We start from the raw sequence: 57,671 nt of genomic DNA, 5'->3' as shown, positions 1-57,671 counted from the left end.
ATACATAGACGGTATCAATCGGCGGAACGAGATTCTGCGAGAAATACGAGTGATATGTCAGAGCCACGACAACCACTGCTACAGCAAAAGCAATCATGCCTGTCATATACTGCTGTTTTCGGCCCCGCCGTTCAAACTCTGGATCCTCCCCGTTGCCCCGAAGGATGTAACCGGTTTTCAGATCATAACCCATATCTGCAAACGCCGGACCCGTTGCGGCACTAAAGCCGGCAAGCAGGGCAAGCGCAACCGTCGGGAAACCGATCATCATACCGAATAACAAGGTAATGAAAGCGACCGCGAACGCCGGGAACCAACCCGAATGCATCGCAGCAATGCCGACGATAAGTTCATGGACGAACGCCGCAAAGGCGGCAAAAACAAGAAACCCGATCAGCATGCCGAAGGACATTTTCGTAATCAAGCCGCCGATAATCGCGATAATCAAGGCAATGATTAGGTAGGCGACAAATCCATAACCGAGTGCGCGTCTCGCCTCACCCTCCGTACGTGTGTATTTGCCGGCTTCAGCTTCCCGATCTTCTTTCTTCGGGCGTTTCAGGATAAGAAAAGCCGCTTGTACCAGCGCAACAATGCCCGCGCCGATCATGACACCATGCGCGATATATAGCTTGTCAACGTCGATGTTGAACCATGGAATCGAATATTGGCGGATCAAAAGCCCAATACCGAACATGCCAAGCGCCCAGATGTTACCGATGAACGCCACACCAAAAGCGGACATTGAAATATGGAAATAGGAGCCGATCAAGCCTACAACGGTTCCGACACCAAGCAGCCCAGCGCGTTTGCCGCCTTTATCACCGGCGATAATCGATTCGGCTGTCGCTACGCCTGGTGCCCAGGTTCCGGACGCCGGGAACAGCTTCGAATCAAACAACTTATACAAAAGTGCGGAGTCTACAAACATTGCAAGAGCCGCGCCGATCAGCATGGGGATAATCAGCTTGGTCTCTCCCATGACAAAAGGGATGCCGATGGGAATAAATAAACTGTTGGCTGCCCCAAACGTCGCGGAGGAAATCGAAGTTTGGACCAGGTTTTGACGGTGCACCGATTTATATTTTTTAAAAATCGCAATCGGTATTCTCGCGATCAGCATCGCGACAAGTGCCCCGATGATCGCTGTGTTTGGCGTCACACCCAGTGTCGTTACAATCTGAATGCCGACAATAGCGCCAAGAACGCCGGTTATGATATTGAGAATCAGGGCAAATGGTTCAAATATACTGGGATGCTTCTCTTTTTTGCCTTCTTGTCCCACATCATTCTTCATTTCGCTCATCCATATGCCTCCAATTTGTGTAAGTTGATCACTCTTTTAATTTTCGCGGCATCCAGATCGAAGACCGATAGAAAGCGATTCATCTACTGTCCATATAATCGTTCCGCATGCCGATCAGGAAGTTTGTTTATAAAAATTAGCAGCTATTAAGCCTTCCGATTCAACCGGATCGATGACCGGAATTTGCAATTCCTTGCGGATCACATCTGCAAACGAAATGGTCGCAAATCCCGTGCAAGCGAATACAATTGCTTTTGCACCTTTGTTAACCAGCGATCGTGCCCCTTCCAGAGCCATCCTGCGTCCCTCGTCCGTTAACAAATCCGTCGTATTTGTCACGCCTTCCGGACGGTTATAGCCAACAATCAGATCACCCAGCACGTCTTTCATCACGGGAGGAACGTCTTCAGTGATACCCATTAATCCAACCGGTTCGCCAAGCGCACGAGCCACCAGCGCTGCAGAGCTTCCCCCTCCGATTACGGGAATCGAAACACGACCGCGCAGCTCTTGGATACCGGGATCAGCTGCACAGCTGATAATCAGCAAGCGGCAGCCTTCCTTTTCCAGCCCGATGCCCAGCTCGACAATCTTCGGAATAGCTACCCTCTCCGACGCGTCGTCATAGATACCCAGTGGTTGGTCAGGAATACTTCTGCTTAGCACAGGTACACCAAAATGCTTTTGAATCATTTTCCCATGCGATTGAAGCACTTCATTATCTTTTGCGGTAAATACGCGAATTAACCCTATCACAGCTGACCACCCTTTCGTCCCTTTTCTATTATGTTAAATTTTATTACATTAGATTTTATTCTTTTACCTGTTAGCCAACAATGTACTCATCCACCAAAACTAAAAACGCCCCCTTGTGCTGGCAGCACAAAGGGGCAAACAAAGGCGATATATAAACACGATATATCTTCATTAGAAATTACAACAATAAATTTCTCCTCATGAATGATTCAATAAATAAAAAGCAGAACACAGATACAATTCATATCGAATTTGAGCGCTGCTCAGATCAAATCCCGTAATCGTTTTGATGCGGTCGATCCGATAATTGACCGAGTTACGATGGATATACATCCGTTTCGAGGTTTCATTCAGACTGCCGCCTGTCGCCAAATAATGATAGAGCGTACTGAGGTAATTGGTGCCACTTGCATTGTCATGCTCGGCGAGCTTACCGACTTTCTCTTCTACAAATCTGCCCAGCCGGGCCAGATCTGTCGTTTCCAGCAGTAATTGAATCATCTCGACCTCAGTGTACTTGAACAACTGGCGCCCCCTGTTCAATCTGAAACCGATCGATACCGCTGTCCTGGCTTCGTTATAGCTCCGGTGTGCTTCAAACAGCGAACAAGGCCGGCCGATACCGATTCGGACTGATTCCCATGATTTAAGCTGCCGATGAAGCTCGTCGCTCCAAAGTAACGGCTTATCGGGGTCTTGGGAGTGGTTATCCGCGCTCATAGATTTAATGGAAGGCAAAAACAATACGATTTTCCCTCCATAGATCTGAAGATGGGATCGGACCTTCCGAATTGCCGACTCCCTGCGTATGAATGATTGAATGGCTGCCATAACGGCAGATTCATCTTCGTTGTACATAGGATCATCCGTTTCAATGACAGCGACTTCCCATGACCATTCGGGAGCAAGTCCGAGCTGGCGTCCTCTCGATGCGATTAATCTTTCGTCTGCGACCGGGTTAAGAATCAGCTCCTCAAAGAACGTCCCCCTTAATCTGTTCTCGGTATCCATGGCAATCTTATCTCTCATTAATTCCAGCGAAAATACCAGCCGGGCCTGCTCAATCAACATCAGATCGAATTCATCCAGCTCCCGCTTCTCCACCACGAATTTCCCCAATATTTTATTATCGACATTAACCTCCCACTGACGGTTGTCTTTCGATGACCTATATGGATAGCCCTCCGGGGATGAAGCAAGCACCTCTCCGGCTTGATCGACAACCCAGATCGGTGAACCGATTAGCTCAGATACCTTATCGGCAACGACCTGCATGCCTCTATTGTTCAATACAAGGCCTGTCAGAGCCCTGTTTACTTCTTCGGACCGCTTCAGCAGCACAGCCTGTCTATTTAAAATTTGTTCCATGACATGATACGTAATATCGATATATGCCATCCCAATCGGAAGCTGAATGATCGGAACATGATACAGATTGCTTTTATCAATCATTTCCTGCGGAATATGAGGGATAAACCTTTCCGGTTTGATGGCGACCCCTGCTCCGTTCACTTTTGCGAGCTGTTCGACCATCTCTGCCAGAAGTGACGGGTTGTTACGCGTCGAGTAGCCGGTCGTCAGCACCATCTCGCCTTCCCGCAGCCAATTACCGATATCGGGCACCTCCCAAATATCGATATACTGCACGATACGATCCAGACCATCCTCTCCGCTGATCAGTGTTGCATGTTCCATGACAGGAAGCTTAAGCATTTCTCTAACCGTAAAGCCTTTCAGATTCATCTTCTCACCTCTAACGGTTCAAGGTTATCATGTATGAGCCTTCTTGCTGGTTCCATGACCGCTTGAATCATGTCTTTAATCAATTGTACCTCAGCTTTCCGGATTCATACTACCGAACATGATGGATATGTATATCAAACTTTTTTTATTTTTTTCGGGTCAAAAAAAACAGCCGTTCTCCTGTGAACGGCTTGCGGCGATTTGCTCTTTTAGCTAAAACTGAAATCATACCAAATGCTCATCTGAAAATGAATGGCCCTTGAAAAAGTCTAACGCTGTGCAGCCGCTTTCTGATTCAATGCTTCCGCCTCATGCTCCGACCGCTTTTTAAAAATTACTTTCCTGATGCTATCTACGGATAAATGATAGGTTTTCATTAAATGCTCTACCGAATGACCGCTGCAATGAAGATTATAGATCTCTTCGTTTCTGCGTTCGATCATCTGTCTGGTGCCGCTGTTAACTCCCCAGCCGACACGCTCATTGCTTTTCTTGGGAATATAAATGAGCTCACCCTCTATATACTTCTGAAGCTCCTTCAGCAAGCTAGGGGGCAGCACATCCCTCCCATTCCTGTAATTCACGATAAACGTCCTCCTTAGACGGATGATTGTTCCAATCTACGATTTTAGCGTTGAACATTTTATCGTTCCCTCCTTTCGATTATGTATTGTGTATTTTTAAAAGGTAATTAGGGAGGCCTATACCGGCCTCCCTGCACTTTGCGATTTCCGCTTTACGCGGAAACCACCTCGTAATTTGTGATCAAAATTGCATCAGCTCCTTTCTTTAGGAAAGTTGTCGGCCGTCCGACATCTTTATTAACTCATATTTAGAGCCTAGCTTCAAGCGAAAGAACGAGTATAGACGTTCTTTACCTTATTTTTTTGATCATTCTCATCAAGACATCTGCCTGACGGGTCCAGAAATCCTCTCCATACGGGCTTTCCTGAAGCATCAAGCCTGTAATGACAGAAAAGTAGCACAGCAGCAGTTGTACCGGTTCGCCCTCATAAAATTCTCCCAATTCCTGTCCCTTGATGAAAATAGGTACGAGGCGCTCAATTGTCATTTCAGGGGGATGCTGCCTAATCAAACGCTTCGCTGCTTCAGGCGCATCTTCCGATATCTGTACCTGGCGGATCAACAGAAATGACAGTCTGTTGTCCGGATCAAGCATCAGGCATGTAAAGGCTCTGATTTGTTCCGCAGGACTACCCGGGAGCTCGTGAATATGCCCCATTGCAGACTCGGCCTCATCCAGAGCTTCCTGCACCAGTTCGGTGAATAGCTCTTCCTTAGAGGAAAAATAACGGTAAGATAATCCCTGGCTAATACCCGCTGCAGCTGCAATGGAGCTTATTTTCGTACCGGCAATACCGTGCAGTGCGAATACTTTAAGTGCCGCTTTTTTAATTTGCCTTTTGCGTTCCTCGTGAATTTGTTCCAGCTGATGGTCGTTTAATGGCGACACTGCTGCTTCAACTCCATTCATAACTTATGTGATAACACCATTGTAGGGCTGAGGTCACGGAGCATCAAGTACTGTCACTTGGAAAAGGCGGCTCTAATCTGCTTCTCGCTGATCTCCCAAAGATGAGCAGCACTTTCGGAATCTTGGGCAGCCCTGGAGGAAGTCCCCAACTTCAAATCCTTGTAATAATTGCCGCTTTGACCCGTTAGTTCGGCGGATTCTGCGAGCCATACCAGTGTTTCCGCCCCCTTTTCAGGTGTACGGGAGAACGGCTTCATGCAGGCCATCGTCATTCTTGCGAGTGCGCCGTTATTCATGTTAAAGCCTGTGGACACGAGTCCCGGATCAAAGCAATTTGCCGTCACGCCGGTACCCTGCAATCTTTTGGCAAGCTCCACCGTGAGCAGCAGATTAGCTAGCTTCGTTTCGCCATATCGGAGATTGGCACCACCGAGAAGCCTTTTGAACGGACTATATAAGCGATGGCCATCCAGATCATCGTAACCAATCCCCTCTCTCGCCATTTTATGACCATGCGAAGAGGTGAAGATAATCCGGGCCTCTCTATTTTCTTTAAGACGGTCCAATAGCAGAATGGTCAACAGAAACGGTCCCAGATGATTTACAGCCCATGTCATTTCAAATTTATCTTCGCTCCAGTGTCTCTGATCGTAAAAGGCACCTGCATTGTTGACCAGCACATCAATATGCGGGCAAGCTTCGAGAATTTCACCGGCAACCTGCCGAACAGAGCGGAGAGAGCCCATATCAGCTATAAAAATATCGATTTGGTCATGATGCATACCACTTTCCGTACGGATCCGTTCTACGCATTCCACGGCTCTATCCCTGTTCCGGGCAATGATGCCGAGTCTTGCACCATCCTTTGCCAGCTTAAGCGCCGCGGCAAGCCCAATGCCACTGGTTGCCCCTGTAATGAGTACATATTTGTTCCGGATAGACCATGGCAAGACCGAATTTTCCTTTTGCACATTTAACATAATTATTCCTCCGTTTTGTTGAATGAATTGTTCATTCATTTATAAATCCACTATATTCTGTTTTATTGATTTTGTCAACGCTTGGAAAAATAAAAAAAAAGAGAACTGTCTTCATGTGACAGTTCTCTTTTGCAGCAAGCCGGATTACCAGCCTGTGACCGCAATATCTTCGTGCATATTTTGCAAATAATCCGGAAGAGGGCCTTCATGCATCAGCCACAGCTCATGGAGTGCACGCGTGCAGCCCACATACATCAGCTTGGCATCCCAAGCCGAAGTACCATAATGCACCGGATCCGCGTCCGCTACGATAACAGCATCGAATTCAAGACCTTTCGAGAGGTAGACCGGCAGGACGGAAAGTCCTCCCTCATACGCTTTTTTCCCGCCATCGATCAAATGAAGCTCCGGAATGTCAGGCAGCAGCTGTTCATACAGCTCCTTCGCTTCCTTAAGAGTCCGTGTCAAAATAGCAACCGTGCGGTATTCACCCGTAGACAGCTTCTGCATCCCTTTGCGGAGATCATTCAGCCGCTCCTGCTCATGACCCCCGTAAGGAATCATACGTACCGGATTTCCGCTCCGGAACACCGGTACGGCAAGGAGATCGCTGTTCACACCCTTTTCCAAAATACGGTTGGCAAATTCTATGATTTCCATGGTCGATCGATAGCTTCGCGTCAGGGCAAAATAAGCCGTTTGCTCCGGAGCGAACAATGAGCTCATTTCTTCCCAACTGTGGACTCCCCGGTACGCATGAATGCCTTGGGACAGATCGCCGAGTATGGTAAAGGAATGACCTCGAACAAACAAATCAAGAACGGCAACCTGGAACGGAGAGAAATCCTGCGCCTCATCAATAACAATATGATCAAAGCGCTGTTCACCCGTAATGTCATGGAGCAGATAATGGATGTACAGAAGCCCTGGCAGGTCCTCTTCACGGATAATATCCTTTTTCAAATCCTTTTGCGTTGATTTCATTACACTGTCCGGAATAAGCGCAAGCAGTTCCTCAGGCCAGCCTGCCTGCAGCTTCAACGCCTTGAACATCTGCTTATACAGCACAAGCGGCTCGTATTTCGGCCATTTGGTCGCATAGGATTTCTCGCGCTGGGCTGCCTTTTTCTTCCGTTCCTTCAGCGCCGCAGCCGATGGCGATTTCTTCAGCTCCATCTCGACCCAGCGGTGAATTCTCGCCATGACCCGTTCTTTGCGCTTAGCTAGCGGATACGGCTTGTATTCCTCATTGAACCAGTGAAGAATCATACTTCGCTTCAGCACAGCACCTTCCCACGGCATGAAATCCGCTTCGGGCACTGAAACATTTTCCATGGATTCCAGGCAGCTGCGAATCATATTCATGAAGCTGATTGAGCCCTTAAACCGGCCGGGTACCTCATCATTCACTTCAGGCATCCCTCCAGCTGACTCAAACCAGTAATCAAGCGTTTCGGACGTATCCGCAATCGCAAGATCTATGCCAAGCAGCTTCAAGGCCCAATCCGTGAACGTACTCTGCTGGATATCCCCTACACCAAGCTCTGGCAGCACATCCGAAATATAATCCAGGAACATATGGTTCGGCGCGAAAATAATCATTTTCTCAGCCGTAACCTGCTCCTTATACTGATACAGCAAAAAGGCGAGACGGTGAAGGGCAACGGTTGTTTTTCCGCTTCCCGCAACCCCCTGAATGATCAGTGCCGTGTTTTTCGCCGCTCGAATAATCTGGTCCTGTTCCGCCTGAATGGTGGAGACGATATCACGCAGCTTGTTATCCTTGTTCTCACCCAGCCGGTAAACGAGAAATTCATCCGATACAGCCGGCTGATCGCTGTCGCGGTCATACGTATCGGATACCCGTTCCAAAATTTGTTTCCGGATGACTAGGTTGCGTTTTAAATACACCAGGCCCTCAATGGTTCCCTCCGGTGCTTCGTACGCAGCCGGGTCATCGCCCCCGGTAAAGGAATAAAATACGCTGGCAATCGGTGCCCGCCAATCAATGACCATCGGCTGATCTCCGACTTCCCCGTGATCCACACCGATTTTTCCGATATAGAGCGGTTTTGGCTCTCCATCTTTGTTTTCTTGGAAATCCAGCCGTCCGAAGTAAGGTGCCGGCAGGCTTTTGGCCAGCGACTGCCTTTTCTCCTCACGTCCTGCCTCCAGAACTTGCTCAGTAAAGTCATGTCCTGTATAGACATCGATGCCGCGCAGCCGCCCAAGCTGCTTATCAATTTCCGCAATAGTTGCATTTAGCCTTCGCTCTTCCTCTTGATAGGCACTTTGAAAAGTCTGTTCCAATTTCAGTTACCTCCTAAAAGTTTTTCCGTAAGCCGAGAAGGCTTCGGGGGGACGGTTGACTGTTAATTGGCGTCCGTGAAAAGTTTTCTTCTTCATGAAACCACCGCCAAGCCGTCCCAACCCTGGTAAGTCGATGCTTTTGCTCATAAAGCCTAAGCCCGCTTAGAAAGGATTTTCAGTATATCACACTGAAAGTGCATTCACCATAGGGGCCATTTGAAAACTCATCCCAGTCCACGGAATTACCGCAGACTTGCTCTCCATTCTCCCACCGTCCACACATCCGTTACCCAATCCTTATAAAAGGCCGGTTCATGGGAAACAAGCAGAATTGTTCCCTTATATTCCTCAAGTCCTTTTTTCAGTGCTTCCTTTGCCCTGATATCCAGATGGTTCGTCGGTTCATCAAGGACCAGCAAGTGACTAGGTGTAAGCATCAGCTCCGACAGCCGCACCTTGGCCTGCTCACCACCGCTGAGTGCGCAGATCGGCTTGCGGATATGCTCTGCCGTAAGGCCGGACATGGCAAGCACCTTGCGGATGTCTTTTTGCGTCAGGTCAGGCCGCAGCGCCCATACCCTCTCCATCGGCGTTTCTCCTGATGCGATATCCTCCTGACGATAATAAGCCGCTTTTACCTGCTCCTGCGCAATTAACTCTCCTTCCAGCGGTTGGATGTGGCCAAGCAGAGTATTTACAAGTGTAGACTTGCCCGCACCGTTTTCACCGACAATCGCAATTTTATCGCCTCTGCGCACCTTCAGCGACACAGGCTTGAACAGAGGACTGTCGTAGCCAACCTTCAATTGCTTTGTCTCAAAGACCGCCGCTCCTGCTGTAACGCCAGGGGTAGCAAACGTGAATCGCGGGGAAGGGCCATCTGTCGGCTTCTCGACTCGGACAATTCTACTGAGCATCTTCTCGCGGCTTTTGGCCTGCTTGGCTTTACGGATCCGATTCTTGTCGATAAAAGCTTCCAGCTTTTCGATCTCCTTGCTCTGCTTCTCAAAAGCCGTATGCTGCTGGGCCTGCCCAAGTGCCAGCTCTTTCTTGAAATGCTGGTAATTGCCGGCATAGCGTCTGATGTTTTGATGGGCCAAATGAAAAATAACCGTCGTAATTTCATTCAGAAAATGCTCATCGTGAGAAACGACGATGTAAGCATGCTTGTAGCGTTTGAGATAACCGGTAAGCCATTCGATGTGGATCGTATCCAGGTAGTTCGTAGGCTCATCGAGCAATAGCACCTGTGGCTCCTCGAGCAGCAGCTTTGCCAGCAATAGCTTGGTCTTTTGCCCTCCGCTAAGCAAACTGACATCCTTGTCGAGTCCCATATCCATGATGCCGAGGCCTGACGCGATATCTTCAATTTTGGAGGAAACCTGATAAAACTCATGATGCTCCAAAGCTGCCTGGAGCTCCCCGTAATTCCGTAATAGGGCATCCAGCTGATCGCCCGCATCCGCAAAGCGCTCCGCGATGCTGTTCATTTCCCTCTCCATATCATACAAATACTGAAACGCCCGCTCCAAGTATTGTCTGATGGTAGTTCCCGGCTGCAGGCCGATATGCTGCTCCAGAAACCCGACCTGCACCTGCGATGCCCATTCAATTTTGCCCGCATCCGGCAATAAATTGCCGGTAAGCAGACGGAACAAAGTGGACTTACCGGCGCCATTGACGCCGACCAAACCGGCATGCTCACCTGGAAGCAAGCGGAAATTCATATGTGCAAACGTCATCTGATCACCATACATATGCGTCAGATCGGTAACATTTAAAATACTCATGATTTTTCTCTCCTTTTGGTTTTCAACTTGATTAGAAGCGAAAGCCATCCGGAGAAACAGTAGTATGAAATTTAAAATACAGGGTTGCTTCTCTATCTTTGCCGGGCATAAAAAAAAGAGTAAGGCGAATACACCTCACTCCTTTACGCTATAGCAGAGTAAGAAAGGATTCGGATCATATCAACTGTTCTCGAGATGGCTTGTTAAAAAAGGGCAGACTTCTCCCGTTTTAGGCCAGTTCTCTTGTTAGAACAGTAGATAATATTTCCATTTCCTTTCCACCTCATGTCGTCATATTTTAAAGACAGTTACGCCAAAAATTATATTAGAGTTCTTTCGCTTTTGTCAACCTCTTCCACCTTTTCGAGCTGACTGATACGGTAATAGCCCGATGGAGTCCAGCTTTGGGCCGATAAAGAAAATTGATCAAAGCTGCAATAAACGGACATTCCACCCGAAATAACAGTCCGAATCATTCCTGTTCCGTATTCCGGATGCTGCTTATGTCTGACTCTGATACCTGGACTCCATTCAGGCAAATTGAGCGAGGCAGAACCCGGCATCAGTTCCATCTCCCTGATCCCCTCAGCGGCCCGCTGAAGCTGCTCTGCGAGCTGCGGGAATCCGGTGTTTGAATCCAATCCGGCTCCATCTATGTGCTTGCCTCTTCGCTTAGAGAACCTTAAAGTCTTTTGCGGAGCGTCGTTATGCTTCTCTGTCACTGATATATTCGCTCCTATGCTGTTATTACGATCTTTCTATTCCCCTTTGGCCCGATAGAATGCCTTATTCTCCAGAGCTCGGACCGGAGAGGTCCAATCATCGGTCGTAGGCATCGTGGAGATCGCATCCTCCGCAGCCTGCAGCTTCGCGTCCATTTGATCGATCAAATGCAGCGCGAGCGCTTCGGGTATTTGCGGCTGTACCGTACTACCCCATTCAGGTAAATTATGATGAGCTAATATCATATGCTGCAGCAGAACGATTTTTTCAGAGTTTACATCCATGCCATGGATAACTGCTGCTTCTGTAACCCAGCCTGCGGCAAGCGGAATATGTCCGATCAGCTTCCCGGTAAAGCTATACTCGCTGACGATACCGAGCTCTGCCGTCAATTCTTCCGTCTTGGCAATATCATGCAAAATGATGCCAGCGACCAAAAGGTCCCTGTTCAGAAATGGCCGCTGTCTGCATATGAATTCTGCCAGCTCCAGCATACGCACCATATGGTAGGCCAGACCTGCATAAAATGCGTGATGCATCCCTTTAGCCGCAGGATAATGCATCAGTTTGTCACCAATCTTGCTGAAGCAGTGGTCAATAATGACCTGCATCTCCACATCCTGAATACTGGATGCAGCTGTTTTGATTGTATATACGAGATCATTTGGCGGAACAGGAGCCGCACGCACAAAATCGGTAATATTATAACCTTCATCATCCGATACCGGACGGATTTTATTAACCTTAAATTGCAGGCGCTCACGGTACAACTGAACTACACCCCGCACCTTAACCAGCATGGGTGCAAAAAATGTTTCCTTGTCCGTTGAAGAAGCATCCCAGTACTTGGCCGAGATTTCCCCGCTGGTATCTGAAAGAATAATATCGAAATAATCCTTCGGGGGTGTAGAATTAGTCTGCTTCACGTTTACAGATTTTAATAGATAATACCCCGTAACTTCCTGTCCTTCTGTGAATGATTGTATAAGTGTCATGTCATTCCTCCTCCCCAAGTCTCTTTTTCAGTACTACATTAATGAATGCAGGACAAAGTTGGCAACAAACAAGGCGGCTATGCCATAAAGCACAGGAGAAACATCTCTACCTTTTCCCCGGGCAAGCTTTACAACCGGATAAGCAATAAATCCGAAAGCCATGCCATCCACAATACTGTATGTGAAAGGAATCATGACCATGATCAGAAATGCCGGAAAAGCTTCCGTGAGATCGCCAAAATCCATTTCCTTGACGTTCTGAACCATCAATCCGCCAATCACAATCAGTATCGGAGCAATTGCGCTGTCAGGGATATAAGCGAGCAGCGGGATGAAAAAGAACGTAGCTCCGAATAGAACAGCAGATACGAGTGAAGTCAGACCGGTTCGTCCGCCAGCCGCAATGCCCGCCGTTGTCTCCGCCGCAGCCACGACTGGACTGCTGCCGAAAATGCCGGCAAAAATATTCGTCAGCGATAATGCCCGCAGGCTTCCCTTGAAATTCTCCGGACGTTCAATCATCCGGGTCTGCGCCGCGATCAATCCGATGTTCTCAAACACAACGATTAGCAGCAGCAGAAATACCGCGATCCAGAACACCAGGCTGCCGATACCCGACCACGACAAATGCCCGAATATTGCACCATACTGTTTGAAGATATGACCGGACTCCATCTGCTGTGCCGGCTTGACAGCTCCGAGCAGGTAAGCCAGCCCCGTACCCGCAAGGATACTGATCAGAAGTCCCCCCTGAATACCGCGAATAAAGAGAACCAAAGCAAGCAGCAGGGTAATGCAGGCTACGATGACCGAAGGATCACTAAAATGGCCAATCGTCACAAACGTTGTCTGATGCGCAATCACAATTTCACTCTTTTGCAGGCCAATAAAGGTCAAAAACAAACCGATCCCGACAGTGATCCCATGCTGAAGATTTTGCGGTATCGCTTCGCTGATAATCCGGTACAACGAGGTAAAGGTCACTATTGTGAACAGAACACCCGTCACGGCCACGACCATCAGGGCTTCCTCCCAGCCCAGTTTCATGGAATGAACCAGCGTATAGGTGAAGAATGCGTTAATTCCCATGCCCGGTACAACCACAATCGGCGATTTACCGCCAAATGCCATGAGCAAACATCCTGCGATCGAGGTCAAAATGGTGCCGATCATTGCTGCTTTCAGTGGCATTCCCGCATCATGCAGGATGTTTGCGTTTACCATAACAATGTATACGACTGAAAAATAAGATACCGCCCCGGCAATGAGCTCTTTCTTCCAGTTGTCTCCCGGTCTTAAACCGAGACTTTTCTGCCAAAATCCAGATTTCAAACAGATCCTCCTCTTTCCTTTTACCACCAAGCATTCTAACAAAACGCTTATATCTTACCCCAAGTCGAAACAAAAAGGCGTGACCGCCGTTATATACGGCCATTCACGCCATATGATTGTACCACATTTTAAAATGCGATAATGCTCTCTTTATACTTCAATCCCAGCTTTCTTCAGCAAATCCTTGACGGCTACGCTAACCATGATCAGTCCTGCAACAGGAGGAACGTAAGCATTACTGGCAGGAGGCTGCTTGGCTTTACGGATGGCTGGAGCGTTTTCGGGTACGATTTTTTCCGTTACATCCACGCGCGGCTTCATAGGCTCTTCGGTCGAGAATACGACTTTCACGCCTTTTTTGATGCCATCCTTGCGAAGCTTGGTGCGGATCACCCGTGCAATCGGGTCGACCGTCGTCTTGGAAATATCAGCTACCTGGAATCGGCTTGGATCCATCTTATTGGCAGCGCCCATGCTGGAAATCAGCGGGATTTTGCGTTTCAGGCATTCTTTAATCAGATGGATTTTGTAAGAAACCGTATCGGACGCATCCAGCACATAATCCAGATCAAATTTAAAGAGCTCTTCGCAGGTTTCTTCGGTATAAAACATATTCAATGCGATTGCCTCGCATTCGGGGTTGATCAGCTTAACACGCTCTACCATCAGATCGGCTTTTTTTTGGCCAACGGTTGTGGTAAGAGCATGAATTTGACGGTTGATGTTGGTAATATCCACTACATCCTTGTCAATCAGAATCAGCTTCCCAACGCCCGTGCGGGCAAGGGCCTCCACCGCAATGGAGCCCACACCGCCGATACCGAGCACAGCCACTGTGCTATTTTTCATAGCTTCCAGACCTTCCGGCCCTATAGCTAGTTCTGTACGGGAAAATTGGTTGAGCATAGTGTATGGAGGCCTCCCTCTATTTTAGGCATTAACTTTTTTGTCTTCAGGTTTTTTCGCCAGTTTGATATGAAGCTGATCAAGCTGCGAAGAATCCACCGTCGACGGTGCGTCCATCAGCAGATCCGTGGCGCTTGCCGTTTTCGGGAATGCGATGGTCTCGCGCAGGTTGGTGCGACCTGCCAGAAGCATGATAAGGCGGTCAAGACCAAAGGCAATGCCGCCATGCGGTGGCGTGCCATATTCAAACGCATCCAGCAGATAGCCGAATTTCTCACGTGCAACTTCTGGAGACAGACCCAAGGCATCGAACATTTTCTCCTGAATATCGCGCTTGTAAATACGCATCGAACCGCCGCCTACTTCATAACCATTCAGTACGATGTCATATGCTTGTGCACGTACTTTAAGCGGATCGGTGTCGAACAACTCCAGATCCTCATCGTTTGGACGGGTGAACGGATGATGTTCTGCCACATAGCGCTTCGCATCCTCATCATAGCTGAGCAGCGGGAAGTCGGTAACCCACGCGAATTTATATACTTTGTCATCGATCAGGCCGAGCTGACGTCCGATTTTCAGGCGAAGTGCGCCCAGTACATCGGCAACAACCTTTTTATTGTCAGCAGAGAACAAGAGCAAGTCGCCGTCTTCGGCACCTGTACGTTCTCTTACAGCTTCGATTTCCTGTTCGGTAAAGAACTTCACGATTGGCCCCTTGAATTCGCCGTCCTTCACTTGAATCCAAGCCAGACCTTTCGCGCCGTACCTAGCAGCATAAGGTCCAAGATCATCAATGTCCTTACGGCTCCAAGTGCCGCAGCCTTTCGCATTCAAACACTTCACTTCTCCGCCTTTTTCAATCACGGAAGCGAATACTTTGACGCCGCTGCTGGCTACGATATCGTTCATTTCTACCAGCTCAAGACCAAAACGCAGATCAGGCTTGTCAGAGCCGTATTTACCCATTGCTTCGTCATATGTGATGCGTTGGAACGGCAATGCCAGCTCCACGCCGATCGTTTCCTTGAACAATTTCACCATCAGCTGCTCCATCATATTCAGGAGCGTATCACGGTCGAGGAATGAGGTCTCGATGTCGACTTGGGTAAATTCAGGCTGACGGTCAGCACGAAGATCTTCGTCCCGGAAGCAGCGGGCGATTTGATAATAACGCTCCAGACCACTGACCATCAGCAGCTGTTTGTAAATTTGCGGCGACTGCGGCAGTGCGAAAAATTCGCCTGAATGCACACGGCTAGGTACCAGGTAATCACGGGCGCCTTCAGGTGAGCTCTTGGTCAGAATCGGAGTTTCAACATCGATAAACCCGTTTTCGTCCAGGAAATCACGGAATATTTTGGATGCTTTTGAGCGCAACATCAGCGTTTTTTGCATTTCCGGACGACGGAGATCCAGATATCTGTATTTCAAACGCAGCGATTCATCGACCTCAACACCGTCTTCAACGAAAAACGGAGGTGTTTTAGCCGCGTTCAGTACCTCAATTTCGGTAATGTGAACTTCGATTTCACCTGTCGCAAGGTTAGGGTTGATCGTTTCCTGATCGCGTTGAACGACTTTACCGGAAACCGCCAGCACATACTCACTACGCACTTTGTCAGCTACAGCCAATGCATCCCCCGAGTAAGCAGGATTGAACACGACTTGCACGATACCACTGCGGTCACGCAGATCAATAAACAGCACGCCTCCAAGATCACGGCGGGTTTGTACCCAGCCGTTCAGTGTAACGGTTTCTCCAATATGGCCTGTTGTCAGGCTTCCGCATTGATGAGTCCTAAGCATGTTTCTCATACCCCTTTTCTATTATTCAGCCTTTTCGGCGAATTCCCTTAATTTCATAAGAAGCTCACTCAGCTTAACCGTCTGCTGCTCGCCTGTAGCCATCGACTTCAGCGCAATTTCGCCCCGCTCCAGTTCATCGTCTCCCAAGATCGCCGTCACTTTGGCATGGAAGCGGTCAGCGGACTTCATTTGGGCTTTCATTTTTCTGCCCAGATAATCGCGTTCAGCCGACAATCCTTCTTTACGCACAAGGTACAGCTGTTTCGTAATCTCACGGTCAGCGGCTTCGCCCAAAGCAACAAAATACACATCAAGCGCTTTGATCGCATTCAGATCGATTTCCTGTTTATCCAGAATCAACAGAATACGTTCCAGTCCAAGGCCCAACCCGATCCCCGGCTGCTCCGGTCCGCCGATTTCGCTGACTAAACCGTTGTAACGTCCACCGCCGCCGATGGTGTCGATAGCACCGATTCCTTGAGCCTTATACTCAAAGGCCGTGTGCGTGTAATAATCGAGACCTCGAACCAGCCGGTGATTCACGACGAATTCAACTTCCATAGCCGTTAGGTACTGTTTCACTTGCTCGAAGTGATTTGTGCATTCCTCATCCAGACTGTCCAAAATCGAAGGCGCATTCGTGAACTTGTCCTGGTCCACCTTGCAATCCAGCACCCGCATCGGGTTGCGGTCCATCCGGGACTGGCAGTCCTTGCACAGACTGTCTTTCATCGGTGTGAGAAATTCCAGCAGCCTTTCACGATAAGCCGCGCGGCTTTCAGGATTGCCAACGGAGTTAATCTCCACTTTGACTCCCTGCAGTCCCAGTTCCTTGCAGAACTGATAACCGAGAGATACCACTTCCGCATCAATGGCTGGATCAACCGCTCCGAAAGCCTCAACACCGAATTGATGAAACTGACGGTAACGACCCGCTTGCGGACGCTCATAACGGAACATTGGACCGATGTAGTACAGCTTGCTCACATCCGGCTCCCCATACAGCTTGTTCTCCACATAAGAGCGGACAACCCCTGCCGTGCCTTCCGGACGAAGCGTCATACTGCGATCGCCTTTATCTTTAAACGAATACATTTCCTTTTCGACGATATCCGTCGTCTCTCCAACGCCCCGTTCAAACAACTCCGTTTGCTCAAACAAAGGGGTGCGGATTTCCCGGTAATTAAAACGCCGGCATAAGTCTCTTGCTTTCTCTTCGACAAACTGCCATTTTTCAACCACACCCGGCAAAAAATCCTGCGTACCTGTCGGTTTTTGGTAAGCCATGGTTTGTTCTACCCCCATTCAAATTGATCTTTTTCTGTATTCCAATCCTCACTCATCAAAGCATAGGTTTGTATAAGGATATAACAAAAAATCCCCCGTCCCGCTGCTTTAAAAAGCAAACAGGGACGAGAGATTGTTATTTATCAATCACCCGTGGTGCCACCCACATTCCGGACACCATAAATTCATGTGTATCCGCTTCATAACGATTAACGCCCGTTCCGCGCAGTGCGTCTACTCGCAGGGAAATTCCTAAATAAAGGAGCTTCCAAACTTTCGCCGTCTGTTCTCGGGGAAGTCATTCATTCGGTCATCCATAGAATCCTTCCAGCCTAAGGGATTCCTCTCTGCATGGTGGGGCGCGAACTACTTGGTCCCGTCATTGAATCAAATTTAGATTATTTTTAGATTGTAATGAACCGCTGCACTAAAGTCAAGTGGCAAACAAAAGAAAAACCTACAATCCGTATTGTAGGTCCAAAGGTTATATATTAAAAAAGGGGGTCATGCTTGTTATTATAAACAGGCTATATTAAGGGAGTATGAATCTAATATTACAGTTATATTACAAACGGGAAAGCGCTTTATATATGATCCAAAATAGCTCTCCATCCCGCAATGAATACGGGTTTGGAGAGCTGTCTTCTTTAGTCGAAGATTTCAACATAACCGCCATTGTTGCGCAGCTTATTGAGAACTTCCGCATAATCTTCATCACTTACCTTACAGGATAGAACATAATCCAGGTCATCATAATTATCCGCATTCAGGTCAGCAAAGCCAAGCACGGGTTCATCCTGATCAATATCCCTGCGCGTTTCACGCTCCTCGGGAGGCGTATCCTCGCTCTGACGGTAGATATCATTCTCATCATCCACAACAGGCACTACCGGAGCGCTATAACCTACACCAGGTACCCCAACCGCAGCTGAAGCACCGCCGGTATTCATATTCCCCGCCATGCTCACTGGCGCGATCGGCAGTAGGATATGTCTGTTTCCGTCGAGTGTCGTACCTAGGCGGCTGACTTCCAAATGTTCGGTATGTGTTCCGATCAATTTGGTTTTTGCGCTCTCCGCGTCATCCTCATTCTTGAAGTAAGCTTGTATTTGCTTCGTCATGATCATTACCTCCTCATTTTTAGGATTCTCGCAAATCCTTTTTAACATAATGAATCATAGGCCAAGCTTCAAAGCACTCCTATTTGATGGATTACAGCACTTTCAGCAGTTCCCGGACAAAGGCCGGTTCGTCTTTAGGAGTACGAGAAGTAATGTAGTTACCGTCCACGACAACCTCTTCATCTTTAAATTCCGCGCCTGCATTGACCATATCATCTTGAAGCGGCGGATAAGAGGTAATTGTACGGTCTTTTAACAGATCGGCGCTCGCAAGAATTTGCGGGCCATGGCAGATGGCTGCTATGGGCTTCTTCGAGCCGTTCATTTCTTTTACAAATTTCAGTATGTCAGGATCCAGACGCAGATTCTCCGGAGAAGAACCACCCGGAATGACGACTGCATCATAGTCAGCCGCATGAACCTCGGAAATGGATTTTTCAGCCGTGTAGGTAGCTTTACCGTTTTTCCCCTTCAATGTTTCACCCTTCTGGAGTCCGATAATATCCGTTTCATGACCTGCTTTGTTCACTTCATCATAAGGTACCTTCATTTCTGAATCTTCAAACGCGTTAGCCAGTAAAAAAGCAACTTTACTCATGGATTTCGATCTCCTTTCAGGTTGTTGTCCACGCTTTGTTATTACCCTAATACGAATGCTTTATAACACACGGACCCATGTTTGAAGTGATTACATTAAAAAAAGAGTCAGGCTCTCCACAAAGGAAACCTGACTCTTTAAATTCGTACCAGCAGCGCTTAACGTAATTGGTACGGTGATGATCCTTTCCCCTTGCTGTAACCATTCCAGAGTGGAAAAGGAATTTCGCCTGCCCGTTCCAGCTTGACTGCTTCCTTAACGGATTCAAGCGGGATCAGCGGCATCAATTTCAATGTAAATGCATGGGAAGATTGACGCATAAAATGACGACTCCTTTGGATAAAAGGCTGATGTTCTATGATCAGCATTCCCTCCAAAACGCTTTTCTATGCCGTTGTTTTGCTGTCAATGATCAGTGTAACCGGGCCCCAATTGGTAAAGGTCACATCCATCATTTCTCCAAATCGTCCGGTCGCTACCTCCAAACCCTTTGCAGCCAGCTCACGATTAAAACGTTCATAAAGTTCAAGCGCCGCGTCGGGTTTGGCGGCTCCCATAAAGTTGGGACGCTTTCCTTTGCGGCAGTCGCCGTACAATGTAAACTGCGAGACGGACAGGACGCTACCGCCCACATCCGTTACGCTGAAGTTCATTTTGCCTTCCTCATCCTCGAAAATACGCAAACCGGCAACCTTGTCAGCCAAATACTGCGCATCTTTGTCCGTGTCTTCATGGGTAACCCCTACAAGCACCATCAATCCCTGGCTGATTTGTCCAGTGATTTCCCCGTTAACCGTAACTTGTGCTTCCTTGCAGCGTTGAACAACAACTCTCATGCGGGTGTACTATGCTCCTTTAATCAACCTGAATTATTGAATAATCCGGTGCACCGTATAGACATCTTTCACACGCTTGATCCGCTCTACGACGGAATGCAAATGATCGGTATTGCGGATCAAAATCGTCATGTGTATCAGCGCCATTTTGTTTTTATCCGATCGTCCGGTAACGGCAGAAATATTCGTCTTGCTTTCCGATACGGCCTGGAGAACCTCGTTCAGTAAGCCGTTGCGGTCATGTCCTGTAATCTCAATATCCACACTGTAATTTGCTTCGATTTCCGTTTCCCATTCCACTTCTATCACGCGTGCTGCTTCCTCCCCATCATCCGTGGTTGGGAGGTTCGGGCAATCCGCCCGATGAACAGATACACCACGTCCGCGGGTTACATATCCTACGATATCGTCTCCTGGCACCGGATTACAGCAGCGGGCAAAGCGGACAAGCAGGTTGTCGATTCCCTTTACACGAACACCATTGGTCGGACGCGATCTTTTCTCCGTAGGAACCTTGATCTCCTTCTTCTCGGAAGTCAGTTCCAGCAGACTTGCTTCTTCCTGCTCTTTGCGGAGACGCTCGGTCAGACGTGTGCAGATCTGGGCTGCCGTAATGCCGCCGAAGCCAATGCCTGAAAGCATATCTTCGATATCATTAAAGGCAAATTTCTTGGCTACCTCCAGCAGTTTATCATCCGTTGTCCACTCGGAAGGATCCAGTCCGCGGTTCTTCAGCTCGCGTTCAACCATATCGCGGCCTTTTTCCACATTCTCTTCGCGTTTTTCCTTCTTGAACCACTGCTTGATTTTGCTCCGCGCGTGAGAGGATTGGGCAATTTTCAGCCAGTCTCCACTAGGTCCATAAGAATGCTTTGAGGTCAGGATTTCCACGATATCGCCTGTTTTCAGGCGGTGATCCAGCGGCACGATCCGTCCGTTAACCTTGGCGCCGATGGTTCGGTTGCCGACTTCCGTATGAATCCGGTAGGCAAAATCCAGCGGCACAGAGCCCGAAGGCAGCTCAACGACTTCCCCCTTCGGAGTAAAGACAAATACGAGGTCCGAGAAGAAGTCCATCTTGAGGGATTCCACAAACTCGGATGCGTCCTTCGCTTCATGCTGAAGCTCCAGAATCTCCCGGAAAAATGTCATTTTATTCTCGAAGTTGCCCCCTGGTGATGTGCCTTCCTTGTATGCCCAGTGCGCCGCGATACCGTATTCAGCGGTGCGGTGCATTTCCGTGGTACGGATCTGTACTTCTGTTGGTTCCCCGTTCGGACCTACCACCGTTGTATGCAGCGATTGATACATGTTTGCTTTTGGCATAGCTATATAATCTTTAAACCGTCCAGGCATCGGTTTCCACAAGGTATGGATAATACCCAATGTGGCATAGCAGTCTTTGATATTGTCCACAATAATACGGATAGCAATCAAATCATAAATCTCATTGAACTGCTTGTTCTTCGTCGTCATTTTATTAAAAACGCTGTAAATATGCTTTGGTCTGCCTGACAAATCCCCCTCGATCCCCATTTCATCCAGCTTTTCACTGATGCGGGAAATCACGGTGTCAACAAACTGTTCGCGTTCAGCGCGCTTTTTATGAATCAAATTGGCGATACGGTAATACTGCTGTGGATTCAAATATCGAAGCGAAAGATCTTCCATTTCGCTCTTAATTGCCGAAATACCAAGACGATCTGCGATCGGACAGAAAATCTCCAGCGTCTCGTAAGCAATTCGCCGCTGGCTTTCTTCTGATTGGTATTTCAGTGTGCGCATATTATGGAGCCGGTCGGCCAGTTTGATCACAATTACGCGGATGTCCTGCGCCATAGCGATGAACATCTTGCGATAATTCTCATTCTGCTGTTCTTCCTTGGAACGGAATTGGATACGCTCCAGCTTGGTCAGCCCATCAACCAACATTGCACAGGCATTGCCGAACTTGTCGCGGATCTCTTCCAGCGATACGGTTGTATCCTCAACGACATCATGCAGCAGCGCGGCGACAATGGAGGTTGTATCCATCATCAGGTTCACGACAATATCTGCAACCGCAAGCGGATGCAGAATATAGGGTTCGCCGGATTTGCGGACCTGGCCATGATGGGCTTGATCTGCGAAATTATAGGCTTCCCGAATGCGGTCCAAATCTGGATCTTTTATATAGGCTCCAGCCTTTTCAAGTAATCGCTCTATGCCCATTCTAGTCGTTTCCGTTTCCCTTCTATATGAAATAGAACCCGCTGACGTTTCATCTTTAGCAGGTTCCCGGTTCAAACAAGATTTTATATAATTATGACGCTTGGAAGGCTCTACGTCAATATTTCTTGCCAGGAACAGGAAGCGCTGGGGCAACAAACTTCATTTTTTGGCATTTCCTCATTTTTTGATAAAAAAATGATTGAAAAATGTCGGTTTTCTGGCTAATCTAGATTGAATGCAATTCGAGATACGAAATCTTTTATTGGGAGTGAGCTTATTGCAACGCGAAATTCAAGTTAATGAAAGGCTTCCCTTGGGTCCGGGATTCCTTCTCAGCCTGCAGCACCTGTTCGCCATGTTCGGCAGTACGGTGCTCGTACCAAACCTGTTTCATGTAGACCCTGGTATGATTTTGCTAATGAACGGAATCGGAACCCTGCTTTACATTTTGATCTGCCGCGGAAAAATCCCCGCATACCTCGGTTCAAGCTTCGCCTTTATTGCTCCGGTACAATCCGTCTTGTTAGATAATACGGACAATTATCCGCTAGCTCTCGGTGCCTTTATCGTAACCGGTGTCATCTTTGTCGCTGTCGGACTTATTGTACAGTATGCCGGAACACGCTGGATTGATGTCGTTTTCCCTCCAGCTGCCATGGGTGCCATTGTTGCTACTATCGGCCTTGAACTCGTTCCAACCGCAGCCGGTATGGCTGGAATTATTCCACAGGGTGGTGCATCGGCGGATTGGTTCAACCCAAATGCTGTCATCCTCTCCATGACGACACTTGGCGTTACCGTCATCGGAGCTGTACTGTTCCGCGGTTTCCCTAAAATCATCCACATTCTGATTGGTATTGTAACTGGGTATGTTATGGCTTACTTTATGCCTGGCATGATTAACAAGGGAGCTATTGCAGACGCTCATTTCTTCTCCGCCCCTACCTTAACGACCCCTGTTTTTGATATGACGGCAATTCTCACTATCATTCCCGTATCCCTTGTCGTTATCGTTGAACACATCGGACACCTGCTTGTGACCAGTAATATCGTTGGTAAAGACTTGTCCAAAGATCCCGGACTTAACCGATCCCTTCTGGGTAACGGTATTTCCACCATTATTTCCGGATTCGTGGGCTCCACTCCCAATACGACCTATGGGGAAAATATCGGTGTTATGGCATTAACCAAGGTTTACTCCGTGTTTGTCATTGGTGGTGCCGCAATCATTGCAATACTACTTTCTTTCTCAGGAACTTTCTCCTCTATCATTTCCAACATTCCTGTACCTGTCATGGGCGGCGTGTCATTGCTTCTGTTCGGCGTCATTGCGGCTTCAGGTCTGCGGATCTTCGTTGAGCAAAAGGTTGATTTCTCCAAGCCAACCAACATGCTGCTTGCCACGCTCGTGCTTGTAGTCGGCATCAGCGGCGTACAGCTGGATATTGGCAATGTTCATTTGAAAGGCATGGCACTGGCTACGATTGTAGGTATTGTACTCAGCCTGTTCTTCAAACTGATCGAGGTGCTGGGACTCTCTAACGATAAAGACGACGAGCTCGTCGAAAAGATTCCTGATTGAATCCATTTCATAACTCACTAAAACGATAAAATTGAAACTATATATAGACCAATAAATTGGATCTTTATATGGCCTTGATTGAAGCAGCGTAAGGTATTATGAAATTGATTCGATTGATAACCATAAAAAAGAGCCGGACAAGCCCCTGTCAGGGAGCGCTGCCGGCTCTTTTTTCTTTATTTCGGATGTATAAGTCCTTCTCTGGGAAAGTATGTCATATGTCAGCTATTGTTCGCAGAGATGATAGCGTACGCTGAGGCCTACTTCAAAGGTCCGGTTCCATGGCATATAGCAATCCGTGATCTCAACGCGGCCTTTTTCTCCATTAATTCGTTCCTCCAGCTCTTGAACAAGCCGCTTCCGCACCATCCGGGAAACCTCGCCTCTCTGACCATCCAGCTCGAATTTACTTAGCCCCATCGCTTCGACTTCACCCTGGTTCAGCCCCATCCTTACAACGGAACAATAGCAGAGATCTTCCGCATAGCGCAGCGCCAAAAAATCCAGATGCTGCGAAGTCCGCCCGTAATGCAGATACAGCATCGATTGGGCGATGACGGTTCCAAGTGTATTCGAGCTTGTATTCCAGCCAGCATAACCGGCTAGGTCGAATAGCATTTCCTTTTGCTTCAGCAGCTTAAGCAGCTTCAGATCCGCGCCATTGGCGTATCCGACATCGGCTGCAGCCACAGGCTTGCCTTTGTGACGCAGCATGTAATTACCATACTCCACCAACTCGATAATATTCCGATATACATCATAGCTGAAGAAAGCATGCTTTTGTGATTCGGCTTCCATCATCGTTTCACCGGGCGTATTCACAATCAGAATCAGGTCTGCCTCTTCCGCCGAGGACGTAATTAGGCCGCCAGCAGCCATAATCTGATACTTCAAGCTTTCGTAAAAGAATCGATCCTCATATAACGGTGTAACAAACGGCCCCTGCACCGCCGACATCCGCGGATAAACGAGCGGTACTTGGTGCGTACTGTTATTTATCATTCTGGCCAGGAGAGTGCATCCAACCTCGTCCGCACCTGGGTACATATAGGTTGTAAGCTCCAGATCAAGCTCCGAAATCATGGCTCTTACCTTCTGTTGATCCTTGGCGGTATGCCCATATGGCGCCGAGTCATCCTGAGGGAAAATCATAAAATCGATTCCCCCTCCTGCAATCAGGTCAAGAACATCTCGGATCACACCAATATTGACGGATCTGCGGTGCATATAATCCTCCAGAATTTCAGCCGGGAGACGCTTCTCGATATCTGACAGTTCCTCCAGTTCTTCCCCCGTTGCAATTCCCAGCTCCGAACGATGGCTGATATACCCTTTCCGGAAAATCTCCCGTCCCCAATCGGCGTAGTAATCCGGTTCCTCATCGGCAATCGAATATTGCGGACAGCGCATAATGAGCTGAAAGGCAAATATTTGGAGATCCGGATTCCGCTCTTTCAAACCCCGGAGTCTTTGAAGTCGCTCTGCCACTTGCGGATGCTCCAGATCATGCAGCCTCGAAGGAATAATGCCGCCGTACAGCAAAGTATCGAGTGAAATGACGGCTCCGTCCGCATCCATAGACTGCTCCTCCAGCCAGCTCCACAGCCGGTCTGTGTCCCCCGGTCTTTTTTTGAGCCCCATCATTTCCATCGGTGGACGTGCCATATGAATTCCTGTTCCTTGTGCAAGAAGATAAGGAAATTCGTAATTGCACGGCCGTTCATCCAGTGGAACAAAGGCGATTTTGTCCAGTTTCCCCATCGTTGTTAGCTCCCTTTGGACTTGATTTATAGTCAATGTTCCCTTCTAAAGCTTTTAAATGTCTATCCTTTTACAGCCCCTGCAATGCCCTCCATATAATAGCGCTGGGTGAACAGAAATACGGTGATAATCGGAATTACAGAAATCATTGTACCTGCTGCGATCCAACCAAAATTATAGGAGAATTGTCCGTTCAAAAAGGTCAGTGCTGCGGCAAGCGGATATTTTTGCGGATCGTCAAGCACGACAATCGGCCACAGAAAGTTATTCCAGAAGGCCATCATCTCGAGCAGGGAAATGACCGCAATGGCCGGTTTGACGAGCGGTAGAACCAGCTGCAGCCATATCCGGAATTCAGACGCGCCGTCCATTTTGCCCGAATCACGAACATCCGATGGAATACCGAGAAAGGTCTGACGCATCAGAAAAATATTAAATACGGATACGGCGGAGGGCAGGACCACCCCCAGGAAAGAACCCGTCAAGTGAAGCCACTGGATGGTTAAATAATGTACGATCATCGCTGTGGAGGATGGTATGACCATGGTGGCGATCAGCAGCGTAAATACCAGGTTTCTGCCTTTGAAGCGAAAGGTCGCTAGCGGATAGGCCGTCAGAGCAGCCAGAATCACATTAAAAATCACGCCTAGGGCTGTAATGACCACCGTATTATAGATGTATTTCGGAAAATTCATAAACTGCCAGACTTTCACGTAGTTATCAAAATCAATAAACGTCGGCAATATGGCCGGAGGATTGGAGAACACATTTTTGCCCGGCATGAGCGAAACGCTGAGCAGCCACAAAAACGGTCCCATCATAAACAAAGCGAGCGCCAGCAGCAATACATAAACAACAGCCAGCCGAATTCCGGCAATCGATTTTTTCGGTCGAAGGGTCGCACTCATCAATATGGATTGACACCGCCTTTCTGGTTGAACCGGAACACAAGCACACTGAGCACACCGACAAGGATGCTGACGATCAGCCCCAGTGCCGATGCATAGCCGAAGTTAAACTGCTCCAGGCCCTTTTGAAAAATGTACACGCTTGAGGTTAGCGTCGAGGTACCCGGACCACCCTTGGTCAAGATATACACCTCATCAAAGACACGGATGGCACCCATCAGCGAGATGAGCGTACAGAACAGGATATGCGGCCGCAGCAGCGGAATCGTAATGCTCCAAATTACACGCCAGCGGCTGGCACCATCCACTCTGGCAGCTTCATACAAATCCGAAGGAATGCCCTGCAGACCGGCGAGATACAGCATCATGTAATATCCGAGGCCCTTCCACATCGTAATGAACATCAGGACAAACAAAGCCGTACTGCTCGTTGACAGCCACGCAACCTGATCATTAATCAGTCCAAGCTTAAGCAGAAAGAAATTGACTACACCGTTATTGCTCAGCAGCCAGCTCCAAATCAGGGCAACGGCAACCATGGAAGTCACAACAGGTATGTAATATGCCGTACGGAATATTTTCACGCCTGGTATTTTCCCGTTCACCAGGATGGCCATCATGATCGAAATGATTTGGATGATCGGTACGATGATGACGTACAAGAGCGAGTTCCAGAGAGATATCAAAAAGTTTTTATCATGAAATGCGGTGACGAAGTTATCAAAGCCCACGTAATGCGTTTCGGAAATGACGGAATAGTCGGTAAACGACAGCGGAATTCCGTATATAATCGGCCAAAACACAAACACGGCAATGAGAGCCAGTCCAGGGGCCATAAAGGCCCATGCTGTATAGGATTCTGTCCACACCCATCTCTTCATGCTGTATTCACCGTCCTATTTTACGAAAATCTTGCGTACGAAAAGGCATTATTTTTTCAACACCTGATTGACTTCCTGCTCCATGGCATCCAGGGTGGCTTGAAGATCCGCGTCATTCAGCATGATTTTCTGCAAGCCTCTGGCTATTGCCGAGTTGATATCGGATGCATTCGGTACACCTACCATGTAGTCAACTGCTTTATCCAAACTGTTGGCGGATGCGATCTTAGCCTGGGACTCCAGCGTATTATCCGATGCAGTAAAGAACGGATCCTTAATCGATTCTTTGGTAGATGGGAGGGTATTGGCTGCTTTGGAGAAAGCCGTTTGGTTATCTGCATTGGTAATAAATGCTGCAAATTCTACCGCTTCTTTTTGATGCTTCGATTTACCGGGAACCACAACATCCATGCTGTTGGACAGACGTACATCTGCTTTGCCTGTTGGCATAGGAACTGCAATCGTATTTTTATACACATCCGGCGCAGAGGTTTTCAGAAAGTTAATGAACGTCGGACCTGCGATCTCAAAAGCCACCTGCTCGCTGGAGTAATACTGAATCTGCTTCGTAAAAGGAACGTCTTCCTTCATAATGACGCCATCCACAATTTTCTTCTTTATATTTTCCAGAATCGTTTTCGTTTCCGGTGTATTGAATACCGCCGCCGATTTGTCATCGTTTAGAATCTTAATTCCTTCCTTAGGAAACAGGTTCGAAACCCACTGCGTGGAATAACCGGTTTTGCCTGTTTTTTCCTTGATCTGCTTCGCCCAAGCGACCAGTTCATCCTGCGATTTTGGAGGGTTGGCAGGGTCAAGACCGGCATCCTTGACGATTTTAGTATTCATAAACAGCACCTCGGTACCGGTATACCATGGCAAGGCATAAGCTTTTCCATCAATAACCGTAGAATTAAAGATGCCGTCAAAATAGGATTGCTTCTGCTCATCCGTTAGAAACTGATTAAGATCTACAACCGCTCCCTTGGAACCCATCTGACTGGCGAACTCTGTATTCAGATTCACCACATCAGGACTGCTGCCGCTTGCGATACTGGTCAGAAGCTTGTTGGTAACGGCGTCGTAAGGATAATCCTTCCAGTCGATGATCACTCCCTCATGTGTCTTCTCATAATCTGCGATCAATTTGTTGAAATAATCGGTAAAGGTGGGCTGTAGTGAAATCGTCCAAAACTCCAGCTTGACGGGATCGCCCTTGCCGCTTCCCATTTGTCCTGATTTCTCTCCCCCGCAAGCACTCAACATGAAGGACAGCAATAAAACAGACAATAAAGTGATTACCATTCCCTTTTTGCTCTTTTTCATTTTCTCGGCTCCCTTTACATGATTAATAAAAGATTATATCCAGCGACAACAATGACAATTAACGGATAATTCCGTTATTAAACCGCTTTCAAGGGAAATTATAGCAAATATAGTCCGAATAAAAAAGTTCTTTTTCTATTTAGTTGATTAACGCGGATATTTTCTCCTTTTTCCAGTGTATATGCATTACTTTGAAGTTAAAATAATTACATCCTGATTTGCTGCACTTTTGTGAGCTTTTAATCAAAAAAAATACCCTCAGGCCTAAGTTGGCCTAAAGGTATTTTATTTCCCGGGAAACACAGTTCCCGTAATCGAATGCTTGTATTAGTCTTCGTATGTCATTAAAGAGAACACTTCAACGCCCGGCAGTTTAGCACGACCGTTCAAGGCTGACAGCTCGATTAGGAATGCAGCTCCTACTACATTGCCGCCAAGCTGTTTAACCAGATCTACTGAAGTGGAGATTGTACCTCCAGTGGCCAGCAGGTCATCCGCAATCAGGACATTTTGCCCTTTGTGAATAGCATCGGTATGCATGGCCAGACGGTCTTTACCATACTCCAGATCATATGCAACCTCAATCGTTTCGTATGGAAGCTTCCCGCTTTTACGGATCGGTGCAAAGCCAACGCCAAGCGCATAAGCCAGAGGAGCTCCAACAACAAATCCGCGCGCCTCGGGACCAGCAATGACATCAATTTTCAGAGCGGAAACCATCTCTTTAAGTTCGTTGATGGTTTTTTTGTAAATCTCCCCGTTCTGAAGCAATGTCGTGATATCTTTAAAGCTGATACCAGGCTGCGGGAAATCAGGTATCACCCGAATGTACTCTTTATAATCCAAAATAATCTCCTCCTAAAAATTATACAAAAAACGGTTATGCGTTTAGCTTGCACCTTCCAAACGGGAAATTACCCAGCTGGTACACTGCGAAGTGCCTGCATACACCAAATGCTGTTCCATTTCGGCCAAACTGCCCAGTGCAGAGAAATGTATTGAACTGCTAAGTTCTCGCTTCGGCGGTTTAGGAATCACGACAATATTTCCATCTAGGCGCTCAATAAACGAAAGCTCTTCAAATACGTCCATCATCATCGTTACCATACGAAGGGTTGAGGAAGACTGCTGACTAAGTCTGGCAAGCGCTTCCTGCTCCCTGATCGGCTCAGCAGCCAAACGCATCAATAATACATACAGCAATTTAAACTGTTCGCGGCTTGGAATCGTCAACTGCTCTGTTTTATTCCGTCCCGAATGAAGCAGGAATACGTTGGAGAGGTTTCTGAATGACGCCAGCAGCATATCCAGCTGATCTGCAGAGTCTGGTACATGAACCATAAACAAAGTCGTGATCTGATCTTTACCATAAGTATTCGCCGCATCGTTAAATGCCGAAATTCCAGCCTTACTATCATATACCCAAAGGGTACAATCATTCAAATTCATTTTGGGTGAACTTTCAATTCGCGGATTAAACACAACTGCGATATGTCGATGTTCAAGCCGCATATAAGGTGCAACTTGATCGTAAATCCGCTGTATTTCTCCCCAAGGCTCTTTGGAATCACGCAGGTCGAATACCTGCGGACCCGTTATTTTCATATCCTGCAGCATCAGCTGCGGCTTTCTCGATCCATTCCATTCATTAACGGAAACTTCACCGAGTAAATCAAGTGTCATACCTTCTTCAAGCAGCTCTGCCAGATCACCTCTGCCAAAAGCAACAGCTTCAATTCGAGCTCCACCTTGCCGGACAACAAGCTTCAAATGCTTGCCTTCCTTGCCCATCTTCCTAAGCTCCACTAATTGGGTGCCACGAAAAATAAGCTTGGGAACCGGATTGGCCATTCCGAATGGCGCCAGCATTTCCATCTCATCAATGACAGAGAGTGGAACATCAGACAATCTCCACTCCCCGTCCGTAGAGGTGACAGGAGTATAGTCATCTGCTGTAAGCACTCTTGCAGCATAATGGTTCAACGCGTCCTCGAATGCTGGCAGCTGCTCACGCTTTAAGCTCATCCCGGCTGCGGATGGGTGACCTCCATAATGCTCCATAAGCTCTTTGCAGGAAGTTAACGCTTCGAAAATATCCAGACCCGGGATGGATCTTGCCGAACCCTTGCACATACCTGTCTCCGGATCAATGCCCAGAATAATAACTGGACGGTAATATCGTTCAAGGATTTTTGAAGCCACAATCCCGACGACGCCTACATTCCAGCCTTCTCCTGCCAGCACGATGACATCCGGGACCGTTCCACCGGACATTTTGCCCTGCAGCTGCAGCATAGCTTCCTGGACAATCACCTCGACTACCTGCTGCCGTTCCTTATTCAGCTCATCCAGCGCATGTGATAAACGCTGCGCCTCATCCTTATCCTCTGTCGTCAGCAATGCCACCGCCGAACCGGCATGATCCAGTCGGCCGCTGGCATTGATTCTCGGAGCCATACCAAATGCTACATTCGTGGAAGTTACGGATCCCATGCTTATCCCGCTCACTTCCATCAGCGCGTGAATGCCCTGGAAGGATGTATGGCGCATACATTCTAGACCCCGGCTGACCAGAATGCGATTCTCCCCCGTTAATGGCATCAAATCGGCAATCGTTCCGATAGCTACGATTTCGGTCCATTCCACCGGCGGGTTTTTCAGTACAGCCTGAGCCAATTTATACGCCACTCCGACGCCAGCTAGCCCTTTAAATGGATATGGACATCCAGGCTGCTTCGGATTGATCAGCGCATAGGCATCCGGAAGCACCTCTGGAGGTTCATGATGATCCGTAACGATGACGTCAATTCCAAGGGTATTAGCATATGCGATCTGCTCAACCGCACTAATGCCGGTGTCTACCGTAATGACCAGACTGACTCCCTGTTGATGTGCCCAATCCAGCGCGTGGTTATGCAGACCGTATCCTTCATTAGAGCGATGCGGAATATAGATATCATAGGAAACTCCCAAATGACGCATGAAATAGATCATCAATGAAGTGCTGGAAACGCCATCGGCATCGTAATCCCCATAAATCAGGATATGTTCGCCATTTTCAATCGCTTGTTGGATACGGGGTACTGCCTTCTCCATGCCCAGCAGCAAATATGGATCATGCAGCGTCTCCAGATTCCCGTTCAGAAACATCCCCGCTTCTTCAACACTGCCAATACCTCTTGAGGCAAGCAGTGCAGCGGTTAACGGTGATACAGAGAGCGCCTCCGCCAGGCTTCGGGCCGTTTCCTCGGTTCCTGCCGGAGCCTGCCATGAATATTTTGATTCAAACAATCGTCTTCACCTTTCTTTCCCTGCCAGTCATGAGTTATATCCCATGGATGTCTACTGAAGCAGCGTCGGCATGTCATTATCCGTAAGCTGATGATTGGATTTATACGGATAACCGGGATCATAAGGAACGACTTGAATATTAACATCACTGATATGCACAAAACGATGCATCAGCAGTTTTTTTGCCCGATCGGCAATTTCATTCGCTTCAAGCACGGTAATCCGGGGATTCACGCTGATTTTGAGATCAACCGTAATATAATGTCCCTGCTCTCTTGCCTTCAAATCATCGACGGTAATAATCCCGTGTACCCGCTGCACCGTCTCGATAAAGTTGATAGCATCCTCTTGCTCCGCTTCCTGGACCAAAGAGCCATATACGGAATTCATAATAAGCAGATAGCCTTTGCGAATCACCAAACCAGCCACAATGAGGGCCGAGACCGGATCCATATACATCATAGCTTTCCAGTCGAAGGTTTCACCTGCCACAGACAGAAACACTCCGACACAAACGGTTAAAGATGTATACAGACTGAAGCGGTGTTCTTCAGCGTAAGCCGAATGCTGACCGTCCCCCTGCTTTTTCGAATAGCGGTATTGAAACTGGAACATTGCTTCTTTTACAGCCAAAGACACGAAGATAGCAATCAATGCAAAGTTATCCGGTACATGGATTTTTCCCGATGCGATCTCTCTTATGGAGGCAACCGCGATTTGCAGTCCTCCCATCAGCACAAGCACCGAAAACAAAATGGCAAACACCGGTTCCGTCCGGTGCGCCAGGTTCTGCTGTTTGCCAGTACCTCGCCCCTTCAGGGACGAAAAGCGAGGAATGAGTCGGTTAAGTGCAGACACAGCATCGGAGGCGGAATACAAGGCATCGCCCAGTAATGCCTTACTACCCGAGAAATATCCTACTGCGCCCTTAAAAACAGCGAGCGACAAATCACCGATCATTCCCGTCCAAGTAACGGTATCGGAAGAATGTGAACGTTGAACGCTCATGCTTGCCTCCTCTCCGGCAATCCCAATTTGCCGATTCTATTCTTTGAAATGGATGTGATATACGCTACCAGATCGACAGCATCCTTTTCTTCGAGATGAATGAGCCATTGATTGAGTTTAACCATGGAAGGTTCATTATCAGATCGAAAGCCGCGTCGCATTAGACGCGGCTTTCACCCGTACAGCTTTACCTTACGCTTTGGAAGGCTTGACCGCTTTCCCGTTTGGTTTTTGCTTGTACTTAAAGAACAGCCAAAGCGGACTTGCAATAAAGATTGAAGAATATGCCCCGAAGATCAGACCGATAACCATGGCCAGCGAGAACATTTTGATCGATTCTCCGCCGAAGAGGAACAGGAAGAACGCGGCAATAAATACCGTGAACGCCGTGTACAAGGAACGCATCAGCATTTGATTCACACTGTGGTTCAGCAGTTTCGCCAGATCCTCGCGAGTCTTCGTCTTGCCAAATCGCAAGTTTTCCCGAATACGGTCAAAAATAACGATTGTATCATTAATCGAGTAGCCGATGATGGTCAGCACCGCGACGATGAAGGTTAAGCTGACCTCCAGACGGAAGATGGAGAATATGGCGACAACCATAAACGCATCATGCAGCAGCGCGATGATCGCTGCCAGCGCAAATCTCCATTCAAAACGGATACTTACATATATGATAATCCCGATACAGGATATGAGCACGGAGTAAATGGCATTTCGTCCAAGCTCCTTCGCCATTTCCGGATCTACTGTATTGATTTCGAAAGATGCTGTAGCGTCCAGCTTATGAATAGCGGTTTTGAGCTGTTCGTCCTGATCTTCGGACAACTCTTTCGTGAAACGGATGTTCACGCGGTTGTCGCCAGGAGAAACCGTTGCATCCTTGCCGATCCCAATGTTGTCGAGCAGTGGCTGAACTTCAGCTTTCGTCACATTTTTGGAAAGCTTCACGTCCACGTTCGAACCTGCACGGAAATCAACGCTGTAGTTCAAACCGAAGGCGGCAAGGGCGATAATACCTGCAATCGTGAGCACGATTGAGAATATGAACGCAGATTTGCTAAGCTTCACGAAGTCAAATTCTTTTTTAAAGTGCATTGATTTCACTCTCCTTTACCCCGAACTGCTTCGGTTTTTTAAGCAGCCCAGCCTTGACCAGCAGGCTAAGCAGGTAGTGGGTGAAATACACGTTGGTCAGGATACTCAGCACGATTTCGACAATCAGCACGAGCGCGAAGCCTTTGACAGCGCCTGTACCAAAAGCGAACATAACCGCACCGACGATAATCGTTGTGATATTCGAATCCAGAATCGTACGCAAGGAAGATTTGTTACCCGCTTTAACGGAAGACATTACGCTTCTGCCGTTACGAATCTCTTCACGAATCCGTTCATTGGTAATAATGTTCGCATCGACAGCCATACCGATACCGAGAATAAACGCAGCTATACCCGGAAGCGTGAGTGTAAAGTCCGCCCACACGAATACCAGAATGAGCAGCCAGGTATGCACAATCAGACCAAAGCTTGCAATCACGCCAGGTAAACGGTACATCGCGATCATAAAGATCAAAATAACAATGGATCCAATAATACCGGCTTGAATGGTCTTGTCCAGCGATTGTTTACCCAGTGTTGCGCCTACGCTTTGAGAGTATTTCTCTGTCAATTTCAGTGGCAAGGCGCCTAGATTGATCGTATCACTGATTTTTTTTGCTTCATCCAAGGTATAGTTACCTGAAATCTGCGCTTTACCATCCGTCAGCTCCGCTCGAACGGTTGGATCGGAAAGCATCGTTTCATCCAGGAAGATAGCGAGCTGTTTGCCAAGCAAACGCTTCGTTACATCTGCAAATTTCTTTTTATCTTTAACCTTAATATCGATTAGAGGCTCATTCAGGCTGCTATAGCCTACAGAAGCTCCGTTCTCGACAAAATCGCTGCCGACGAGCTCCACCTTACAATATTTATCTTTATCAGCGACATTAGCCGCATCAGCCGCAGGTGCCTTACAGCCATCCGCACTTCGGAAAGTGAGCGCCGCAGGTTCCTTCATTTTCTTTCTGACTTCGGCTTCGTTGGTCACACCCGCGATTTTAAGTCGGATCCGGTTTGTGCCTTCAGTCGTCACCTCAGGTTCGCTGGTACCCAGCAAATTCGCCCGTTTTTCCAGGCTTTCTGCCGTACGCGTGAGGGACTGCTTCGTAACCTTTTGTCCCTGTTCCAGTGGTGTAGCTTCATATAAAATCTCGAAGCCCCCTTTAAGATCAAGGCCTAACCGGACACTGTCGAGCAATGCCGGGCTTGACCAGGCCATAATACCCACTGCAACGAGCACGACGATAATGAAAGTAGCAATTCTTTTCATGCCGTTCCTAGTTCCCCTTTCGTTCTCAATATTCCTATTATAGCTATGCGTCAAAATGCAGTCAATTTATCAATATTTGTCGCTTCTACTTTTACGATATCTTTTCCCCTCCATAGACTGACCAGAAAAGGGCCCCCTCCCTTAATCGAAAGAGGAACCCTTATATGCGGATATTGTCATGAAATTCATAAACGTCAACACCTTTAGAGAGAGAATATCGTTTACCAGCTTGTAGAGGGGAGGAATCCCTTCCTTCTCGTATTTGCTGCTGATGCATTTCCAAACATCTTTGCTCGTGACATATTCATATCCTACGAGTCTGAATTCCTCCGCCTTACTGCGGCATAAAGCCTCAATGGTAGCCTCCATCTCGCTTTCGCTCATATTCTCCGGGCTCACTTGTGTAGCCTCCTCTCTGCCTTCCTTGATGTCTATTGCCAAATGAAGCTTTTGTTTTACATTCGACCTATGAAGTCTTCATTCCTTCTTTTACTCAAATGTTCTTGCGTAAAAGACGTGGTATGAATGGACGAGTAGAGCATATCCATATATACAAAAGGTCTGTCACAGTATATGCCGCATCAGAGCTTCGACTCGGAAGAGGGAGTGGACATTTGAACAAGCTAACACCGAAAAAACAGACGTTTATCCAGGGGACGATGATACTGCTGGCAGCCGGAGTGATCAACCGGATATTGGGTTTTATTCCCCGAATAGCCCTGCCGCGGATTATCGGAGCCGAGGGTGTAGGAATTTACCAGTTGGGTTATCCCTTTTTTATTGTGCTGGTTACACTGATTACCGGAGGAATTCCGCTTGCGGTAGCCAAGCTGGTGTCGGAAGCCGAAACCGAGAATAAGCCGCATAATTCAGGATTTGTCCTCCGTGTCAGCCTCATGCTGACGGTCGGTTTGGGATTCCTGCTCATGGCTGTCTCCCTCTGGCTTGCTCCGTGGGTCACCCGTAACATCCTGACAGATTCTAGAGTGTACTATACCTTTGTCAGCATGAGCCCGATGCTTGTCATTGTAGCTGTATCCTCCGTTTACAGAGGCTATTTTCAAGGAAAGCAAAATATGATCCCGTCCGCGTCTTCTTCCATCATTGAGACATTGGCCAGAATCGTATTCACATTATGGTTTTCGTACCTGCTGCTTCCCAAAGGAATCGCTTTCGCTGCGGCGGGTGCCATGCTTGGCGTTATGGTAGGTGAGTTCTTCGGACTGATCGCACTCCTATGGCAGTTCAGAACAGACCAGCGCCGTTCCCCAGTGGAAAAGCCTTCACGACACATCGCTGCAAGCCGGGGATTGCTCTCCAGACTGATGGGTATAACCGTTCCGGTAACAGCGGGCAAGCTCGTGGGATCTTTCTCTTATCTGTTTGAATCCATCATTACCGCTCAAAGCCTTGCAATTGCCGGAATCGTAACTTCCGTAGCTACCGCCCAGTACGGCGCTCTGCAGGGGATGATCATTCCAGTACTGCTCCTCCCAGGTGCGCTTACATCATCGCTTGCCGTATCCCTGGTTCCTTCTTTATCCGAGGCGGCGGCACGCAAAGACCGGCTCACGATTCACAAAAGACTGAATCAAACCATCCGGCTCGCTCTCGTAACAGGTGCCCCTTTCTCCGTAATTATGTATGTCCTTGCCGAGCCGCTGTGCCAGCTGCTGTACAATAATACAGAAATCTCGGGAATGCTGCGCATGCTGGCTCCATTCGCACTCTTTTTATATGTACAGGCTCCGCTCCAGGCAACGCTTCAGGCATTGGACCGTCCCGGAAGAGCCCTGTTTAACACGCTGATTGGTGCCCTTATCAAGCTTTTCCTGATCTGGTATCTGTCCTCGCAGCCGGAATACGGTATATACGGGGCAATCATTGCAATTATCATCAACAGCATCATCGTCACGTTCCTTCACGGGCATAGCGTTAGCCGTCTGCTCGCTTACCGTTTCAAGCTGCTGGATATGCTTAAGCTTGGATGCGCTATGGTAATAATGGCCGCTGTCACAATGTATGCTTTCCGTTATCTTCCTTTTGATCATATAAGCTGGGTGCAGTTTTTTGCTGCTCTACTCATTGGGGTAGCGGCTTTTCTAATTACCGTTTTCTACTCAAAGCTTGTATCGTCACGAGATATGAAGAGAATGCCCGTCATCGGCAAATGGTTTGGTTCAGCCGAACCTAAAAACCCGGCCGCATGATTCACTATTTCCGGTCTACATACACCTTTCCTTTATGATCTACAGAGCATAAAAAAACATCCTTGAATTCCTTAACTCCCTGCTCCTGAATCTGATTTTTCAACCAAAACCGATTTTTTTTCAGCCTTTGCAGATTGTCATCCTGTACCTTACCATCCATAATCAGCGGAACAGGGAGTACCCCATAGCTGAATTTCCCTGCAGGAACAAGAATTTTTTTATTGGATTTGGTTCTTGTTCCTGCTGACCAGGTTGACCCGGCAGAGCTTTCTTGCCCTTGGCCCTGACTCCCTGAAGTCTTGATAATCCCCTTTGTTTTTAGTCCGAACCGGCTTACAGACTCTTGTTGTGAGGGGGAGGTTTGTCGTTCAGATACGGATTGAGTCTTTGGAATAACCGTTAACTGTCCGGAGTTCTCCAGGATTGCAAATTCCACATCCGCAATATTTTCAATATTTTGCCCGCGCAATTGCAGCAGCAGATCATCCAGATTATAACGCTGCTTTTTCATCTCAGACCTGTGCAGCTTACCCCCGGAGACCAAAATGCTTGGTTTGCCTTCAAACAGCAGACGTGCTTTTCTGCTTTTTAAGCTGATAAACGCAATCGAAATTTGAATGATGACCAGAGTAGCCATGGGAAATAAGCCATCATAGATTGGACGCTTGATGTCTTCCAGCACAAAAACACCAATTTCAGCAATCATAATGGAGATAACGAGATCAAAGATGGATAACTTTCCGATTTCACGCTTTCCCATAATTCTCAAGGTTAAAAAGATGACGAAATACATGAGTACCGTACGAAAAACGGGGATCAGGATATGAGCTGCCATATGCCATACACTCCTTGTTACGCTTTATTCACGGAAAGCTTTGTGCTGTTATTCTGACCTTTCTCCAGTTTCCCCATGCACTTCCGCATCGATTAATTATTGGAAAACTTGTACTACCCAAGAAAGCTTGGACATAGATTTACAATAACTTATGGAATATTAAGGGGGTTCTTGTTATGCACATGATCCGGCGTGTACTTTCTTTTCGGATCGCAAATCCTATCCTGTCAGGACTGTATTATTCTTTCTTCTGGATGATGCTTGGTGCGCTGCTACTCTCACTTTTGCTGTGGTCCAGCGGAATGAAGGAACAAAGCCTCTCCCGCTATATTTACCTCGTTCATGCTGTTGCAGCAGCTATAGGCGGACTGGTTGCGGGAAAACGTTCAGGGAAAAAGGGGTGGTACCACGGAGGTCTTACAGGGGTTATGTACGGCGTTCTGATCATGGTTATCGGCTTCCTCGCACTCGATACCTCTCTGCGCATGGGGGATTTGCTGCTCCTAGGAACGGTATTCGCATCCTCAGCCATCGGCGGCATGTTCGGAGTGAATATTAGAAATAATTTATAGAGTCTCTTCTCTTGAAATGTGGTAAACTGATTTCACGTGATTCTTACAAGAGGAGGCTTTTTCTGCTTTGCTATACCAATCTATGCAGGGAATATCCATCGCATCAGCAATTACAGTAGTCTTGTTGATTTGGTTGGGTACGCTCCGCAATCCGTTTACAGCAGCTTACCTGTTTATTAAGGAACTGCTGACTTCACGAAAGTTTCTGCTGTTGTTTTGCATTATGGTATGTATTCTCCTAGTTAACAAATATGAACTGCAAATAGAGAATAGCTTGAATTATCATAAAGACTTTACGCCCTGGGTATTTAGCCTGGAGGGACATTTTGTAAAGAATTTACAGGATTTTTTCCACAGCAGCTATATTACACCAGTCTCTGTTTTCTTCTATGTGATCGTGTTTCAGTCATTGCTGATCGCCTCAGTTGGTGTTTATGTTTCCGATCAAAATAAAGTGTTTGTATTAGCAACCTGCTTCTCCATTATTATGAACTATGCGGTTGCCATACCTTTCTATCTTTTCTTTCCTGTCAACGAGGTTTGGTCATATCCACCGTCTGGAGTCTCGTTCCTGATGCTGGATGTCTTTCCGAACTTTGAGCGGGAGTACAGGCCTTTATCCGGTTTGGATAACTGTTTTCCAAGTCTGCACACCTCTATTTCGGTCACCATGATGGTTTTGGGTCTGCGGTCGGGAAACCGCCGTTTCGGTATCATGACAACCATTAGTGCAATTGTTATTATTTTCAGTATTTTCTATCTCGGTATTCACTGGCTAACGGATATGATTGCAGGTACCATCCTGGGCCTTCTTGCTTCGAATTTCGGCATCTTATTTGCCAAGATGGCCCTGAGAGGCAAGGAAGGTACTATGCTTCAGCAGCGCAGTAAAATCTATGACAGCCTGTAATATAATGTGATAAGCAAAAAGAGGCAGTTCCCTAAGGGAACTGCCTCTTTTTAAAGATATAAGTAAGTTTATACAATCATAGTGTATGTCAGTTTCAGCTTACGCTTCACCATCATTTGCGCTGCTGGTTGCATGACTAATGGATCCGCGGTCAAATGTAAGCTTAGTTACATCATTCACACGCAGTACCACAATGTCATCCGTGATTTCCATGATGGTCCCGTGGAGCCCACCAATCGTCACAACCTTATCTCCCTTTTTCAATCCACCAAGCATCGAATTACGATTTTTTTGTTTCTTTTGCTGAGGACGGATAAGCAGGAAATAAAAGATCGCGAACATCAACACGAGTGGCAAAACTAAGCTGACAATGCTGCTTCCGCCACCGGTACCTGCAGCTGCTGCCAATTCAAAACTTTCAAACATACTCTTTCCCCCCTTTCATGGACTAACCCCGTTAATGCTGTTTCAGGATTTCAAGAAAATCCCTGTTTAAAAACCTTTATCATTGTTATGAAGCCCATATTGTTCAAAAAACTCATCGCGAAAATCAAGCAGCCTGTCTTCCATGATGCTTTGCCGCACTTGCTTCATCAAATTGATGAGGAAATGCAGATTGTGGTACGTTGTCAGCCTCAGGCCAAAAGTCTCATCGGCTTTGATCAGATGCCGCAGATAGGCTCTTGAATAATTCCGGCAAGTATAACAATCGCATGCGGGGTCAAGGGGGCCAAAGTCTCTGGCATATTGAGCGTTTCGGACCACAAGCCGTCCCTGGCTTGTCATCGTCGTTCCGTTACGGGCAATCCGTGTTGGAAGAACGCAGTCAAACATGTCCACACCCCGGATCGAGCCTTCGATCAGAGCGTCCGGCGAACCGACACCCATCAAATAACGCGGCTTGTTGTCCGGAAGAAGAGGAACGGTATAATCCAGCACTTCATACATAAGCTGCTTGGACTCTCCAACGCTGAGTCCACCAATAGCATACCCCGGGAAATCCATGGAAGTCAAATCACGGGCGCTTTGTTTGCGCAAATCTTCATACATGCCGCCTTGAACGATAGCAAACAGTCCTTGGTCTTGAGGACGGGCATGACTATTCAGACAACGCTCGGCCCATCTAGTCGTACGTTCCAGCGATTTTTTGACATAATCATACTCCGCCGGATATGGTGGGCATTCATCAAATGCCATCATAATATCGGAGCCCAAAGCATTCTGAATCTCCATAGCCACCTCAGGGGAAAGAAACAGCTTGTCACCATTCAAATGGGAACGAAAATGCACGCCCTCTTCGGTGATTTTGCGCATCTCGCTCAAGCTGAACACTTGAAATCCGCCGCTGTCTGTCAGGATCGGACGGTCCCAGTTCATAAACTTATGGAGTCCGCCCGCCTCCCGGACAATATCATGGCCCGGACGAAGGAATAAATGATAAGTGTTGCTAAGGATGATTTGTGCATTCATCGCTTTGAGTTCTTCCGGACTCATCGTTTTAACTGTAGCCTGCGTACCTACCGGCATAAAGGTCGGCGTTTCAATGATCCCGTGGGGGGTATGAACGCGGCCGAGTCGTGCTCCGGATTGTTTGCAGGTTTTAATATGTTCGTAATAAATTGCTGCTGCCATGTATATACCATCCTCTTATATCCCGTTGAACCGGACTTAATAAATAAACATAGCGTCCCCGAAGCTGAAAAAGCGGTACTTTTCCTTGATGGCTTCTTCGTACGCGTGCAAGATATGCTCCCGACCAGCCAGTGCGCTAACCAGCATCACCAGCGTGGACTTCGGCAAATGAAAGTTTGTGATCAGAGCATCGACAACCGTAAATTCATAGCCCGGATACATGAAAATATCCGTCCACCCGTTGCAAGGCTCAAGTGAGCCTCCTTTAAAACGGTTACCCACCGTTTCCAGCGTCCGGCATGAAGTTGTCCCGACCGCAATAATGCGACCACCCCGGTCACGTGCCTTGTTCAGAATATCCGCCGTTTCCTGGGAGACGGAATAATATTCCGCATGCATGACATGATCTTCTACCCGTTCGACAGACATCGGACGAAACGTGCCAAGTCCGACATGAAGCGTAAGGTAGGCTATGGTAACGCCCTTGTTCCGGATCTCTTCCAGAAGCTCCTTCGTAAAATGCAGACCCGCTGTCGGTGCCGCCGCAGACCCTTCATGGCGTGAATAAACGGTTTGATAACGTTCCTTGTCATTCAGCTTCTCTTTTATATAAGGAGGAAGAGGCATCTGCCCCAACCGGTCCAAAATCTCTTGAAAAATTCCGTTATAGGAGAATCTAAGCACCCGCTCCCCCATGTCGCCTTCTTCTTCAATAACTGCCTTTAATTCATCACCGAATACAATTACGCTGCCCGATTTAAGCTTTTTGCCCGGCTTAACAAGCGCCTCCCAGCGGTCCTCACCGAGGTTTTTCAGGAGCAGCACTTCTGCCTTGGCACCTGTATCCTCTTTTGTTCCAAACAATCTTGCAGGAATCACACGCGTATCATTGAGAACAAGCGTATCACCGGATTGCAGTTGTTCGACGATATCCTTGAAGGTGTGATGGGCGATCTTTCCGTCCCTCTTATCCAATGTCAGTAATCGTGAGGCGGTACGCTCCAGCAATGGAGTCTGGGCAATCAATTCTTCGGGTAAATCAAAATCATACAAATCTACATTCATATTGCGTCATTCCTTAGTAATAGTAACGTTCTGATAATAGTGTTTCAAAATATCCTGATAACCATACCCTGCATCTGCCATTCCTTTGGCTCCCCATTGCGAGAGTCCAAGTCCGTGACCATTGCCTCTGCCTACAAACATAAAGCCTTCGCCAGAATCAATACTGCGAGCACTTTGGTTTCCGTTCATAACCACCGTTCCACTTCCCTGTAAGGTGCTCTGACCAGAGGCTGAGAGCACGGTCATGCTGGACGAACCGGTGATTTTGGATGTTGTGCCATTTGCACTCAGTACAGTATAGCTTCCTGTCGGTACAATATCAAACAACGTGCTTGGAAGTCCGTTCAACGCGGAACGGAACATATCAGGATATTTCACATCGAGAATCTGGCCATTAGCCTTAATCTCTGTCGCACGGCCGGACGGCCCCCTCTTGGTCACTTCCAAGGTAGTGATCGAGGAAGGAGCCGCCGTTGAGGTTTTGCCTTGAAGACTCTTCACCAGCTCTGCTGATGAATAAGGGCCACGTACCCACGAGTAAGTGCCTGATTCCTGGACCTTTTCCAGTACAATAGCCGTATCTCCGGGATTCATCTTGGCCACCGGACTGGCATCTGACTGTATCAGCGGCAGCGGTCGGACATTCGTATCCTTCGCCGTTACTGTTAGTTTCGCCAGCCCACCGCCGGTTAATGTTCCGGTTTCCTTCGCATTATCTTCACGGATAAAACCGCTCGCACCGGAGGACAGAAGAACATGATACCACATTTTTTGACCCTTTACGGCAGCTTCATCGCCTTCACTTGGAACACTGGCAAAGGCATCTCCACCGCTGTTCCATACTTCGGACGGATCAGCGGATACACCGCCGGCATTGGAGGAAAACACAGCTTCCACAACCTTGCCGTCTTTAAGAATAACTTCTCCCTGTGTTGCATCGACTGCCTGAATCACACTCGCAGATTCGGATGAAATCCCGTTATAAGCCTGGCTAAGTGTTGTATCCACCACGTCGGCAATTTTAAACCTGCTGCTCTGCCCCGCTTGGAACTCTGCATAGCTGCGTGCCGCTACGGCCTGGGCCTTCAAAGCGTCCGCGGGCCAAGAGGAAGGCACTTCACCACCAACAACCGAATATAAATACTGCTCGAATGGCAGATCATTCACCAACGCCAGCTGGCCGTTAAGGGAGCTTATTTCCATCGCGCCCCGATAGGAACGGCCTGATCTTTCGGCCACCTTAATTTCCGAACCGCCGTTTTCAATCCAGCCCTTGGCATCATTGCCGCTTAGCTGATAATGATTCACAGCCTGTCCCAGGCTCACATCCTGACGAATGATGAAAGCCGGAAGATTGGAGTCCACATTCGACAATGTCAGCTGCGGGAGTTTGGCGCTGACGGAACTGCGCAGAGCTTCCAGTTCATTATCATTCCCTGCCTCCCCGACCCAGGCAGCATAACGGCTGCCTCCGTCAGAGGTTTGCTCCAGAGCAACCATGGCATCGAACCCAGCAGCCTTGATCGTACTTACAGCAGATGCTGCCTGCGCTTCAGTAGCGTATGTACCTGCCGATAAATGCTTGGGTCCTTTCACTGCGGGTGTCTGTCCATTCAAATAGGCTGAAGCGGTTTTTGCAGCCCGGGCTAGAGCCGATGCTGCTGTCTGTTCACTGGCATAATACCCCGTATACAACTGGTATACTTGGCCCCCACTCGACGTGGCCGCAAATATTAAAGGCTTGTCCGCCGTGGCTGCCAGTTTTTTATAGGCTTCTGTGACCGTGGACAGATCTGCTGTTTCGAGCACCTTGATTCTGAATCCGTCTACACTGAATCGGGCCTGTTCACCTGACCCAAGCGTAATCAGGTTTGAATGCCCGGCCGGCGTGTTAAAGCCTACCGTCCAGGCTTGCCCGGAAGAGAGAGTTACTGCCGCCGTCGTTGATTTATAAGTGCTGCCTAAATCCATAAACATGCCTACACGTATATGATCGACCGGAAGGGCAGCAGCCTTGCCGGGCAGCTGGAAGCTTCCAGCCACTAGCAGAGCAGCCAGCAGCCCTTTACCACACCATGCTACAACTCTAGGTACCGTTACATTTCCCACTCGCTATTTTCCTCCTTGCATCCCATGAAGTCTATGAAAATTCAATATTATTGGATATTGTACGTAATGAGGCTGTGGCGATGGATCATGCCATTGTAGAACAAGTACTAAGTATGATTGGATGCCCCGCTGCAATCAGCGGATTTCCGGCATCGGCAATCCCAAATGCTGATATGCCGCAGCCGTAACCATTCTGCCGCGTGGAGTCCGCTGCAGAAACCCGATCTGCAGCAAATATGGCTCATACACATCCTCGATGGTCTGGCTTTCTTCCCCTATGGTAGCCGCAATGGTATCCAGTCCAACGGGCCCGCCTCTAAAGCTGTTGATCATCGCCGTGAGCATTTTATAATCGATCTGATCCAATCCACGCGGATCCACCTGAAGCATCTTCAGCGATTCCTCCGCGATGGTCGGCGTAATCATCCCGTCACCGCGAACCTGGGCATAATCACGTACCCGTTTCAGCAAACGGTTAGCAATACGAGGAGTCCCTCTGGAACGCAGGGCAATCTCTTCGGCAGCATCCCCCACGATTTCAATGCCAAAAATATCAGCTCCTCGCGATACGATATAGCTGAGCTCATCTACCGTATAAAACTCGAGACGGCTGACGACGCCGAAACGGTCGCGAAGCGGAGCAGACAAAAGCCCGGCACGGGTCGTAGCCCCAATCAACGTAAATGGAGGCAGATCCAGGCGCACTGAGCGAGCACTCGGGCCTTTGCCAATCATAATATCCAGCGCAAAGTCCTCCATCGCCGGATACAGCACCTCCTCCACAGTCCGGTGCAGCCGATGAATTTCATCTATAAACAGCACATCGCCTTCCTGCAGATTGGTCAGAAGCGCTGCCAGATCACCAGGCCGTTCAATGGCAGGACCGGATGTAGTGCGCAGATTCACCCCAAGCTCATTTGCAATAATATTAGCCAGCGTTGTTTTGCCAAGCCCCGGAGGTCCATACAGCAGCACATGGTCTAAAGCCTCGTTCCGCATTTTTGCGGCCTCGATGTAAATCTTCAAATTTTCCTTGATCTGGTTCTGTCCAATATATTCATTTAAATACCGGGGGCGAAGACTGAGCTCCACCGCCTGGTCATCCATCATTAGATTAGCCGAGATAATACGGTCATCCATTTGTGTCGCCCTCTTTCTGCAGCACTATTGCTCTACTAACCTGCATAGAGCAGCTTAAGCGCCTTCTTCATCAATACATCCACCGAATCCCCAAACGACGTGTCATCCTTGATTCTAAGCCACACGCGGTCCAGCTCCGGATCGGTATAGCCGAGTGCCTTAAGACCTTCACGCGCTTCCGACCAGGCTGATCCATCCCCTTCCTGCGGCTCCGGTATTGCAAACAGCCCCGTAGCCATGGAGGCAGTACCGAATCCGTCCAGCTTGTCCTTCAAATCCAGGATCATGCGCTGCGCCGTTTTCTTGCCGATCCCGGGGAGCTTGGTCAGGAACGTAATGTTCTCCTGATAAATCGCCGTCACCACATGATCCGGTGTACCTCCAGCGAGTATTCCCAGCGCTACCTTGGGACCGATACCGGATACATCAATCAGCTTGCGGAACAGCTTCTGCTCTTCACGGGTAGGAAAACCAAACAGCAGCATAGCATCCTCACGCACATGATGATGCGTGTATACTGTCACAGGGCCTTCTGATTTGGCAAATATAAAAGGATTAGGGCAGAATACGCGGTATCCCACCCCTTGAACGTCAAGTACAATATATTCATTCTCCAGATGAGCGACAGGTCCTCTTAAAAAATCGATCATTTTCGCAATACCTCATTTATCTTGGAATTTAAAGTATACGAATGGGCATGGCAAATCGCCACCGCCAGGGCATCCGCCACATCATCGGGTTTAGGCACAACCTGCAGCCGCAAGAACATCCGTACCATTTCCTGAACCTGCTTCTTCTCGGCTTTGCCGTAGCCTACAACAGCCTGCTTAACCTGCATTGGTGTATATTCACCTATAGGCAAGCCGCGCTGCGTTGCAGCCAAAATCAGAACCCCACGTGCCTGGCTGACCGACATCGCGGTCGTTACGTTCCGGTTGAAGAACAGCTTTTCAAAAGCAACGCTGTCCGGTTTATATTTGTCAATGAGCTGTAGCATGGCTTCATATACATGCAGCAGCCTCTCTTCATCGGGTGTATGTGCTTCCGTCTGAATACAACCATATTGTACCGGAGTCACTTTGCTGCCGACCTTATCGATAAATCCAAAGCCGACAATCGCAATTCCCGGGTCAATTCCTAAAATACGCAAATGAACTCTCTCCCTTGCCATAAAGCGAACATATGTATTCGTTCTCTTCATTATAATGTAAAACTTCCTATCAAGTCTATGACCCTCTTGAAAGAAGTAGGCGCGCGTTTTGAAAGAGTCCGTTTACGACAGCGAATTTCCGACAGGATCGGACGGATTAAAGGTTTGCGTGAGTTCACGGATAAAAGCAAGCATCGAAGCGTTCATAAACTTCTGCTTGCGGTAGACAAGGCCGACCTTTTTCTGAAGCACCGGGTTAACGATGGGGATGATATGAAGATCCGAGTGAATCATGGATTTCAAATAGGATTTGGGCAGAATCGTGGCCCCCACACTGAGACGGACCAGCTGCAGCATGGAGTCCATGGTAGACAGCTCGATGATCGGCTGCAGGCGAATGCCTGCTTGTTTACTGTAGGCGTCGATCATTTGCCGTACCAGAAACTTTTCCGGAAACAATACGAGAGGCTCCTGAACGAGCTCCTTCAGCATGACCGATTCATTCCAGGCAAGCCGGTGCAAGGTGGAAACCGCGAGACTAAGCTCCTCGTTGTACAGCTCCATGCTGACCAGGTGTTCATCATCCAATGGCAAAAAAACCACTCCAAGATCCAGTTTATTCTCCAGCAGACCATTTTTGGTCTCTTCTGTCGCGAGCTCATGCACCGAGATGGAGATTCCAGGCGCCTTTTGATGAAAAGAAATCAGGGTTTGCGTCAGCAGATGATTGCCCGAGCATCCGATCCTCAGTTTCCCGCGGGCCATTCCTTTAAGCTCATTAATCTCGGTCTGCGCTTGCTCAAGCTCATGAAAAATATTTTGCGTATGCTCCCTTAACGTCTGCCCCGCTTCCGTAAGAAAATTGCGTTTACCAATGCGGCGGAACAGTGGCGTACCCACTCTTTCTTCTAACAACCGTATTTGCTGACTGAGCGTAGGCTGACTGATTCCAAGCTTTACAGCGGCCTTGGTAAAATGAAGTTCCTCACAGACTGCCATAAAATATTCAAGCAGACGAAAGTCCATGGTCCGATCCTCCATTATAGTTGATAACTATTATTTTAATTGATAACATTGAATTGACCAATCATTTTTTGTTAACTATAGTAAACATATTATATACGTACGATAGGAGCGCGTGACCATGAACGAGGAGATCAAAGTTCAGTTAACCACCAAGCCGGCCGAGAAACCAGACAGCAAAAATCTCAGCTTCGGCAAGTATTTTACGGACCATATGTTCATTATGGATTATCACAAGGATATGGGCTGGTATGATCCACGAATTGTCCCTTATGCACCGATCGTTATTGACCCGGCAGCGATGGTATTCCACTACGGCCAGGCGGTTTTCGAAGGCATGAAAGCTTATTTGACGGATTCCGGGAAGGTTCTGCTATTCAGACCCGACCAAAACATGAAGCGTCTCAATCGTTCCAATGATCGTCTGGGCATTCCGGAGATCGATGAGGATTTTGTCATTCAAGCCATCAAAAAATTGATTGAAGTAGATAAAAGCTGGATTCCGACAGAAAAGGGAAATTCGCTGTATGTCCGTCCATTTATTATCGCGACTGAGCCTTGCCTTGGAGTGCGTTCCTCTTACACCTACCAATTGATGGTCATCCTTTCGCCGGTTGGCGCCTATTATTCCAGCGGCCTTGAGCCCGTCAAAATCAATGTGGAAAGCTCCTATACCCGCGCCGTTCGCGGCGGAATCGGCTTTGCGAAAGCGGCAGGCAACTATGCGGCAAGCATCAAGGCCCAGGAAAACGCAAAAAAAGAAGGATACTCTCAGGTTCTGTGGCTGGATGCCATTGAAAAGAAATACATCGAAGAAGTCGGCAGCATGAACATTTTCTTCAAAATCGGCGGCAAGGTCATTACTCCTGCCATTAACGGCAGCATCCTTGAAGGCGTAACCCGCAGCTCTGTGCTTTCCCTTCTTCAGGAGTGGGGAGTCCCTGTGGAGGAGCGCAAGCTTTCCATTGAAGAAATCTATGATGCCTATAAACAAGGCGAGCTCGAAGAAGTCTTTGGCACCGGAACGGCAGCGGTCATTTCGCCGGTCGGCGAGCTGCACTGGAATGAGCATACGATGGAGGTCAATAACAGCGAAATCGGCGAACTGTCACAGAAGCTGTATGATACCATTACGGGCCTTCAATCCGGCAGCCTGCCAGACACAAAAAACTGGACCGTTACTTTTTAAATAAGAGCAATTCAAAAATGGGGTGTTCCAAGAGGTCATTACGACCTGAAGGACACCCCTTTGTTATTTTGCAAGCAAAACTTATTTAAAGAAGAGGTTGTCCCGGTCTTATAACCATTGAACAGCCTCTTCATGTATTACCGGTTATTTTAATGAATGCATGAAAGCACTGGGCACAGCATGTTAATTTTTTGGCTCATACATATCGAAATCTTTGATCACTTCGCGGGTACGGGCCGCTTTAAACACATTTTCAATCAAATTCAGAACGCGCAGAACTTCGCCGTTTTTAACAATCGGTGCCGCAGTGCCTTCTACAACGTCTGCAAAGTTATCATAAAAGCTGCTCTCGTGTTCGAACGCTTTAGGCAGAGCTTCTGTCAGAGTCGCCTCTTCGGATGGAGGAGCCATCGTTTTGGTCAATCCAACACCGGCTTTGATCGGCTTCGGTTCGATTTTGCCCACTTCGTGGTTCTGAACGACGGAACGTCCGGTCAGCGACCAATCCTCAATGACTGCGGTCCCTTCTGTTCCTTTTACATACCAGCGCGGAAGTGTAATGAAATTGGTAGTGCCTACTTCAACCATGGCAGTCACACCGTTTTCAAATTCCAGAACGGCATCAAATCCGTCATCAACTTCGTCGCCCAAAATAAAGCTGAGACGGCTGGTTACGCTTGTAATTTTGCTGTCGATCATGAATACGAACTGGTCCAGGAGATGGACACCCCAATCCAGCAACATGCCGCCACCGTAAGCTTCCAGATGCCGCCAGTCCCCCGGAATACCGTTGGCTCCGTGTACTCTGGATTCAATCTGGAACAGATCGCCGATCGTTTTCTTGTCATACATCTCTTTAATAATTCGGAAGTCCTCGTCCCAGCGGCGGTTTTGATGAACCATCAGTACGCGTCCCGCTTTCTCTGCAACAGCCATCATTTCTTCAAAATCCTTCACATACATCGTAACCGGCTTCTCACAGATGACATGCTTTCCATGTTGCAACGCAGTAATAACCAGTTCTTTATGAACGTCGTTTGGTGTAGCAATCAAAATGACATCGACCGCCGGATCATTTAATACACCTTCATAACTTTCGTATGCTGGATATCCATCTTCTCGCGAGGCTTCCTGGCGTGAGGCCAGTACATCATAAGTACCTGTGACCTTCAGACGTTTGTTGTCCAAAATTAGTTTGGCATGGTAGCTGCCCATACCGCCATATCCTACAATGACTACAGAAAGTGCTTGTGTGCTCATGATTACTCCTTCTCCCTCTCGTTTTGGCGGCACATGGTCCATCCGACGCAGGTCCTTAACGAAGGAAGGGCGCCGTCCCCTGATGTTGATTCAACACTTAACCAGTCCGCATAATTTCAATATGGTTCTATCGTAAAGGATAATCGCGAAATTTAAAATGAATAATATGCTAAAAACATGAACAATCCGGTTATTTTTTTCACCAAAATTCCACATTGATATACTTTTCAGTTTCATGACCGATACATTCCCCATGAGATGTACAAAGAAATCCCCTCAGCTATAGACATTTGGTGCGGTTCACTATAGATTCATTTTTCAAAAAAAGCGACCTATCCAGTTGAAACCGGATTAGGCCGCTATTTATTTTTCCTATATAATGATTATCCTTCACGAGCATAATCGCTGAAAGTTGACAGCACACTGTTATACTCATCTATATCCTGAATACGAATACCGTCGTACAAATGTCTCAGTGCATCATCAGGCAAGGAAGACTCCATGGAGTTGATGTCCAGTTGAAAGAATGTCTTGATCACTTTGTCTTGTACAGGAGGACCATCGAATAAAGACAGATTACCATCCCTATCCAGACTCATATACGCCCGCTCTTTGCAGGTGGGTGAAAGATCCAAAATCGTCTCGTTCAGTATCACTTTCCCCTGTCCGGCGAATTGTCCTTTCCAGGATGGATGCTCATTAAGGAGATTGTAGATCTCATCCGTATTTAATTTCCCGAGAGTGCGCTCCTCTTCACCACAAACATAGCTATGCCGCACCGTAACCTCGTTCATTTCCTTGGACTTGTTCAGAGCCTTCCAAAAATTCACATCCTCCGGCGTATCATCCATCGCTTCGGCTTGCTGATAATATTGAAGCGTCTCTATGGCTACTGGAGGTTTCGTGCTGAGGAGACTTTGCACCCTATCCGGTAAATACATGCTGATCCATACCATTGCGATAACCAGTGAAGATAATCCTAATGTTAACGAACGGCGTTTCCACCACCGCCACTGCTTTTGCAGTTTCTTTTTAATCCGAGATGCATTCACAATAATCCCCTTCTATTCCCTGTCTTTTCTTCTATTGTGACCTGGGGATTACATAATTATACAGCAAAAAAACCACCGAATATCTTCGATGGTTTTCGAATCGGGATGACACGATTTGAACATGCGACCCCCTGGTCCCAAACCAGGTGCTCTACCAAGCTGAGCTACATCCCGTAATGAAATATGTATGACGAATATATGAATCTGGTAAGCTATTGCGAGTTAAACCGTAATAATTGTCTCAACATTCCCTATTATATAGCAGCCAAGCTAGCAGGTCAAATATTTTTTTACAATTGGTTCCTTAACCCTTCTCATCGCTCAAAACAGCTGGAACAGCGGATCTTCCTTGATATAGTGCACGGGAATATCCGGAAACATCGCTCTTAATCTGATCGCCAACGCTTTCATGCCGGGCTCCTCGCTCTCGGCGTGACCCAGTATCATAAGCGCTTTGGGGCTTCCTTGGCGAACCGCCTCCCTTACATACTCCGGTGTCTCCCATTCCTGTCCCTCTCCATAAATCACCAAATCTGCATGTTCCCTTTCGAATAAAGGAATCGCGAGGGAACCGCTGCCCCGGTATCCCGCCAACATGCCAATCCTGCTGAAGGTCATGTCCAGATCCCCAATGATACGTACATAGGAAACGCCAAGTCTCTGCTTAACATGTTCTGCAATGTCCTTAAGCGGGAGGGAAGGGATGTTTAGGAGAGAAGCCGAAGGTTGATGCTCGCTAACATAGGGCTCCCAGGCAAGCTCACGGATCAAGCCCTCCGTGATGCCATCCGGTTTGTAGCGATGCCAATAGTCATGAAAGCGGAATATCGCAACCTTCGATTCTTCTATGAACCGCTTCTTCGCCAGATGGATCATGTCAGCTCTTCCCTCTGCTTCATCATCGTGATGCGAAAAAAACAGTCCTTCATGCGCAATGACCAGGTTGGCCTTACGCTCCAGCGCTTGTTCGATCACATGCCGGGTGGGCATGAAAGAAGTCACGATACCCGTGACCTCCGTGGACGGATCGCCGAATTTCAAGGTGTCTACCGTTTGCTCCAACCTGCCGACTGGTTCAATCAGCGCATCCATGACCATTTGCACCGTTGTCTTCATCATTTCACTCCTCTTCCAAGTTCTAATGAATCCATGCCTCAAATTGCAATAGCCAGAAAAAAGGTCCTAAACATCTAGGAATACTCAGGTCCTTCTTTTTGCAGCAAATCATCGCTTATGAGTAGCCCATTTGGATATATCGATCCGCCCCGTTCGGCCCTTCCATCTTTAATAAATGTGACGGCCTTGAGCGTCCGGTATTCCCGATTTTCGATAAAAGTATGTATTGATGACATCCCGCCACTGCTTCGCATTGTTCTCTTGCCAACCCAGCCGTTCCGCGATTTGTTCGAACCGCACGGGGTCCATCTCATTTTTCAACTCCTGCCAGCGGTTGATCCATACCTCAACCCTCTCCACCCCTTCGAAATGGGTGTCATAAATATGCTGGATTACCGTTTTGCCCGATTTCAACTTATGAGTGTAGGGGACATGGTGAAAAAATAGGAGCAGTTCGTCAGGACAGGTATCTAGCGATTCATAACGTCTCCCATTTACGGGAGCATATTGCGCGGTATAACCGGTTCCCGTGGAAAGCGTCCGGTTCACGCCGATTCCATGGCAGTCGGCAAAATGATAGGTTCCCCATTTGGAATACTCATATCCGTCCACATCGACGGCATAGTGGTGGTGTGGCTGCATCATCCAGCCTACGCCGAGTGGAGCCGTGTAGCTCTCATAAATAGACCAGGATTGCAGCAGCAGCTCCGTTACCACTGCAGCAATACGTCCCTCGCAGCCAAAGGTCAGCAAGCTCCATTCATTAGCGATTTCTTCCGCCGTCAATTCCGGATCCCAAGCCAACCGTCCAAATCCGAATAGGTTGGCCTGCGCCAGGTGATGACCGGTCCAATTGTCGTCATTGCCAATGTTAGAAACGCCGGTAATTCCGCTGTGACGATAAGGATGGAGCTCGCCGGCGGCGATTCGTTTCACGGTGCTGCCCGGTCCTTTCAAATAAGTATCAAAGTCCAATGCTTGTTTCCATTGCGGCACAAGGAAGCATACATCCCGCTGCTGTCCGGTATATTCCTGCGCGATTTGGAATTCCATCATTTGATTGGTATGCTCCATGGCACCGAACAGGGGAGATACGGGCTCCCTTACCTGAAAATCCATCGGTCCGTTCTTGACTTGCAAAATAACGTTATCCCTGAAGCGGCCGTCCAGTGGACGGAAATGATCATATGCTGCTCTCGCCCGGTCTGTGGAGCGGTCCCTCCAGTCCTGATGACAGTCGTAGACGAAACATCTCCACAGTACAAGGCCCCCGAAAGGCGCTAAGGCATCTGCCAGCATATTCGCTCCGTCGGCATGGTCACGACCGTAGGTGAACGGGCCTGGGCGGTTCTCGGAATCCGCCTTAACCAGAAAACCGCCAAAATCGGGAATAATCCGGTAGATCTCCGCCGCTTTGTTACGCCACCATGTTCGTACTCCTTCATCCAGTGGGTCGGCGGTTGACAGGTCCCCCAGTTCCATCGAGGCTGCATAATTCACGCTCAGAAACAAACGAATGCCATACCGTCCGAACATGCTTGCGAGCTTAGCCACATCCGGCAAAAAAACATCGGTAATCAGCTTCGTTTCCTCATGATGAACATTGACATTGTTGACGGCAATGGCATTGATGCCTACGGAAGCCAGCAGCCTGGCATAATCACGTATCCGGTCGGATGCCAGAAGAATACGGTTCTCGCGATAGAAAATGGAGCCTCCGGAATAGCCGCGTTCCACGGTTCCGTCCATGTTGTCCCACTGGTTGATCATGCGTAAGGCATTTCGCGGCGTATGCGCAATGCTCAGATTTTCCAGTTCCGCCTCGGTGCCGAGCAGCCGCAAGAAATGATACACAGCGTACAGAAGCCCCTTTTCGGAACCTCCATAGAGCACCGCATACCGTTCGGCTCCTTCACCACCAGATCGTATGGCATATCCTTCCTCTGCAATCGAATGCGCTTTCAACTCTTGTATCATGGATTCCGTGGCAAACCGCGCTCCAAGCACAATCATCGGCTGACCGGATTCTACCGTCAAATCGGGATGAATACCCGTGTATGACACAATTCCGTTCATAAGTTCCTCAATTGCCACGCCTCCCGTTACCTGTTTGGGATTTACACTTGCGGTAACACATCCTAGTAAGGGCCGAGCGTCTTCGATCCGCGCTCCTTCCTTCCATCGATCTTCTGTTAACCAAGCCTGATAACCTCGTGATTTCAACTTGTTCCTCTCCTCTCATATTCTTGCATGCATGCCGCCAAGGTGCTCGCAGTGAACCATATTCTATAAGTCAGAGTAGTACATACACTTTGAAAAATATATCCCTTGCCCTGACCAGACTTATTTGTTTCTTAAGGTTCCGAAGATGCAACCCTCCTGGAGGGTGCACAGAAAGTACTCAGTATTATAGAAGCTGCAGTGGCCTGCCACGACGAAGAACAACACTAATTTTAAAGTTTCGATCAATCTTGTATACAAGATTGATATTATCATAATCATCCTTTATAATTCTGTCAATCAGACATTCCTATTGAATCTTAATATAATAAGTTAGATCAGACATTCCTATTGAATCTTAATATAATAAGTTAGAATGGTCTTCCCCTCACGTAATGGATCATTTCTTTCATGCTTTCATTGTTGTATACTAGATAGGAACACTTCACACGGAAGCAGGGATACCATGTCCACTAAAGCAGAAATCATGCAGCAATTGAAAAGCGAAATTCTGGCGTTAAACTTGAAACCTGGAACCATCCTCAGCGAAACCGCTTTGTCGGAACGCTTTCACATCTCACGAACTCCCCTGCGCGATGTGCTGAAGCAGTTAGCTTTGGAAAGCTATATCGATATCTATCCCAAAAAGGGAAACTTGGTCTCCTTTATTGATTTGGACTCGGTCGAACAGATGATTTACCTGAGAAGCACACTAGAGAAGGAAATTATCAAAGACCTTGCCGTACAGATGCCTCTAAGAGGCAACGTTGAACTGACACAGATCCTGGAGAAGCAGCAAGTGGCCATCCAACGGGAGAACGCGCATGAGGCTTTTCTCGAGTGGGACGACGCCTTCCATAAAACCTTATTTACTTTGGCAGGTCGTGAATTCCTATGGAACTTGATTCAACAATATAATGTGCATTATATCCGTTACCGCAGGCTGCATTTACTGAAGAGAGAGAAGCTGGAGGAAATCCGGAAGGAGCATCAGTTAATGCTGGATTGTATAACAAACCACAATCAGGAGAGCATCGACCAACTCGTACATCATCACCTGCATGAAGACATCAATGGGCGATATCTTCAAGAGAATTTTGCAGATTATATAAAAAAATGAATTTCTCAAAAAGTTCTATTACAAATTCATTTCAACAGGCTTGCACCTGCAGTGTATGTAATTAACTCAAGCATTAGATTACTTTTTCTGCAGTTTAAACAATTATAACGACAAAAACGCTGATCGGACAGCGTCCATCAGCGTTTGAATCAATCTTGCATATTAAATTTCGTATGCCGGTGAAGGGACTCGAACCCCCACGGTTTCCCTCACGATTTTGAGTCGCGCGCGTCTGCCAATTCCGCCACACCGGCTTAAAGAAAACGCGCCCTAAGAGATTCGAACTCCTGGCCTTTTGATTCGTAGTCAAACGCTCTATCCAGCTGAGCTAAGGGCGCAAATATTTGGAGCGGACGACGGGAATCGAACCCGCGACCCTCGCCTTGGCAAGGCGATGCTCTACCGCTGAGCCACGTCCGCATATAAATTATAAAACTGGTGAGCCATGAAGGACTCGAACCTTCGACACCCTGATTAAAAGTCAGGTGCTCTACCAACTGAGCTAATGGCTCTCAATTAGTAAATACTAAATTGATGAGTCAATCTTAAAATGGCGGAACCGACGGGATACTCTCACTTCGTTCGAGACTGCGATGCAGTGCTAACGAAATTGATGCTTCGACGAACCCGATAACCGGATTCTCATCCCTGAAGCTAAATTAAATGGCGGAACCGACGGGATTCGAACCCGCGATCTCCTGCGTGACAGGCAGGCATGTTAGGCCTCTACACCACGGTTCCACGGCCTTATTGGGTCCCCGGAAAGTATTCGGAATATGCCGCAAAGCAATTCTTCACTTTTTGGGGATAAATTGCGGGGGCAGGATTTGAACCTGCGGCCTTCGGGTTATGAGCCCGACGAGCTACCGGGCTGCTCCACCCCGCGTCAGTAATAAAAGTATAAAGTTTTATGGTGGAGGCTGAGGGGTTCGAACCCCCGACCCTCTGCTTGTAAGGCAGATGCTCTCCCAGCTGAGCTAAGCCTCCATGGGATTGTATTCTTGTGTAGAAATAATTAATGGTGACCCGTAGGGGATACTCTTACTTCGCTCGAGACTGCGATGCAGCGCTACCGAAGTTCATGCTCCGACGAACCCTTATGGATTCTCATCCCCAATCGAAGCGTAAAATTAATGGTGACCCGTAGGGGATTCGAACCCCTGTTACCTCCGTGAAAGGGAGGTGTCTTAACCCCTTGACCAACGGGCCTTAATGGCTCCCCGAACAGGACTCGAACCTGTGACAACTCGATTAACAGTCGAGTGCTCTACCAACTGAGCTATCAGGGAATATGTATGCTTGGCGGCATCCTACTCTCCCAGGACCCTTCGGTCCAAGTACCATCGGCGCTGGAGGGCTTAACGGTCGTGTTCGGGATGGGTACGCGTGGAACCCCTCCGCCATCGCCACCAAACAGGATTTTTGCGCTGTCTTCGCTTCGATGATTACTCACCAGCAAAAGATCCATCCTTAAAAAGGACATGCAGCTTAAAAATCAGTTCAGATGTTTGATCACCTGAAAACTAGATACGAAACGAATTTGCGTGTTTAGAAATGGTCTCCGTAGCCCTTACTCCGTTGCAAAGCGTAACGCTTCCGAAGTAAGTTTCCCTACGGAAAACTTTTTAGGATAAGCCCTCGACCGATTAGTATTGGTCAGCTCCATGCATTGCTGCACTTCCACCTCCAACCTATCTACCTCGTCGTCTTCAAGGGGTCTTACATACTGGGAAATCTCATCTTGA

At 47.9% G+C, this 57,671-nt stretch carries 48 protein-coding genes, 10 tRNA genes and 2 rRNA genes (1 of these 60 running past the window's edge); 6 read left to right on the top strand and 54 right to left on the bottom strand.

Annotated elements, in window-relative coordinates; translation table 11 throughout:
• The 19 genes from KJS65_RS00300 to KJS65_RS00210 all read right to left on the bottom strand — a co-directional run.
• Positions 1–1,306, bottom strand: partial view of an OPT/YSL family transporter gene (locus KJS65_RS00300; RefSeq protein ID WP_213648080.1) — the 5' portion only. It extends 305 nt beyond the left edge of the window; the window shows 1,306 of its 1,611 coding nt (coding positions 1–1,306); it begins with the start codon at positions 1,304–1,306; its stop codon lies off the left edge, out of view.
• A 114-nt stretch (positions 1,307–1,420) separates the two neighbouring features.
• Positions 1,421–2,062, bottom strand: a complete 642-nt coding sequence (locus KJS65_RS00295; RefSeq protein ID WP_213648079.1) for an aspartate/glutamate racemase family protein — start codon at positions 2,060–2,062, stop codon at positions 1,421–1,423.
• 198 nt (positions 2,063–2,260) lie between these two features.
• On the bottom strand, positions 2,261–3,805 hold the full coding sequence (locus tag KJS65_RS00290; protein ID WP_213648078.1) for a PucR family transcriptional regulator: 1,545 nt from the start codon (positions 3,803–3,805) through the stop codon (positions 2,261–2,263).
• A gap of 269 nt (positions 3,806–4,074) precedes the next feature.
• Positions 4,075–4,389 (bottom strand): CD3324 family protein, encoded by a 315-nt coding sequence (locus KJS65_RS00285; RefSeq protein WP_213648077.1) that lies wholly within the window; start codon positions 4,387–4,389, stop codon positions 4,075–4,077.
• Between the two features lie 290 nt (positions 4,390–4,679).
• Positions 4,680–5,279 carry a TetR/AcrR family transcriptional regulator gene (locus tag KJS65_RS00280; protein ID WP_244864339.1) on the bottom strand — a complete coding sequence of 200 codons (600 nt, stop codon included), beginning with the start codon at positions 5,277–5,279 and terminating at the stop codon, positions 4,680–4,682.
• A gap of 74 nt (positions 5,280–5,353) precedes the next feature.
• Positions 5,354–6,280 carry an SDR family NAD(P)-dependent oxidoreductase gene (locus KJS65_RS00275; RefSeq protein ID WP_213648075.1) on the bottom strand — a complete coding sequence of 309 codons (927 nt, stop codon included), beginning with the start codon at positions 6,278–6,280 and terminating at the stop codon, positions 5,354–5,356.
• A gap of 144 nt (positions 6,281–6,424) precedes the next feature.
• Entirely contained in the window at positions 6,425–8,590 is a 2,166-nt protein-coding gene (locus KJS65_RS00270) for a HelD family protein (RefSeq protein ID WP_213648074.1), read from the bottom strand.
• Between the two features lie 242 nt (positions 8,591–8,832).
• Positions 8,833–10,380, bottom strand: a complete 1,548-nt coding sequence (locus tag KJS65_RS00265; RefSeq protein WP_213648073.1) for an ABC-F family ATP-binding cassette domain-containing protein — start codon at positions 10,378–10,380, stop codon at positions 8,833–8,835.
• 320 nt (positions 10,381–10,700) lie between these two features.
• A complete protein-coding gene (locus tag KJS65_RS00260) occupies positions 10,701–11,102 on the bottom strand; it encodes a hypothetical protein (protein WP_213648072.1) in 402 nt (133 codons plus the stop codon).
• A gap of 36 nt (positions 11,103–11,138) precedes the next feature.
• Positions 11,139–12,098, bottom strand: a complete 960-nt coding sequence (locus tag KJS65_RS00255) for a 3'-5' exoribonuclease YhaM family protein (protein ID WP_213648071.1) — start codon at positions 12,096–12,098, stop codon at positions 11,139–11,141.
• Between the two features lie 33 nt (positions 12,099–12,131).
• Positions 12,132–13,430, bottom strand: coding sequence for an NCS2 family permease (locus KJS65_RS00250; protein WP_213648070.1), 1,299 nt, complete (start codon positions 13,428–13,430; stop codon positions 12,132–12,134).
• 150 nt (positions 13,431–13,580) lie between these two features.
• Entirely contained in the window at positions 13,581–14,336 is a 756-nt protein-coding gene (locus KJS65_RS00245; RefSeq protein WP_136606726.1) for a tRNA threonylcarbamoyladenosine dehydratase, read from the bottom strand.
• A gap of 24 nt (positions 14,337–14,360) precedes the next feature.
• Positions 14,361–16,145 (bottom strand): aspartate--tRNA ligase, encoded by a 1,785-nt coding sequence (aspS, locus tag KJS65_RS00240; RefSeq protein WP_213648069.1) that lies wholly within the window; start codon positions 16,143–16,145, stop codon positions 14,361–14,363.
• A 21-nt stretch (positions 16,146–16,166) separates the two neighbouring features.
• Complete coding sequence (hisS, locus tag KJS65_RS00235) at positions 16,167–17,432, bottom strand: histidine--tRNA ligase (protein ID WP_213648068.1); 1,266 nt, start codon at positions 17,430–17,432, stop codon at positions 16,167–16,169.
• Between the two features lie 647 nt (positions 17,433–18,079).
• Complete coding sequence (locus KJS65_RS00230; protein WP_213648067.1) at positions 18,080–18,553, bottom strand: hypothetical protein; 474 nt, start codon at positions 18,551–18,553, stop codon at positions 18,080–18,082.
• 91 nt (positions 18,554–18,644) lie between these two features.
• A complete protein-coding gene (locus tag KJS65_RS00225; RefSeq protein WP_213648066.1) occupies positions 18,645–19,151 on the bottom strand; it encodes a type 1 glutamine amidotransferase domain-containing protein in 507 nt (168 codons plus the stop codon).
• 158 nt (positions 19,152–19,309) lie between these two features.
• On the bottom strand, positions 19,310–19,471 hold the full coding sequence (locus KJS65_RS00220; RefSeq protein ID WP_213648065.1) for a hypothetical protein: 162 nt from the start codon (positions 19,469–19,471) through the stop codon (positions 19,310–19,312).
• Between the two features lie 66 nt (positions 19,472–19,537).
• Positions 19,538–19,987 carry a D-aminoacyl-tRNA deacylase gene (gene dtd / locus KJS65_RS00215; protein ID WP_213648064.1) on the bottom strand — a complete coding sequence of 150 codons (450 nt, stop codon included), beginning with the start codon at positions 19,985–19,987 and terminating at the stop codon, positions 19,538–19,540.
• A gap of 33 nt (positions 19,988–20,020) precedes the next feature.
• Positions 20,021–22,198: a RelA/SpoT family protein gene (locus tag KJS65_RS00210; protein WP_213648063.1), complete on the bottom strand. Its 2,178-nt coding sequence runs from the start codon at positions 22,196–22,198 to the stop codon at positions 20,021–20,023.
• 277 nt (positions 22,199–22,475) lie between these two features.
• Between KJS65_RS00210 and uraA the strand changes: the two genes are divergently transcribed.
• On the top strand, positions 22,476–23,780 hold the full coding sequence (gene uraA / locus KJS65_RS00205) for a uracil permease (protein WP_213648062.1): 1,305 nt from the start codon (positions 22,476–22,478) through the stop codon (positions 23,778–23,780).
• A gap of 225 nt (positions 23,781–24,005) precedes the next feature.
• Here the strand turns inward: uraA and KJS65_RS00200 are convergent, their stop codons facing one another.
• The 10 genes from KJS65_RS00200 to KJS65_RS00155 all read right to left on the bottom strand — a co-directional run bounded on the left by KJS65_RS00200 (position 24,006) and on the right by KJS65_RS00155 (position 35,707).
• The gene (locus KJS65_RS00200) at positions 24,006–25,541 is read right to left on the bottom strand and encodes a DUF4127 family protein (RefSeq protein WP_213648061.1); all 1,536 of its coding nucleotides are present in this window, start codon (positions 25,539–25,541) and stop codon (positions 24,006–24,008) included.
• A gap of 62 nt (positions 25,542–25,603) precedes the next feature.
• On the bottom strand, positions 25,604–26,449 hold the full coding sequence (locus tag KJS65_RS00195; RefSeq protein ID WP_213650576.1) for a carbohydrate ABC transporter permease: 846 nt from the start codon (positions 26,447–26,449) through the stop codon (positions 25,604–25,606).
• Entirely contained in the window at positions 26,449–27,330 is an 882-nt protein-coding gene (locus tag KJS65_RS00190; protein ID WP_136606736.1) for a carbohydrate ABC transporter permease, read from the bottom strand. The genes KJS65_RS00195 and KJS65_RS00190 overlap by 1 nt, the downstream gene beginning before the upstream one ends.
• A gap of 48 nt (positions 27,331–27,378) precedes the next feature.
• Positions 27,379–28,656 carry an ABC transporter substrate-binding protein gene (locus KJS65_RS00185; RefSeq protein WP_213648060.1) on the bottom strand — a complete coding sequence of 426 codons (1,278 nt, stop codon included), beginning with the start codon at positions 28,654–28,656 and terminating at the stop codon, positions 27,379–27,381.
• A gap of 327 nt (positions 28,657–28,983) precedes the next feature.
• Positions 28,984–29,502: an adenine phosphoribosyltransferase gene (locus KJS65_RS00180; RefSeq protein WP_213648059.1), complete on the bottom strand. Its 519-nt coding sequence runs from the start codon at positions 29,500–29,502 to the stop codon at positions 28,984–28,986.
• A gap of 42 nt (positions 29,503–29,544) precedes the next feature.
• Positions 29,545–31,947 (bottom strand): single-stranded-DNA-specific exonuclease RecJ, encoded by a 2,403-nt coding sequence (gene recJ, locus KJS65_RS00175; protein WP_213648058.1) that lies wholly within the window; start codon positions 31,945–31,947, stop codon positions 29,545–29,547.
• Between the two features lie 51 nt (positions 31,948–31,998).
• Entirely contained in the window at positions 31,999–32,955 is a 957-nt protein-coding gene (locus tag KJS65_RS00170; RefSeq protein ID WP_213648057.1) for a cation diffusion facilitator family transporter, read from the bottom strand.
• 192 nt (positions 32,956–33,147) lie between these two features.
• Entirely contained in the window at positions 33,148–34,053 is a 906-nt protein-coding gene (secF, locus tag KJS65_RS00165) for a protein translocase subunit SecF (protein WP_213648056.1), read from the bottom strand.
• Positions 34,043–35,323, bottom strand: coding sequence for a protein translocase subunit SecD (gene secD / locus KJS65_RS00160; protein ID WP_213648055.1), 1,281 nt, complete (start codon positions 35,321–35,323; stop codon positions 34,043–34,045). Before secD ends, secF begins: the two co-directional genes overlap by 11 nt.
• A gap of 141 nt (positions 35,324–35,464) precedes the next feature.
• Positions 35,465–35,707, bottom strand: coding sequence for a post-transcriptional regulator (locus KJS65_RS00155; protein WP_136607064.1), 243 nt, complete (start codon positions 35,705–35,707; stop codon positions 35,465–35,467).
• A gap of 275 nt (positions 35,708–35,982) precedes the next feature.
• Here KJS65_RS00155 and spoVB point away from each other — a divergent pair, with 275 nt between their 5' ends.
• A complete protein-coding gene (gene spoVB / locus KJS65_RS00150; protein WP_244864538.1) occupies positions 35,983–37,533 on the top strand; it encodes a stage V sporulation protein B in 1,551 nt (516 codons plus the stop codon).
• A gap of 4 nt (positions 37,534–37,537) precedes the next feature.
• On the opposite strand, the gene KJS65_RS00145 is transcribed toward spoVB, so the two are convergent.
• Complete coding sequence (locus KJS65_RS00145) at positions 37,538–38,368, bottom strand: YetF domain-containing protein (RefSeq protein ID WP_213648053.1); 831 nt, start codon at positions 38,366–38,368, stop codon at positions 37,538–37,540.
• A 176-nt stretch (positions 38,369–38,544) separates the two neighbouring features.
• On the opposite strand from KJS65_RS00145, the gene KJS65_RS00140 reads away from it, so the two are divergent.
• Together KJS65_RS00140 and KJS65_RS00135 are read left to right on the top strand one after the other, a co-directional pair.
• Positions 38,545–38,940, top strand: a complete 396-nt coding sequence (locus tag KJS65_RS00140) for a TIGR04086 family membrane protein (RefSeq protein WP_213648052.1) — start codon at positions 38,545–38,547, stop codon at positions 38,938–38,940.
• Between the two features lie 67 nt (positions 38,941–39,007).
• Positions 39,008–39,850 (top strand): phosphatase PAP2 family protein, encoded by an 843-nt coding sequence (locus KJS65_RS00135; RefSeq protein WP_244864338.1) that lies wholly within the window; start codon positions 39,008–39,010, stop codon positions 39,848–39,850.
• A 99-nt stretch (positions 39,851–39,949) separates the two neighbouring features.
• Here KJS65_RS00135 and yajC read toward each other — a convergent pair whose 3' ends face one another.
• From yajC to KJS65_RS00095, 8 genes are all read right to left on the bottom strand, one after another.
• On the bottom strand, positions 39,950–40,276 hold the full coding sequence (yajC, locus tag KJS65_RS00130) for a preprotein translocase subunit YajC (RefSeq protein ID WP_213648051.1): 327 nt from the start codon (positions 40,274–40,276) through the stop codon (positions 39,950–39,952).
• A gap of 66 nt (positions 40,277–40,342) precedes the next feature.
• Positions 40,343–41,482 carry a tRNA guanosine(34) transglycosylase Tgt gene (tgt, locus tag KJS65_RS00125; protein ID WP_213648050.1) on the bottom strand — a complete coding sequence of 380 codons (1,140 nt, stop codon included), beginning with the start codon at positions 41,480–41,482 and terminating at the stop codon, positions 40,343–40,345.
• A 36-nt stretch (positions 41,483–41,518) separates the two neighbouring features.
• Positions 41,519–42,547, bottom strand: coding sequence for a tRNA preQ1(34) S-adenosylmethionine ribosyltransferase-isomerase QueA (gene queA, locus KJS65_RS00120; protein WP_213648049.1), 1,029 nt, complete (start codon positions 42,545–42,547; stop codon positions 41,519–41,521).
• Positions 42,548–42,553: 6 nt separating this feature from the next.
• A complete protein-coding gene (locus KJS65_RS00115) occupies positions 42,554–44,656 on the bottom strand; it encodes a SpoIID/LytB domain-containing protein (protein ID WP_244864337.1) in 2,103 nt (700 codons plus the stop codon).
• 135 nt (positions 44,657–44,791) lie between these two features.
• Positions 44,792–45,796, bottom strand: coding sequence for a Holliday junction branch migration DNA helicase RuvB (gene ruvB, locus KJS65_RS00110; protein ID WP_136606748.1), 1,005 nt, complete (start codon positions 45,794–45,796; stop codon positions 44,792–44,794).
• Between the two features lie 35 nt (positions 45,797–45,831).
• Positions 45,832–46,446: a Holliday junction branch migration protein RuvA gene (gene ruvA / locus KJS65_RS00105; RefSeq protein ID WP_213648048.1), complete on the bottom strand. Its 615-nt coding sequence runs from the start codon at positions 46,444–46,446 to the stop codon at positions 45,832–45,834.
• Positions 46,443–46,946 carry a crossover junction endodeoxyribonuclease RuvC gene (gene ruvC / locus KJS65_RS00100; RefSeq protein ID WP_136606750.1) on the bottom strand — a complete coding sequence of 168 codons (504 nt, stop codon included), beginning with the start codon at positions 46,944–46,946 and terminating at the stop codon, positions 46,443–46,445. Before ruvC ends, ruvA begins: the two co-directional genes overlap by 4 nt.
• A gap of 123 nt (positions 46,947–47,069) precedes the next feature.
• On the bottom strand, positions 47,070–47,972 hold the full coding sequence (locus KJS65_RS00095) for a LysR family transcriptional regulator (protein ID WP_213648047.1): 903 nt from the start codon (positions 47,970–47,972) through the stop codon (positions 47,070–47,072).
• 118 nt (positions 47,973–48,090) lie between these two features.
• Between KJS65_RS00095 and KJS65_RS00090 the strand changes: the two genes are divergently transcribed.
• Positions 48,091–49,158: a branched-chain amino acid aminotransferase gene (locus KJS65_RS00090; RefSeq protein WP_213648046.1), complete on the top strand. Its 1,068-nt coding sequence runs from the start codon at positions 48,091–48,093 to the stop codon at positions 49,156–49,158.
• A gap of 183 nt (positions 49,159–49,341) precedes the next feature.
• On the opposite strand, the gene KJS65_RS00085 is transcribed toward KJS65_RS00090, so the two are convergent.
• The 5 genes from KJS65_RS00085 to KJS65_RS00065 form a co-directional block, all read right to left on the bottom strand.
• Positions 49,342–50,418, bottom strand: a complete 1,077-nt coding sequence (locus tag KJS65_RS00085) for a Gfo/Idh/MocA family protein (protein ID WP_213648045.1) — start codon at positions 50,416–50,418, stop codon at positions 49,342–49,344.
• 383 nt (positions 50,419–50,801) lie between these two features.
• The gene (locus tag KJS65_RS00080; RefSeq protein WP_244864336.1) at positions 50,802–51,470 is read right to left on the bottom strand and encodes a BofC C-terminal domain-containing protein; all 669 of its coding nucleotides are present in this window, start codon (positions 51,468–51,470) and stop codon (positions 50,802–50,804) included.
• Between the two features lie 100 nt (positions 51,471–51,570).
• Positions 51,571–51,644: transfer RNA gene (locus KJS65_RS00075), tRNA-Pro, on the bottom strand.
• Between the two features lie 147 nt (positions 51,645–51,791).
• Positions 51,792–52,586, bottom strand: a complete 795-nt coding sequence (locus KJS65_RS00070; RefSeq protein WP_213650572.1) for a Nif3-like dinuclear metal center hexameric protein — start codon at positions 52,584–52,586, stop codon at positions 51,792–51,794.
• A gap of 168 nt (positions 52,587–52,754) precedes the next feature.
• Positions 52,755–54,809: an alpha-glucuronidase family glycosyl hydrolase gene (locus KJS65_RS00065; RefSeq protein WP_244864335.1), complete on the bottom strand. Its 2,055-nt coding sequence runs from the start codon at positions 54,807–54,809 to the stop codon at positions 52,755–52,757.
• 463 nt (positions 54,810–55,272) lie between these two features.
• Between KJS65_RS00065 and KJS65_RS00060 the strand changes: the two genes are divergently transcribed.
• Positions 55,273–55,926 carry a GntR family transcriptional regulator gene (locus KJS65_RS00060; RefSeq protein ID WP_213648044.1) on the top strand — a complete coding sequence of 218 codons (654 nt, stop codon included), beginning with the start codon at positions 55,273–55,275 and terminating at the stop codon, positions 55,924–55,926.
• Positions 55,927–56,100: 174 nt separating this feature from the next.
• Here the strand turns inward: KJS65_RS00060 and KJS65_RS00055 are convergent.
• The 11 genes from KJS65_RS00055 to KJS65_RS00005 all read right to left on the bottom strand — a co-directional run.
• A tRNA-Leu gene (locus KJS65_RS00055) sits at positions 56,101–56,180 on the bottom strand.
• A gap of 10 nt (positions 56,181–56,190) precedes the next feature.
• Positions 56,191–56,264: transfer RNA gene (locus tag KJS65_RS00050), tRNA-Arg, on the bottom strand.
• Positions 56,265–56,271: 7 nt separating this feature from the next.
• Positions 56,272–56,346: transfer RNA gene (locus KJS65_RS00045), tRNA-Gly, on the bottom strand.
• A 16-nt stretch (positions 56,347–56,362) separates the two neighbouring features.
• Positions 56,363–56,438: transfer RNA gene (locus KJS65_RS00040), tRNA-Lys, on the bottom strand.
• A gap of 152 nt (positions 56,439–56,590) precedes the next feature.
• Positions 56,591–56,667: transfer RNA gene (locus KJS65_RS00035), tRNA-Asp, on the bottom strand.
• 71 nt (positions 56,668–56,738) lie between these two features.
• Positions 56,739–56,812: transfer RNA gene (locus KJS65_RS00030), tRNA-Met, on the bottom strand.
• A gap of 25 nt (positions 56,813–56,837) precedes the next feature.
• Positions 56,838–56,913: transfer RNA gene (locus KJS65_RS00025), tRNA-Val, on the bottom strand.
• Between the two features lie 147 nt (positions 56,914–57,060).
• Positions 57,061–57,135: transfer RNA gene (locus KJS65_RS00020), tRNA-Glu, on the bottom strand.
• 4 nt (positions 57,136–57,139) lie between these two features.
• Positions 57,140–57,215: transfer RNA gene (locus tag KJS65_RS00015), tRNA-Asn, on the bottom strand.
• Positions 57,216–57,223: 8 nt separating this feature from the next.
• Positions 57,224–57,340, bottom strand: a 5S ribosomal RNA gene (gene rrf, locus KJS65_RS00010).
• 212 nt (positions 57,341–57,552) lie between these two features.
• A 23S ribosomal RNA gene (locus KJS65_RS00005) occupies positions 57,553–57,671 on the bottom strand; the annotation flags it as partial.

It is taken from the genome of Paenibacillus sp. J23TS9 (genome assembly GCF_018403225.1).
In the GTDB taxonomy this organism is placed as follows: Bacteria; Bacillota; Bacilli; order Paenibacillales; family Paenibacillaceae; genus Paenibacillus_AQ.
This window is presented reverse-complemented; position numbering and strand designations above follow the sequence as displayed.

What these genes read in the sequence shown, in the direction of transcription:
- aspS (WP_213648069.1), bottom strand. Translation starts at nt 16,145, where the DNA reads ATGCTTAGGACTCATCAATGCGGAAGCCTGACAACAGGCCATATTGGA.
- KJS65_RS00195 (WP_213650576.1), bottom strand. Translation starts at nt 26,449, where the DNA reads ATGAGTGCGACCCTTCGACCGAAAAAATCGATTGCCGGAATTCGGCTG.
- KJS65_RS00170 (WP_213648057.1), bottom strand. Translation starts at nt 32,955, where the DNA reads ATGAGCGTTCAACGTTCACATTCTTCCGATACCGTTACTTGGACGGGA.
- ruvA (WP_213648048.1), bottom strand. Translation starts at nt 46,446, where the DNA reads ATGATCGATTTTTTAAGAGGACCTGTCGCTCATCTGGAGAATGAATAT.
- KJS65_RS00060 (WP_213648044.1), top strand. Translation starts at nt 55,273, where the DNA reads ATGTCCACTAAAGCAGAAATCATGCAGCAATTGAAAAGCGAAATTCTG.
- KJS65_RS00200 (WP_213648061.1), bottom strand. Translation starts at nt 25,541, where the DNA reads ATGGGGAAACTGGACAAAATCGCCTTTGTTCCACTGGATGAACGGCCG.
- KJS65_RS00085 (WP_213648045.1), bottom strand. Translation starts at nt 50,418, where the DNA reads ATGAGCACACAAGCACTTTCTGTAGTCATTGTAGGATATGGCGGTATG.
- yajC (WP_213648051.1), bottom strand. Translation starts at nt 40,276, where the DNA reads ATGTTTGAAAGTTTTGAATTGGCAGCAGCTGCAGGTACCGGTGGCGGA.
- KJS65_RS00090 (WP_213648046.1), top strand. Translation starts at nt 48,091, where the DNA reads ATGAACGAGGAGATCAAAGTTCAGTTAACCACCAAGCCGGCCGAGAAA.
- KJS65_RS00140 (WP_213648052.1), top strand. Translation starts at nt 38,545, where the DNA reads ATGCACATGATCCGGCGTGTACTTTCTTTTCGGATCGCAAATCCTATC.
- KJS65_RS00230 (WP_213648067.1), bottom strand. Translation starts at nt 18,553, where the DNA reads ATGACGAAGCAAATACAAGCTTACTTCAAGAATGAGGATGACGCGGAG.
- KJS65_RS00275 (WP_213648075.1), bottom strand. Translation starts at nt 6,280, where the DNA reads ATGTTAAATGTGCAAAAGGAAAATTCGGTCTTGCCATGGTCTATCCGG.
- KJS65_RS00185 (WP_213648060.1), bottom strand. Translation starts at nt 28,656, where the DNA reads ATGAAAAAGAGCAAAAAGGGAATGGTAATCACTTTATTGTCTGTTTTA.
- KJS65_RS00210 (WP_213648063.1), bottom strand. Translation starts at nt 22,198, where the DNA reads ATGGGCATAGAGCGATTACTTGAAAAGGCTGGAGCCTATATAAAAGAT.
- KJS65_RS00095 (WP_213648047.1), bottom strand. Translation starts at nt 47,972, where the DNA reads ATGGACTTTCGTCTGCTTGAATATTTTATGGCAGTCTGTGAGGAACTT.
- KJS65_RS00190 (WP_136606736.1), bottom strand. Translation starts at nt 27,330, where the DNA reads ATGAAGAGATGGGTGTGGACAGAATCCTATACAGCATGGGCCTTTATG.
- secD (WP_213648055.1), bottom strand. Translation starts at nt 35,323, where the DNA reads ATGAAAAGAATTGCTACTTTCATTATCGTCGTGCTCGTTGCAGTGGGT.
- KJS65_RS00070 (WP_213650572.1), bottom strand. Translation starts at nt 52,586, where the DNA reads ATGAAGACAACGGTGCAAATGGTCATGGATGCGCTGATTGAACCAGTC.
- KJS65_RS00255 (WP_213648071.1), bottom strand. Translation starts at nt 12,098, where the DNA reads ATGACACTTATACAATCATTCACAGAAGGACAGGAAGTTACGGGGTAT.
- hisS (WP_213648068.1), bottom strand. Translation starts at nt 17,432, where the DNA reads ATGGCTTACCAAAAACCGACAGGTACGCAGGATTTTTTGCCGGGTGTG.
- KJS65_RS00220 (WP_213648065.1), bottom strand. Translation starts at nt 19,471, where the DNA reads ATGCGTCAATCTTCCCATGCATTTACATTGAAATTGATGCCGCTGATC.
- KJS65_RS00225 (WP_213648066.1), bottom strand. Translation starts at nt 19,151, where the DNA reads ATGAGTAAAGTTGCTTTTTTACTGGCTAACGCGTTTGAAGATTCAGAA.
- KJS65_RS00145 (WP_213648053.1), bottom strand. Translation starts at nt 38,368, where the DNA reads ATGGCAGCTCATATCCTGATCCCCGTTTTTCGTACGGTACTCATGTAT.
- KJS65_RS00290 (WP_213648078.1), bottom strand. Translation starts at nt 3,805, where the DNA reads ATGAATCTGAAAGGCTTTACGGTTAGAGAAATGCTTAAGCTTCCTGTC.
- secF (WP_213648056.1), bottom strand. Translation starts at nt 34,053, where the DNA reads ATGCACTTTAAAAAAGAATTTGACTTCGTGAAGCTTAGCAAATCTGCG.
- KJS65_RS00155 (WP_136607064.1), bottom strand. Translation starts at nt 35,707, where the DNA reads ATGAGCGAAAGCGAGATGGAGGCTACCATTGAGGCTTTATGCCGCAGT.
- KJS65_RS00245 (WP_136606726.1), bottom strand. Translation starts at nt 14,336, where the DNA reads ATGCTCAACCAATTTTCCCGTACAGAACTAGCTATAGGGCCGGAAGGT.
- queA (WP_213648049.1), bottom strand. Translation starts at nt 42,547, where the DNA reads ATGAATGTAGATTTGTATGATTTTGATTTACCCGAAGAATTGATTGCC.
- spoVB (WP_244864538.1), top strand. Translation starts at nt 35,983, where the DNA reads ATGATACTGCTGGCAGCCGGAGTGATCAACCGGATATTGGGTTTTATT.
- tgt (WP_213648050.1), bottom strand. Translation starts at nt 41,482, where the DNA reads ATGGCAGCAGCAATTTATTACGAACATATTAAAACCTGCAAACAATCC.
- dtd (WP_213648064.1), bottom strand. Translation starts at nt 19,987, where the DNA reads ATGAGAGTTGTTGTTCAACGCTGCAAGGAAGCACAAGTTACGGTTAAC.
- ruvB (WP_136606748.1), bottom strand. Translation starts at nt 45,796, where the DNA reads ATGGATGACCGTATTATCTCGGCTAATCTAATGATGGATGACCAGGCG.
- KJS65_RS00265 (WP_213648073.1), bottom strand. Translation starts at nt 10,380, where the DNA reads ATGAGTATTTTAAATGTTACCGATCTGACGCATATGTATGGTGATCAG.